This window comes from Nonomuraea sp. NPDC004702 (genome assembly GCF_053601695.1).
Genome location: NZ_JBSGCE010000025.1, coordinates 56,411 through 114,081, shown reverse-complemented (window position 1 = coordinate 114,081; position 57,671 = coordinate 56,411). Strand labels below are relative to the sequence as shown.

Here is a 57,671-nt window from a genome sequence, read left to right as displayed (position 1 = left end):
GCCGACCTCTACCTGCCCGGCGGCCCCAACTACGACCCCGAGCACCGGATCATCCGCGCGCCGCACAACGGCGCCGCCGGCCCCCGCTGGGGCTTCAGCGACCACGACGTCTACTTCCCGTGGAGCCTGGCCCTGCGCCCCTACGGGCTGCCCCTCGACTGGATCGACGAGGCCGCGCCCTTCGACGACCTGGCCGCCGATCCGGCGCGGGCCCGCGCGTACGGCCGCGTGATGTGGGAGCGCATGGGCCGCGGCGACACGATCGTCAACCTCTGCGCGACCAGCCTCGTCACCAACGCCTACCTGCTCGGCGGCGAGTCCCGCCACGCCGACTGGGTGGTGGAGTACGTCGACGCCTGGCGGCGGCGGCTGGACGGCCGCGACGTCGTCCCCGACAACGCCGGCCTGCACGGCGTGGTCGGCGAGCACCTGGACGGCCGCTGGTACGGCGGCCACTACGGCTGGTCCTGGCCCCACGGCCTGCCGCCTGTCGGGACGGCGGCGATCGTCGGCGCGTCCAACGCGACGTTGCTGACGGGCGACGCCTCCTACCTGGACCTGGCCAGGAACCCGCTGGACGTCGTGCTCGGCCGGGCCGAACGGCGCCGCCCTGCCGACGTCTCCACCATCACCAAGCGCTGGCGGCCCCACCTGCGCGGGCTGGAGCACGAGCCGACCCTCATGGCGCCCATGCGCCGCGACGATTCCGGGTGGTTCGACCACAACATCATGCCGACCCAGCTGCCCGTGGCGTTGTGGCAGTTCAGCCGGGCCGCCGCCGACCGGGAGCGCGTCGACCGGCTCCGCGAGGAGGCGAGCTGGGACTGGACGGCGGTGCACACCCAGCGCACCAAGGAGGAGTCCGGGCACGAGGAGCCCTGGTACGAGTACCTCGCCGGCCGCAACCCCGGCTTTCCCGAGCGGATGCTGCGCAGCGCCATCGACACCTGCGCCCAGCGGCTGGAGTCCATCGCGGCCGACCCGGTGGACCCCGCCGTCGGCCCCGACGCGTTCGGCATCCACGACTGGCAGGACCGCAACCCGGTCGTCACGGAGGCGCTGCTGCAGCTGACCACCGGATCCCCGCAGGTGCTCTACAACGGCGCGCTGGCGCAGATGCACCTGCGGTACTTCGACGCCGAGGAGCGCCGTCCGGGCCTGCCCGCCGACGTCGCCGCGCTGGTCACGAGCATCGACGCCGAGCACACCGTGGTCGAGCTGGCCAACCTCGGCCAGGCGCCGCGCTCGCTCGTCGTGCAGGCGGGCACGTTCGCCGAGCACGTCATCCACGAGGTCCGCGCCGACGACGAGCCGCCCACGCCCGTCGAGGGGCCGCATGTCCACGTGCGGCTGCCGGGCTCGACGCACGTCCGGCTCACCCTGACGATGACGCTGCGCGGCGGGACACCCACGTACGAGGCTCCGCCGATGGAGGTGCGGCGATGAGGGCCGAGCTGCCGCGGCTGGGCCTCGGCACCGCCCCCATCGGCAACCTGTTCCAGGACGTCTCCGAGCAGGACGCGGCCGCCACGGTGGCCGCCGCAGTCCAGGAGGGCGTCACCTACTTCGACACCGCGCCCCGCTACGGGCACGGGGTCGCCGAGGACCGGCTCGGCCGCGCGCTCGCGACCGGTGGCGGGGCCGCCGAGCCGGTGATCTCCACCAAGGCGGGCTGGCTGCTGCGCCCCGGGCAGAAGGTGGTCACCGACTGGACGGAACGCGGCATCCGCCAGTCGCTGGAGTCCAGCCTGGAACGGCTCCGGCGGCCCTCCGTCGACATCCTGTACCTGCACGACCCCGACGACTTCCCCGAGGACGTGCGCCGGACCGCCTACCCGGCCGTGCGCAGGCTGCGGGAGGAGGGGCTGGCCGGGGCCGTCGGCTTCGGCATGAACCACAGCGAACCGCTGGCCGCGTACGTGGCCGAGTTCGACGTGGACGTCGTCCTCATCGCCGGGCGTTTCTCGCTGCTCGACCACGACGCGCTGACGACCCTGCTGCCGCTGTGCCTGAAGACCGGCACGGCGGTGGTCGTGGGCGGCGTCTTCAACACCGGGCTGCTCGCCGACCCGCGTCCGGAGGCCATGTTCGACTACCGGCCGGTGCCGGACGGAGTGCTGGCGCGGGCCGAGCGCTGCCGCGCCGTCTGCGCGGAGTTCGGGGTGCCGCTCGCCGCGGCGGCCGTCCAGTTCCCCTTCCTCCATCCCGCCGTGCGGTCGGTCGTGGTGGGCTGCCGGTCGGCGGCCGAGGTGAAGGGGAACGCGGCCGCCTGGCGTACGGAGATCCCGCCGGAGCTGTGGCGCCGGCTCGCCGAGGAGGGCTTCGTCCCGCACGAGCTGCTGGACGGATAGAGGACGACCCCGGCGGGGCGGGTTCGCCGCCCCGCCCCCCGTTTCTCAGTCGTTCTCGCGAGCGGCCAGGTACTCGGCGAGGCCGGCTCCGGTCAGCGGGTAGTAGTCCGACAGCCGGCCGCCCTCGTCCAGGCGGCGGCGGGCGAACTCCTCGCGGTCCTGGTGCAGGAGGGCGTCCTCGGCCACCGCCAGGGCGCTCCGCTGCGGGACGACCACCGCTCCGTCCTCGTCGGCGACGATCAGGTCGCCCGGCGTCACCAGCGTGCCGCCCACCCCCACCGGGACGTTGAAGGCCGAGGGGAACAGCTCGGCCTGCGAGGCGTAGTGCGGCGTCACCCCCGTGCACCAGATCGGCACGCCGAGCGCGCGCACCCGCTCGGCGTCGCGCACCCGCCCGTCCACGACGATGCCGGCTCCGCCGCGCAGCTTGAAGTAGCGGACGAGCATGTCGCCGAGGCAGCCGGTGAAGTGGCTGGCCTGCGCGGAGACGACCAGCACGTCGCCGGGCCGGATGGATTCCAGCACCGCCCACAGCGCGGTCTTGCGCTCGGCGTCCTCCTGTCCGGTGCCGGAGAAGACGTCCTCGCGCTGGGGCAGGAACTGCAGGGTCACCGCGCCGCCGGTGATCCGTACGCCCGGCTCCCGGTGCAGGGGGACGGGGCCGTCGATGAAGGTGCGGGTTATGCCCATCTGGTGGAGCTTGGCGCACGCGGTGGCGGCGCTCACGTCCGCGAGGGCGTCCACCAGGCCCGCGCCGGGCCGGACGAAGGGCGAGGAGTGCGCCGGTCCCAGCATCGTCTCGTAGACGCCCGTCTCCGGTGCCCCGACATGCCCGTTCGTGCTCATTTCTGCCTCATCCCAACACATCGACAATTATCGCCTATCGATGGTAGATGTAACTGCCGACCGATGAGGGCTGTCAACCGTGAGAGGAGACCGGGATGCCGGCGGGGCCGACGGAGTGGTTCGAGGAAGCGCGGTTCGGGATGTTCGTCCACTTCGGGCTCTACAGCCTCGCCGCCCGGCACGAGTGGGTGCGCAGCCGGGAGAAGATGTCCGACGAGGACTACGACCGCTACCTGGAACAGTTCGACCCCGACCTGTTCGACGCGGCCGAGCTCGCCAGGAACGCCCGCGCCGCCGGGATGCGCTACGCGGTGCTGACCGCAAAGCACCACGACGGGTTCTGCCTGTTCGACTCCGAGCTCACCGGCTACACCAGCGCCCGCGCGACGGGCCGGGACCTGGTCGCCGAGTTCGCCGCGGCCATGCGGGCCGAGGGCCTGCGCGTGGGGCTCTACTACTCGCTGCTCGACTGGCGTCACCCCGACTTCACCATCGACCAGTACCACCCGCTGCGCGACAGCGCGCCGCCGGACGCGAACGCCACGCGCGACATGGCCCGCTACCGGGCGTACATGAACGGGCAGATACGCGAGCTGCTGACCGGGTACGGCCCGATCGACCTGCTCTTCTTCGACTTCACCTACCCGGCGAAGGGGCCCGCCGACTGGGGTGCGGAGGAGCTGATGGCGACCGCGCGCGCCCTGAACCCGCAGATCGTGGTGAACGACCGCCTCGGCATCCCCGGCGACTACGTGACGCCCGAGCAGTACCAGCCCGACCGGCCGCTCACCCGCGACGGCGGCCAGGTCAGGTGGGAGGCGTGCCACACGCTCAACGGCTCCTGGGGCTACGACCGCGACAACCACGACTACAAGGACCCGGCGCTGCTGATCCGGATGCTCGTCCAGTCCGTCGCGTGCGCCGGCAACCTGCTGCTCAACGTCGGCCCCACCGGCCGGGGCGCGCTCGACCCGCGGGCCCGGCACACGCTGGCCGCGATCGGGGAGTGGATGTCGCTGCACGCCAGGGCCGTGCACGGCGCGGGGCCGAGCGCGTTCACCCCGCCGCCCAACGCCCTCTACACCCAGCGGGCCGGCCGCCTCTACCTGCACCTGCTGTCCTGGCCGCTCAAGCACGTCCATCTGCCCGGCCTCGCCGGACGCGTGCGCTACGCGCAGTTCCTCCACGACGGCTCCGAGGTGCGCTTCCACCGGGCGGACGGAGACCAGCACGAGCACAACAACCTCGCCCTGCCGGGCCAGCCGCCGGGCACGCTCACGCTGACCCTGCCCATCGCCGCGCCGGACGTGCCGCTGCCGGTCGTCGAGCTCGTGCTGCGCGACGACGATGGTTCCTGACGTCACCGCGCGGCCGGTGTGGGACGCGGTGCCCGCCGAGGCCCGCGACGCCGTCCTGGCCGCGGCGGCCGAAGAGCTGGCCCGGCCGGCCCCGCGCCTGTCCCTGGACGACTGGGCCCGGACGTTCCGCGACGGGGCGCGGGCCGTGCACGAGGACAAGGCGCGGCGGCTGCGCGAACGCGTGGACGTCCTCGCCCTCGCCGCCGTCCTCACCGGCGAGGTGGCCCCCGCGACCGCGCCTCCCGGAGCGTGCCCGCACCTGGACGCCGTCGTGGACGGGCTGATGGCGCTCGCCGAGACGAGCACGTGGTGCTGGGCGCCGCACGATCGCGGGGCCGCGGCCCGGGGCGAGGTCGTGCCCGATCCCGACGACCCCTTCCTCGACCTGGGCGCGGCCGAGATCGCGGCGCTGTTCGCCTGGGCCGACCACGCGCTGGGCCCGCATCTGGACGTCCGGGCCCCGGGGCTGCGCCGCAGGTTGCGCCGCGAGGCCGACCTGCGGGTGCTCACCCCGTTCGAGCGGGTGCGCGACTGGCACTGGATCGGCCGCGACGGCCGGGCGAACAACTGGAACCCCTGGATCCACGGGGCCGTCCTGGCGGCCGCGCTGCTGCTCTGCGACGACGTCCGGCGGCGCGAGCGCCTGGCACGCCTGGTCGCCGAGGGGCTGGACCACTACGTCACCGGGCTCCCCGACGACGGCGGGATCGACGAGGGCATCGCGTACTGGTGGCAGGGGGCGTGCCGGCTGCTGGAGGCGCTGGACCTCCTGGACGACCCCGGCCCGCCGGTGCTGCCCGCCCTGCTCGCCTACCCGCCGCGCATGCACCTCGGCGCGGACTGGTACGTCAACACCGGCGACGCTCCGGCCCGGCTCTCCGGCGAGCGGCCGTGGCAGGTGCTCTTCCGCTGGGGCGAGCGCCTGGGGCGACCGGAGACAGTGGCGTACGCGGTGGCCGCCGCACGCGCGTCCGGCGGCGTCGTCCAGCCCAGGGCCGGGCTCGGGCGCGCCATGACCGCGCTGGCCGACCGGCGATGGGGCCGGGCGGTCGCGGCCGGCGGGACGCCGGACGGCTCGCCCTGGCTGGCCCGCGAGTGCTGGCTGCCGCGCATCCAGGTCATGGTCGCGCGCGAGCGGGCCGGGAGCGCGGACGGGCTGACCGTGGCGGCGAAGGCCGGCCACAACGGCGAGCACCACAACCACCTCGACGTCGGCTCCTACTGGGTGGCGCTCGACGGACGTCCGATGGTCGTGGACGTCGGCCAGCCGACCTACACCGCCGCGACGTTCGGCCCGCGCCGCTACGAGGAGTGGCCGTTCCAGAGCGCCTGGCACAACGTGCCCGAACCGGGGCACGGGCAGCTCCCGGGGCCGGAGCACGGCGCGCGGGACGTCGCCGTCCGGTTCGACGAGGGCCAGGCCGTCCTGCGGGCGGACCTGAGCGCCGCCTATCCGGCGGGCCTGCTCACCCGCTGGGAGCGCGTCGTCCGGCTGGTGCGCGACGGCCCGGAGCCGTACGTCAGCGTGGAGGACGACTGGGCCACGGGCCCCCGGACCGTGCTGTTCCGGCACGTTCTCGCCGGCGAGGTCGAGTGCGGGCCGGGCCGGGCGGTCGTCACGGCGGACGGGGGACCGCCGCTCGAACTGCGCTGGGATCCCGCCCTCGGCGCCGCGTCCGTCGAGCACCGCGACATCGACGACCCGCGTCTCGCGCGCAGCTGGGGCGCCCGGCTGACCCGGCTGACGCTGGCCGTCACCGTCCGGGGGAGCGGCGGCCGGTTCGCCGTGAGCTTTCACCGGCACGCACGAAATGACTCTTGAACAAGTTAGATATGCCACATAACATCACCTATCGATAGGCGATGGACGTTGATGGTGGTCGATGTCGCCGCGTCGATCGTGTCGAGCCGTCACGCCGTCCGCCACGCGGGCCCGCGCAGCCCGACCCCCTCACTCAGGTGGCCCCCGGGCGGGCGGCTCCCGAAGGCGGCCAGTCCACCCCCGACCTTCCACCGGTCATGACTATGCAATTGGAGCGTGCAGCGGATATGGGAACACAGTTGCGCCGGGCGTGCGCGGTCGCGGTCGCCGCCACCACCGTGGTGGCCGCGGCCACCGCCTGCGGCGGCGAGGACCCGGCGCAGGCCGGCGCCACGACTCTGCGGATCATCGTCAACATCAGCCCGAACCTGACCGAGCAGTACTGGAAGGGACTGTTCGCCAAGTACGAGCAGAGCCACCCGGGGGTGAAGGTCAACCTGGAGCTCACCGGGACCGTCTCGGCGACCGCCAAGCTCACCCAGGACCTCGCCGCCGGCGACCCGCCGGACATCGCCCAGCAGATCACCCCGACGAAGGAGAACGCCGCCCTGTTCGCCGACCTCACCGGCGAGGCGTGGACCGGCCAGACCCCGCTGGCCGACCAGTACGCCGTGGACGGCAAGCGCTACCTGGTCGGCGTCGGCCAGCAGATCCAGTCGCTGGTCTTCTACAACAAGGCCGCCTTCGCCAAGGCCGGTCTCGACGCCACCGCCATCAAGACGCTCGACCAGTTCCAGGACGCCATGGCCAAGCTGAAGAGCGCCGGCTACACGCCGCTGCAGAGCGCCGGGCAGTGGGTGCCGGGAGCGCAGTTCTCCCTGATCGCCGACTCCGGCGTGCTCACCGCCGACCCCGACTGGACGGTCAAGCGCAAGCAGAACCAGGTCTCCTTCGCCACCGGCGACTACCTGAAGTACCTCCAGCGCTTCCGCAGCTGGATCGACCAGGGCTACCTCGACAAGAGCGCGCTCGGCCTCACCTACGCCGACGGGCAGACGGCCTTCCTCGACGGCAAGTCCGCGATGTACGTCATGGGCTCCTTCTTCGTCCCGGCCGCCGACGCGGCGAAGAAGAGCGACGAGATCGGCGTCTTCTCCATGCCGACCGACGGCTCGTACCCCACCGGCCAGTACGGCAACATCGCCAGCCCGTACGTGGTCGTCAACGCCTCCAAGCACAAGGCCGCCGCGATCGACTTCGTGAAGTGGCTGGTCACCGACCCGGCCGCGATCGAGAGCCAGCTCGCCGCCGACGGCAACCTGCGCAAGGGCTTCACCTACAAGATGTCCAGCCTCGGCACGCAGGTCCAGAAGATCCTTGAGGAGGCGCCGTCCGTGCTGGTCAAGTCGGGCGAGCGCCAGCCGGTCGAGGGCTATCCGGCCGAGCTCAACACGCAGGTGCAGAAGCTGTACACGGGCGCCACGGCCGAGCAGGTCGCCGCCGGTTTGGACAAGTGGTGGAACTCGCAGAGCTGACCCGGCGGCCGGAGCGGCAGGCGTCCGAGCCGCGGCGCCCGCGCCGCGAGTGGCTGCCGGCCAGGTACCGGGCCAAGGCGGTGACCTTCGGGCTGGTCGCGCCGTCCGTGCTGGTCTACACGGTGATGACCGTCGTCCCGGTGGGCGTGGCGGTCTACCTCAGCCTGACGGACTGGAACGGCTTCTCCGACGCGGTGTTCGTCGGCTTCGAGAACTACCTGCACCTGTTCGACGACCCGAGCTCGACCAGCGCCTGGTACGTGACCGCCCTCGTCGCCGTCACCGGCACCCTGCTCATGATCGGCGGCGGCCTGGCGTACGCGCTGCTGCTCAAGGAGCGCTCGCGCACGAACTCGTTCTTCCGCACGCTCGCCTACTACCCGCACGTGATCAGCGCGCTGATCCTCGGCTTCCTCTGGGCCGCGATCCTCGGCACGAACGGCGCCGTCAACAGCACGCTGCAGCACTTCGGCATCGGGCCGGTCGGCTTCCTCTTCGAGGAGAACCTCGCCCTGGTCTCGCTCATCGCGGTGATCGTGTGGGCCGGCTTCGGGTTCAACGTCGTGCTGTTCGTCGCCGCGCTCCAGACGGTCCCCGCCGAGCTGCTGGAGGCCGCGGCGATCGACGGCGCGACCCGGCGCCAGGCCAACCTCCGCGTGGTGATCCCGATGATCTCCCCGGTGGTGACCGTGGCCACCGTGCTGAACCTCATCGGCCTGATCAAGACCTACGACCTGGTCGTGAGCCTCACCAACGGCGGGCCCGCGGGCGCCACGCAGACGTACTCGTTCCTCATCCTGGCCAGGTCCTTCGAGGGGACGAAGGTCGGTTACGCCAACGCGCAGGCCGTCTTCCTCATGGTCGTGTGCGCCGGCCTCGCCCTGCTGGTGACCGCCGCGCGCAACCGGCAAGACCGCGCCACGACGAGTTAGGGGACGGTGATGATCGAACAAACGCGAGCCGCCCACGGCAGGCGCCGCTCCTTCGTGCGCCCGGTCATGCTGGCGCTGCTCCTGGTGGCCATGACCGTGCCGGTCTACCTGCTCGTGGTCAACAGCTTCAAGTCCCAGGACGACATCCTCGGCAACCCCTTCTCCCTCCCGTTCGGCGACCTCACCTTCGAGTACCTCGCCAACGCCGTCGACAGCCCCCAGTACAACGTGATCCGCAGCTACGGCTTCACGCTGTTCCTCGTCGTCGTCGTGGACGTCCTGTGCATCCTGCTGGCCGGGCCCGCGGCGTACGCGATCGCGCGCAGCCTCAGCCGCCGCTCCCAGCTGCTGCTGCTGTACTTCCTCGCGGGCACCTTCATCCCGGGCGCCGCGCTGGTGATCCCGGTGATCTACGTGCTGCGCTCGGTCGGCCTGGCCAACACCGTGGCCGGCCTCGTGGCCCACGACGTGGCCTCGACCCTTCCGGTGAGCATCTTCCTGTTCGTCGGCTTCATCCGTACCATCCCTGCCTCCATCGACCAGGCGGCGATGATCGACGGCGCGGGGCTGCTGCGCACGTTCTGGACGATCATCTTCCCGCTGATGCGGCCCGCGGTGGTCACCGTGCTGATCCTCAACTCGATCGGGATCTGGAACGACTTCGTCAGCCCGCAGATCCTGCTCAGCCCCGGCTCCGGCCGGTACACGGTGACGACCGCCATCTACGCCGGGATCAGCCAGTACTCGACCGACCTGACGCGGGTGTTCCCCAACCTGCTGCTGGCGGTGGCACCGGTCGTCATCTTCTTCGTCTACATGCAGCGCCACATCATCAGCGGCCTCACGGTCGGCGCGGTCAAGGGCTGAACGGCCCGTCACGGAAAGAGGGACCATGACCTTGTTACGCCTTCGGCGGCCGCTCGCGGCCATGGTGATCGCGACGGTGCTCGCGACGGTGTCGGCGGCCGTCCCGGCGGCGGCCGAGCAGGGCACGAGCGCGGGCGGCACCACCTACCACGTCGCGCCGTGGGGCAGGGACTCGGCCGACGGCCGGTCGGCCGCGACGGCCTACCGCCACATCCAGCGGTGCGCCGACGTCATGACGCCCGGCGACACCTGCCTGATCCAGTCGGGCACGTACGAGGAGACCGTCGTGCCCGCCCGGTCGGGCGCCGCCGGACTGCCCGTCACCTACCGGGCGGCCCCCGGCGCGCGCGTGACGGTGAGCGGCGCCAAGCGGATCAGGGGCTGGTCCCCGGTCACCGGCCAGGACCTGGCCCGCATCGCTCAGTCGGACCCGTACGCGCCGGGCTCGCCCTTCGCCCAGGCCGTGCGCGACGGCCACGTCTACAGCGCCCGCGCCGACCTCGGACCCGACGTCACGACCGTGCAGACCTTCACCGACAAGCGGATGAACGTCGAGGCCCAGTGGCCCTACCCCGGCCTCGACCTGCTCGAACCCGCGGTGCGGTACGCCGGGCCGGGCAGCGCGGAGGCCACCGTCGCCGACGACGCGCTGACTCGCCCGGCCGGCTACTGGAACGGCGCCCGCGTGACGACGAACTACTGGTACATCACGGCGACCTCCACGATCAAGAGCTCCGACGTGGGCTCGGTCGTGCTCGACGTGGCGCCGCCGTGCGTCCACAAGGTGATCCCGAAGGACACCCGGTACGCGCTCGCCGGCAAGATCGGCGAACTCGCCCACCCCGGCACCTGGTTCTACGACCCGGCCGGCAAGCGGCTCTACCTGTACAGCGAGGACGACCCCGACCGGCACGTGATCGAGGCCAAGGCCCGCACGCTGGCCTTCGACCTGCGGAACGCGAGCCACACGACGATCGCCGGCGTCGGCCTGTTCGCCTCCACCGTCGAGACCGGGCCGGGCAGCAGCCACGTCGTGATCGACGGGATCACCGGCACGTACCTGTCGCACTACACCGACATCACCCGCGGCGCCACCGACTGCGGCTCCACCGTCACCCGGGGCGTCGCCGACACCGGCATCGTGCTCAACGGCACGGACAACAAGGTCGTCAACAGCGACCTGTCACTCAGCGCCGGCAACGGCATCGCGCTGCGCGGCATGCGGAACACCGCGACGAACAACGTCATCCACGACGTGGACTACCTGGGCACCTACGCGGCCGGCGTCGCCGTGCAGGGCAACAGCCAGACGGTCACGCACAACACCATCTACCGGGTCGGCCGCAGCGGCGTGAACCTGCAGTGGGACAACGCCGCCGGCGGCACGCCGGGGCCGGACCGCATCGCCTACAACGACATCTCCCAGTACGCCCGGCTGAGCCTGGACGTGGCCGCGGTCTACACCTGCTGCGGCTCCGACATGCTGGGGACCTCGATCGACCACAACGTGCTGCACGATCCGGCGCCGAGGTGGGGCGCCACCAAGTTCGGGGTCACCGGCGTCTACGCCGACAACGGGCAGAGCAACATCACCATCGCCGCCAACGTGGGCTGGGGCAACCCCGAGGGGACCGTCATGCTCAACGGCCTCGGCGGCGGCTCGCACAACAACGGCGTCTACAACAACACCGGCGGCATGACGATGTTCTACGTCAAGGAGCCCGGCAACTCGACCGGCACCAAGGTCTACAACAACATCGGCCCGATCCGCGGCCTCGACGGCGCCACGAACGGCGGGATGGTGCTGTCCAACAACCTGCCGGCCGACGTCGACCCGCTGTTCGTCGACCCGGCCGGGCGCGACTACCGGCTGTCGGAGGCGTCCCCGGCGCGCAACCAGGCGATCCCGCTGCCCGGCGTCAACGACGGCTCGACGGACCCGCTCCCGAGCCTCGGCGCCTACCAGTACGGCGCCCCCAAGTGGGTGGCCGGAGCGACCCGGTAGGACAGAAGCCCCCGGCGTCCGTGGACTCCACCACGGGCGCCGGGTCCGGCGCGCGGTCCGCCTTCCGGGAGGTCGTCAGAGGGCGCGGTACATGATGTGCAGTCCGACGTAGCCCTTCGCCGGGCTCCGGAAGCCCTCCGGCACGGTGCAGAGCACCTCGAACCCGAGCTTCCGGTACAACCGCACCGCCGTCTCGTTGGTCTCCACGACCGCGTTGAACTGCATCGAGCGGAAACCCGAGGTGCGGGCCCACTCGATCGTGTACTCGCACAGCGCGCGGCCCACACCGCGCCCGGAATGGGCTGGATCGACCATGTAGCTGGCGCTCGCGACGTGCGAGCCGTTGCCCATCTGGTTGTTGTTCATCTTCGCGGTGCCGAGGATCGTCCCGTCGTCGTCGACCGCGACGACCGTACGGTTCGGGGCGGGCAGCAGCCACCAGCCGCGCCCCTCCTCCTGGCCGAGATCGAGCGGATAGGTGAAGGTCTCACCGGCGGCGACGATCTCGCGGAAGAACGGCCAGATGGCCGACCAGTCGTCCACGGTGGCTTCCCTGATCAGCATCCGCCCAATATACCGGCGACGCCGAGGCGTCAGGAGATCCTCCGGAGCGCTCTGATGCTGCCACCCTTGTGCCATGGTTCGCACATCACTGACCGCATGCTGCTCAGCCATCTCGCACACCGGCTGCGCGGGTGACCCGGCGACTGCATCGAACCCTTTCCCCAGACGTACCTGGTGACCGTCGTCCCCTGCCACGTGCCGCACTCGGCCGAGTTCGCCACCACGTACGTCCTCCCGGAGGGGCCGTACCCGGATGCGGACATGACGCGGCTGGCGCAGAACGGCTGCCTTCCCAGAATGCGCATCAAGAAGTCGAAAAGGGATGACATCGGGATGGCCTGGGTCGGGCCGGGCCCGGAGGACTGGCCTCGCTACAGGACCGTGTACTGCCTGGCCGTACGCATGGACGCCAAGAAGGCGACAGGCCGGGTGGTCGAGTGATCACCGATCCCTGGCGGTCATGATCGCGGCCGTCGTCAGGTGGACTTGATGAAGGTGTGCAGGTCGTCGTTGAACCGGTCGCGGTGGGTGACGAACAGGCCGTGCCCGCCGGTCGGGTACTCCAGGTAGGTCGCCCCGGGAACCAGCTTGGCGGTGCGCCGCCCGCTGACGGCCACCGGTATGGAGGCGTCGGCGGCCCCGTGCACGACCAGCGCGGGCACGGCGATCTCGGCCAGCGAGGCCCGGTGGTCGAAGGTCATGGCGGCCCGCTGGTACTGGCGGATCGCCCACGGCGAGACCTCAAGGCACTGCCGCAGGGTGAACTCCACCTGTGCGGGGGAGATCTCGTTGCCCAGGTGCGTGGCGAAGAACGCCTGCGCCCGCTGGGCCAGCCACTTGGGACGGTCGGCGTCCAGGGCCGCCATCGAGGCCTCCAGCACGGCGCCCGGCACTCCCTCGGGGTTGTCGTCGGTCTGCAGCAGGAACGGCAGCATCGCCGAGACGAACGCCACCCGCGCGACGCGCTCGTCGCCGTGACGGGCCAGGTACCGGGCGACCTCGGCGCCGCCCATCGAGTGACCGACCAGGGTGATGTCACGCAGGTCGAGCAGCTCGATCAGCTCCGCCAGGTCGTCGGCGCCGGTGTCCAGGTCGTAGCCCGTCGAGGGACGGTCCGAGCGGCCGTGGGCCCGCCGGTCGAGGGCGACGCAACGGTAACCGCGCTCGACGAAGTACGGAATCTGGTACTCCCACATGTCCGCCGAGAGCATCACGCTGGCGACGAAGACGATGGGCCTGCCCTGGCCGTAGTCCTCGTAGGCGAGGCGGGTGCCGTCCGTGGTCTGGAAGAACATCTCAAGACTCCTTATGTCGTTCGATGTCCTGAGTTTTTCAGTCAGAGGTAAGGGCGACAATTACGTCCCAGGTAAGCGTGCGCGGCCTGCACATCAGCATGTTGACGCTGTTGGCGCCGCATGTTGTGATCCACTCAGGCGTATTTCGTACTTAATTAGTATGAAATGAGGTGGTCATGAGGCTCCTCCAGAGTGCGGCCGCGGTTGTCATGCTCCTGGTGAGCGCGGCCGGCATCCAGACCGTGCGGAGCGGACCGGCGCAGGCGGCTCTGCCCACCGCCGCCGTCGCGCTCGGCGACAGCTTCATCAGCGGCGAGGGCGCGGGGAACTACCAGCCCGTCGTCGACGCCTCCGGCACGGCACAGGCCTTCCCCGGCTGGTCGGCGGCCAACAGCAACGCCTACTTCTGTCACCGGTCGGCGAACGCCTCGGTGTTCGCGGCGTCGCTCCCGGGCATCCAGCAACGTTTCAACCTCGCGTGCTCGGGCGCCCAGCCCGCCGACATCGCCGCGCCCTCCAGCGCCCGGGCCGAGGGCCGCACCGTCGCCTCGCAACTCGACCAGCTGCGCGCCGTCGCCCGGACGCACGACATCGACGTCGTCCTCGTCGGCCTCGGCTCCAACAACACCCAGTTCACCTTCGGCGACGTGGCCACGCTGTGCGCCAACCGCTTCATCGCCGACGCCTGGACGGGCTGGTGGGAGTTCTGGGCCTACCTGAAGGGCGAGGTGCCGCAGCGGCCCTGCACCGCCTCGGACCTGGCCACCGACACCGAGGTCGCCGCCGCCACCGCCGAGACCACCGCGGCCCTGCGCCAGATCCTGGACACCCTCGACCAGATCGACGCCGACGGCGTCCACCAGGTGATTCTGCAGACCTACACCAACCCGCTGCCGCCCGACGTCGCCCCGCAGTACTACGACGAGGACGGCCGCACCGACACCCGCGACAAGTTCCGCGCCCTCGGCGCCGAGCGCTACGCCGCCGGGTGCCCGATCCACCGCGCGAGCCTCGCCCCCGGGCACGTGTTCTCCCAGAACCTCGGCTCACTGGTCAAGAACGCCTTCACCACGCTGGCAGCCGAACGCCCGGCGGCCGACCTGCGCGTCCTGGACGTCCAGAGGGCCTTCGACGGGGCCAGGCTCTGCGAGAACCCCGGCAGCCCGGCCGGTGCGCTCGCGACGCCGGTCCGGGTGCAGGACGGGCCGTCCGGCACGTTCATCACCAGCCTGTCCGGCTGGGACAAGATCGGTATCCAGCGGGCGGCGAACACCTGCGTCACCTACTTCCAGACCTGTCAGGAGTCGTGGCACCCCAACGCCGCGGGCCACACGGTCCTCGGCCAGTGCCTGACCGGCGCCCTCGCCGCGACGCCCCGCGCGATCGTCACGTGCGCCCGTAATCCGGACGGCACGCTCACCATCTCCTGACGTCTCCTCGAAGTGGGTGACCGGCGGGGACGCGCCGCGACTCAGGAGCCGCCGGCTTCGAGAAGACCGTGCTCTCGTACGAGGCCGAGGAAACCGGTCGTCAACGGGCCGGACCGCCCGTCCTTCCACACCACGGCGATCTGCCATTCGGCCGCAGGATGGCGGATCGGCGTGATCGTGACCGAGGACGGCGCGATACGGCGGGCGCTGGCCGGCACGAAGGCGACCCCCGCGCCGGCCGCCACCAGCGCGAGCACGGTCTGCAGGTCCTGAGCCTCCTGGACGACGGCAGGGCGGACCGCGACGGCGGTGCACAGGTGGTTGATCTGCCGTACCAGCCCGGGCCCTCTCTCCTGCGCCAGCTGGAGGAAGTCGTGGCGGGCCGCCCATCTCGCGAGATCTCCGACGTCGTGCGGAGGCCGGTCGTCATGGTCGGCCCAGGCGAGGGCGAGGCGGTCGCCGGCCAGCGGCAGCCGTCCCCATCCGCCGTCGAGCGGCAGCCGGACGAAACCGACGTCGAGGTCGCCCGCGTCGATCCGGTCAAGCTGGGCCTGTGACGACATGTCGTCCAAAGTGACGTGCGCGTCGGGGTGGCGGCGCCGGAAGGCGGCGACGATCCGAGGGGCCAGGTCGATGCTCGACAGCCCGAAGCCCACCGCCAGCCTCCCGATCTCGCCGGTGGCCATTCTCGCCATCCGCCGGGTGAGCGCGTCCGCCCGCCGCAGGAGAGCCTGCGCGTCCGGGAGCAGGACGGCGCCCAGGCCGGTCAGCACGGCGCCGTGCCGGCCGCGGTCGAACAGCCGGCCTCCCACCTGCGCCTCCAGCGACTGGATCTGTTTCGTGAGCGTCGGCTGGGCGACGTTCAGCGTTCGCGCGGCGCGGCCGTAGTGACCGTGCTCGGCGACCGTGAGGAAGGCGCGAAGCAGAACCAGATCCATTCCGCGACTCTATCGAACGGCGAAAAAGATTCATTGGACGAATGGGACGCGCATGCGGTCTGCTGGTGAGCCACCCCAAGGATCCGGAGGTTCGCGATGGCAGAAGAAGACGAGGCGGCCGAGACCCCCACGACGGCGTTGCGGTGCGCGACCGTGCAGTTCGAGCATCGTCCCGATGACAAGACCTACAACCTGGCCCAGGTCGAGCACCACGTGCGCGTGGCGAGCGCGGACGGCGTGCAGGTCATCGCCTTCCCGGAGATGTGCCTGCTGGGGTACTGGCATCTCCGCCGCCAGACCCCCGAGCGGCTGCGGGAGCTCGCCGAGCCGGTGGACGGCCCGTCCGTCACCGCCGTGCGCGCGCTGGCGGCCGGGCACGGCGTCGCCGTGGGAGCCGGCTTCCTGGAGAGCGACACGGACGGGCGGCTGTTCAACAGCTATGCCCTCTGCCTCCCGGACGGATCCGTCCACCGCCATCGCAAGCTGCACGCCTTCGAGCACCCGGCGATCAGCAGCGGCGACGCCTACACCGTCTTCGACACCCCGTGGGGCGTCCGCATGGGCATCCTCATCTGCTGGGACAACAACCTGGTCGAGAACGTCCGCGCCACCGCGCTGATGGGCGCCTCGATCCTGGTGGCGCCCCACCAGACCGGCGGCACCGCCTCGCGCAGCCCCCACGGGATGCGCCCGATCCCCGTGGAGCTCTGGCGGAACCGGCACAGCGCCCCGGAGGCGATCGAGGCCGAGCTGCGCGGCCCCAGCGGACGCCAGTGGCTGATGCGCTGGTTGCCCGCCCGGGCTCATGACAACGGGCTGTTCGTCCTGTTCAGCAACGGCATCGGCGAGGACGACGACGAGATCCGCACCGGCAACGCCATGATCATCGACCCCTACGGCCGCATCCTCGGCGAGACCTGGGCGGCCGGTGACGACATGGTGACCGCCGACCTCGACCTCACCCTGCTGCCGCTCTCGACCGGCCGCCGATGGCTCCAGGGACGACGCCCGGAACTCTACGGCATCCTCACCCACCGGTTCGGGGACGAACGCGAGCCTCGCGCCGCCCGCTTCGCCCCCGACCCGGTGCCACTCCTCCGCACCCCCGGCACCGGGGCCGGCGAGGATGTCCTCGGTCTGCCGCGCCACTGAGCATCAAGGCGACCCCCAGGCCGGTGGTCTGCCCGATCCGGCAGGGCCTGGACGGGTGCCGACCGGCACCCGCCTCCGGACGTGTCCTGTTGCGGCCACAGCGGTAATGACCGCGCCGTTCCAGCGAAAGGAGAACGCAGGCATTTCGTCGATCGGCGATGGAGGGCACATGCGCGATGAACAGTTCGTCCGCACGGGTCGCCGACCCAGGCGTTCCACGACGACGCGGTGGCTCGTTCGGGCCGGCTGCTCCGTCCTGCTGCTGACCGCGTCCGTCGGGCTCGGCCGGGCCGCCGCTGCCTCCGCAGGCGCCCCCGTCACCTGCGGGAGCGTCCTGACAGGGAGCGTCACCCTGACCGGGGATCTGACGTGCCCCGGTGACGCGCTGATCGTCGGCGCCGACGACGTGACCATCGACCTGGCCGGGCACACCCTCCAGGGCGCGGGCACCGGCACCGGCGTCCAGGTCGGCTCCCAGGGGACCGCCTGGACCGGAACCGTCATACGCGACGGCCGGATCGAAGGGTTCGCCACCAGCGTCGGCGACGACGCCCTCACCCCCCACATCACTGTCGCCCTTCGCGACATGACGATCACCGGCGGCCCCGTGAAGCTGCGCGGCGGCGCCTGGCCTGAGCTCTCGATCAGCGGTTCCCCCCGCCGATGCGACGTGGACGCCGTGGACGCCCGCCAGATCCGCCTGACCATCGACGGCTGCACTCTGCACCGCGTCTCGGCCCGCAGCACCTACACGACGCTCACGTCGAGCAGAGTGATCTCGGGCAGCCTGTCCTTCAACGAGAACAACGCCGGACTCGTCACCGGCAACGTCTTCGACAACGCCCCGATCAGCGCGGACAACAACAGCTGGAACGTCGTGCTGCGCGACAACGTCCTCAAGAACGCCGACATCGCGGTACGGGCCGGCTGGGCGCCGGACACGCTCATCGAGGACAACACGTTCAAGAACAACTCCATCGGCGTATACGGCTACCTGATGGACGCCACCATCGCCCGCAACCGGTTCATCGGCAACCGCACCGCCGGCATCTACGTCAGGGACTCCACCACGTCGTCGTTCATCGACAACGTGTTCAAGGGAAACGGCCACGATCCCAGCGGGCTCACCGACGAGGCGGGCCTTCCCGTACGTGGCGCCATCCACATCGGCCGGAGAAGCTCCCCGATCACCCTGACGGGAAACGTGGGCAAGCACAACGACGGCTACTTCGTCTGGATCACGCCGCCCTCAGGAGCGATCGACGGCGGCGGCAACCGGGGCCGTCCCTGCGGTCCCCAGCCACTCCCGCTGACCTGCCACTGACCCCTCGCGGACACGCTCCCGCCCGCGCCGCGAGAGGCAACTTTGTCGGTCGTGCCCGCCATACTCGCCGCTGTCGATCAAGAGGACGACGGGATGCGGCGTGGAGGTATCGGCATGAGCGTGGAGCGCACGCTGACGTTCGTCGGCGGAAGTTCGGCCAAGTTCTGGGAGGTGCGCCAGGACGGCGCGGAGCTGCACATCCGGTACGGACGGCTGGGCGCGGCCGGTCAGACGCAGGTCAAGTCGTTCGGCTCGGCCGCCGCCGCCACTGCCGCCGCCGACAAGCTGGCGGCGGAGAAGATACGCAAGGGCTACGCGGAGGAGCAAATGGCCGCCTCGCCGCAGGCGGCTTCACCCGCGGCCGCCGGAGGCGTCGAGGACGAGGACCGGCTGGCGTTGCCGCCCGCCTGGTTGCGCGCTCTCCACCCCCGGCGAGGTGGAGCGAAGGCCCCGGTGCGGCGGCCGGATCCGAGCGCGCCGCAGAAACTGGCCGCCGAGCTGGGCCGACGCGGGAAGGTGCTCGCCGACATGGTGGCGAAGTGCCCGGATCCGGAACTCGCGGCCGCGGGCGCGGCGTACCTGGCGGGGGAGCCCGCCGGCACACCGCTGGGCGCGGCGGTGGTCGCCAAGGCGATGGCCGCGGCCCTGCCATGGAACGAGCGCGAGCTGTTGTCCCTGTTCCCCGAGACCTGGCTGGCCGAACGCGGCCTGGTGTTCGCGGCGGTGGCCGTGACCGAGCTCGCCTCGCTGGACTACGTCCACGACGGGGGCACCTGGATGGTCCGCCGGCTGGTCGACGGCGAGGCCTCCGACCAGTGGTACGGCTGGGCCTCCGGCGAGCAGATCGACGCCCGGGTGCGCGCCGCGCTGGCCGCCGCGTCCGACGCCGAGTACGCCGAGGTCGTCGCGGCGCTGGCGGTGAGCCGCGCGGGCGGGCTCCACCAGCGCGTGGCCGCCTCCTACCTGGCGCCCACCCAGACCGGGTGGGTCGCGGCCGACTGCGCCGAGGTGAGCCGGGTCCTCCCGGCTCTCGCCGTCCGCCTGATCGCCGCCATCAGCACGCCGGAGCACGCCGAGCTGATCGCGGACCATGTGCGTGGCCCCTACATGGGGGACTCCTTCGCCCTGCCGGCCACGGTCGTCGACGGCATGGGCGAGGCGGCCGTGCCGCTGCTGGCCGTCTGGGTGGACCACGCCTACGGCGCGGACAGCCGCAAGCGGCTGCTGCACGTGCTCGCCGACCTGCCGTACGACACGGCCATGCGGGCGATCCTCGACCGCGTCGAGCAGAAGTACACCCAGCCGGCCTTCCTGCGCGCGGCCTCCCGCTTCCCCCGCCGCGCGATGCGGATGCTGGCCGAGTCCGGCGGCAAGGTCGTCGACCTGCTGCTGCGCACCCAGGTGGCGGCCCGTCCCGACCTGGTGGACGAGGTGCGCGCCGGCCTCGGCGACGGCGCCGCCGCCGAGCGTCTCGACAGGATCGCGACCGCCGGCGCCGTCGCCGCTGCGCCGGAGGCGCTGCCCGAGGTGCTGGTCAGCCCGCCCTGGACCCGCCCGCGCAAGGCGCGCAAGGTCGTCGTGGTCGACGGCCTGGCGTGCACCGACGAACCGGCCCTCCTGTGGGCGCCGGGCGAGCAGGACAACTGGCGTTCCTCCCGGGCGGAGAATGCCTGGGGCCGGTCCTGGCGCCGGAGCTGGAAGGACGTCGCCCGCGGGATCGCCGAGGGCCGGGGCGCCCACTGGTCCGACGAGGTCGCCCTGTTCACCGCCGGGCCCGAGGAACTGGCCGCGCCGCTGATCGGGAAGTGGCGCCCTGGCGACCTGTGGGGGGCGGGCGACTGGATGCCGATGGTGGTGGCCAGGTTCGGGACGGCGGCGCTGCCCATGGTGGTCGACAGTGCCCGGCGCGGCCCCAGCTCGGTCGCCGCGTCGCTGCTGCCGTTCGCGGCGCCGGAGGTCGCCGTGCTGATGGCCGACTGGCTGGCCCGGCTGAAGTCGGTCCGCGCCACCGCGCTGGCCTGGCTGAACCGTCACCCCGCGGCGGCCGCCAGGGCGCTGGTCCCGGCGGCTCTCGGCAAGCCCGGCGTGGCCCGGCTCCGGGCCGAGCAGGCGCTGGCGGCGCTGGTCGCGGGCGGCCACCGCGACACCGTGGCCGAGGCCGCCGCAGGGTACGGGCCCGCCGCCGGGGCCGCCATCGCCGACCTGCTCGTGGCCGACCCGCTCGACGTGCTGCCCGCCAGGATGCCGGTGCTGCCCGAGTGGACGGAGGTCGCGATCACGACCCCGATCCAGCTGCGCGGCGACGCGGGCGCGCTGCCCCCCGAGGCGGCCCGCCACGTGATGACGATGCTGGCGATCTCCAAGCCGGGCGACCCGTACGCCGGTCTCGCCGTGGTCAAGCAGGCCTGCGACGGCCGCAGCCTCGCCGACTTCGCCTGGGCGCTGTTCCAGTGCTGGCAGGCGGCCGGCTACCCGTCCAAGGAGAGCTGGGTGATGGACGCGCAGGCGTTGCTCGGCGACGACGAGACCGTTCGGCGGCTGACCCCGCTGATCAGGACCTGGCCGGGCGAGGGCGGGCACGCGCGCGCGGTCGCCGGTCTGGACCTGCTGGCCTCCATCGGCTCCGAGGTGGCGCTGATGCACCTGCACGGCATCGCCGAGAAGGTCAAGTTCGGCGGGCTGAAGAACCGGGCCAAGCAGAAGATGGACGAGGTCGCCGCCGAGCTCGGCCTGAGGCCGCAGGAGCTGGCCGACCGGCTGGTGCCCGACTTCGGCCTGTCCGACGACGGCAGCCTGACCCTCGACTACGGCCGCAGGCGGTTCGTGGTGGGCTTCGACGAGCAGCTCAGGCCGTACGTGGCCGACGCGTCGGGCAAACGGCTGAAGAACCTGCCCAAGCCGGGCGCCAACGACGATCAGGAGCTCGCGACCGCCGCCTACCGGCGCTTCGCCGGGCTGAAGAAGGACGTGCGCTCGGTGGCCGGGGACGCCATCCGCCGCCTGGAGCAGGCCATGGTGAACCGGCGTCGCTGGAGCGCCGGCGACTTCGGCCGGCTGTTCGTCGGCCACCCGCTGCTCCGGCACATCGTCCGGCGGCTCGTGTGGGGCCTGTACGATCCGTCGGGCCGGCTCACGGGCACCCTGCGCGTGGCCGAGGACCGCAGCTTCGCCGACGTCGCGGACGACACGCTGACGTTGCCCGAAGACGCCCTCGTAGGCGTGGCGCACCCCCTGGAACTGGGGGAGGACCTGGCCGCCTGGTCCGAGGTGTTCGCCGACTACGAGATCCTGCAGCCGTTCCCGCAGCTGGGCAGGGAGACCTACGAGCTGGATCCGGCGCTGGTGGCCGAGATCGAGGCCGCCAGGATCCCCACCGGCGCGGTGATCGGCCTGGAGCGGCGCGGCTGGCGGCGCGGCACGCCTCAGGACGCCGGCTGGCAGGGCTGGATCGAGCGGGACGTGCCCGGCGGCAGGACCATCACGATCGGCCTCGATCCGGGCATCGCGATCGGCTATCTCGACCTCGCCGACGAGCAGACCCTGGTCGGGCTGGGGCTCGACGGCCTCGATCCGATCACCACCTCCGAGATCCTCCGAGACCTCAGGGACATCACCCGATGAACGGACACGCCCAGCGGCCCCCGGCCGAGATCCGCTACGCCGGCGAGCTGGCCAGGCTGCGGGAGCACGACACCGACGACCGGCCGCCCGGCTGGGCGCTCAGCCTGCGGGCCGCCCGCCGGTTCGTCCTCGGGGACGAGAAGCTGGGCATCAGCCGCAAGTTCGTGGGCGATCCCTCGCTGATCGACCGGTCCCTGGTGACGCTCGCGACCAACCGCGGGCTGATGCTGGTGGGCGAGCCCGGCACGGCGAAGTCGCTGCTGTCCGAACTGCTCGCCGCGGCCGTCAGCGGCACTTCGACGCTCACCATCCAGGGCGGCGCGGCCACCACCGAAGACCAGATCAAATACTCCTGGAACTACGCGCTGCTGGTCGCCGAGGGCCCCTCCACCCGGTCGCTGGTGCCCGCGCCGCTGCTGCGCGGCATGGCCGAGGGCAAGGTGGTGCGCTTCGAGGAGATCACCAGGTGCCCGCTGGAGGTGCAGGACTGCCTGCTGTCACCGCTGTCGGACCGGGTGCTCGCCGTACCGGAGCTGAGCGGGCCCGAGTCGATGGTGTTCGCCCAGGAGGGGTTCGCCATCCTGGCCACGGCCAACACCCGCGACCGCGGCGTCAACGAGATGAGCGCCGCGCTCAGGCGCCGCTTCAACTTCGAGGCCGTCTTCCCGATCGCCGACTTCGACACCGAGCTGGCGTTGGTGGAGGCGGAGGCGGTGGCGCTGCTCGAACGCTCGGGCGTCACCGCGCCGCCGCGCCGCGACGTGCTGGAGGTCCTGGTCACCACCTTCCGCGACCTGCGCCAGGGGCACACCGCGCGCGGCGACGCCACCGACCGGCTGTCGGGGGTGATGAGCACCGCGGAGGCGGTCTCGGTCGCCCATGCCGTCGGGGTGCGCGGCTGGTTCCTGCGCCGCGAGCCGGGCACCGCCGCCGACCTGGTCTCCTGCCTCGCCGGCACGGCCGCCAAGGACAACCCGGAGGACCTGGCCAAGCTCCGCAGGTACCTGGAGCGCAGGCGGCACGGCGACCAGTGGCAGGCCCTGTACGAGGCCCGCCACCTGCTGCCGGGCTGACCGATGGCGGTCATCTTCCTCGGCGTGCGGCACCACAGTCCCGCCTGCGCCCGGCTGGTCGCCGACACCATCCGTTCCGTACGTCCCGCGTACGTGCTGGTCGAAGGCCCGGCGGAGATGAACGACCGGATGGACGAGCTCCTGCTCGGCCATGAGCTGCCGATCGCCGTCCACACCGGCTACCGCGACCACGAGCGGCGCCACGGTTCATGGACGCCGCTGTGCGACTACTCCCCGGAGTGGGCGGCGCTGACCGCGGGCCGCGCGGCCGGCGCCGAGCTGCGCTTCATCGACCTGCCCGCCTGGCATCCCGCGCTGGCCGACGTCAGCAACCGGTACGCCGACGCCGAGGCCCGCTACGCCGAGGCGACCCGGCGGCTCTGCCGCGCCTTCGCCGTGGACAACATGGACGCGTTGTGGGACCACCTGTTCGAGATCGAACCGGCCGACGGGCTGGCCGAACGGCTGGCCACCTACTTCGACCTCGTACGCGGCGACACCGGGGCCGATCCTGGCGACACGGCCCGCGAGGCGTACATGGCGCAGTGGATCCGGGCGGCCGCCGGCGACGCGGGCGAGCGGCCGGTGGTCGTGGTCACGGGCGGCTTCCACCGTCCCGCGCTGATCCGGCTGGCCGAGCAGGGCGACCGGAGCTGGCCGGAGGTGCCGCGGCCGCCGGAGGGGGCGGCGGTCGGCAGCTACCTGGTGCCGTACTCGTTCCGCCGGCTGGACGCCTTCGACGGCTACCAGTCGGGCATGCCGTCGCCCGGCTACTACCAGGACCTGTGGGAGCACGGCCCCGACGGAGCCGCCCGCAGGCTCGTCGAGGCGGTGACGGCCCGGCTGCGCGCCCGGCGTCAGCAGGTCTCCACCGCCGATCTGATCGCCGCGCGCGCCACCGCCGACGGGATCGCGCTGCTGCGCGGCCACCCGCGTCCGGCCCGCGTCGACGTGCTCGACGGCCTGGCCACCGCGCTGGTCGGCGAGGCGATCGAGGTCCCGCTGCCCTGGGCGTCCCGCGGGCCCCTCCAGGCGGGCCACCACCCGGTCGTCGTGGAGATGATCGCGGCGCTCAGCGGTGACCGGACAGGCCGCCTGCACCCCTCGACCCCGCTGCCGCCGCTGGTCCACGCGGTGCTCGCCGAGCTGGGCGGCCCCGGCGACGAACGGCTCGACCTCGGCGGGCAAGCCGGCCGCACGCGCAGCCGCTTCCTGCACAGGCTGCGCGTGCTGGGCATCCCGGGCGTCGTCCGCACCGCGGGACCCCGCCCCGCGGGCGGCGCCGAGCTGGTCGAACAGTGGACGTTGACCGAGACCGACGCCCGCCTGCCCGCCCTGATCGAGGCAGGCGGGTACGGCGTGGACCCGCAGGCGGCGGCGGCCTCCGTGCTCGCCGAGCGGATCAGGGGCGCCGACCTGGACCGGCTGGCCGACGTGCTGTTCGACGCCGCGCTGTGCGGCATCGGCGAGCTGGCGGGGCAGGTGCTCGACGACCTCGCGCGGGCGATCGCCGCGGCGGCCGACCTGGGCTCGCTGGGCCGCACGCTCACCGTCGCCCTGGCGATGTGGCGCCACGACGAGCTGTTCGCCACCAGCGGCAGCACCACCTTGGGGACCGTGGTCCGGGCCGCCGCCCTCCGGGTGTTGTGGCTGGCCGAGGGCGTGCGCGGCGGGCCGGTCCCCGCCGATCCGCAGCGCATCGGCGCCATGGCCGCCGTCCGCGACGCGCTCAGGCATGCCGGGCCGCCGCTGGGCCTGGACCTGGACGCGGCGCTGGGCGTCGCCGACCGCGTCGCGGCCTGCCAGGACGTGCCGCCCGACCTGCGCGGGGCGGCGCTCGGGCTGGGCTGGTCACTGCGCGGCGCCGCCGCCGCGGACCCCGCGCGGGCGGTACGCGGCGCGTTCGTCCCCGCGTCGGCCGGCGACTGGCTGGCCGGGCTGTTCGCGCTCGCCCGCGAGGAGGTCCTGCACACCGGCGGCATGCTGGAGCTGCTCGACGAGCTGGTCGCGGCGATGAGCGACCACGACTTCCTGGTGGCCCTGCCGGCGCTGCGCCAGGCGTTCGGCTACTTCCCGCCCCGCGAGCGGCACCTCATCGCCACCCGCCTGGTCGAACTGCGCTCCGGCGCGGGCGCGTCCGCGTGGGACCTGATGCGGCTGGAGGCGGCGCCGGAACTGGTGGCCGCAGGCATGGCACTGGACGAACGAGTCGATGCGGCACTGCGCCGGGAGGGACTGATCACGCCATGACCGACCCCACCCTCGTACGGTGGCGGCTGCTGCTCGGCGAGGCCGGCGGCGCCTGCCTCGGCGGCGGGCGGCTCGACGAGGCGGCCGCCGGCCGCGACGCCGCCATGGACTGGCTGTACGGCCGCGACGAAGAACTGCGCAGGCGCGGCGTACGGCGGCAGGCCGGAAGCGGCCCGTCGAACCTGACCACGTTCGACTGGCTCGACGACATCACCCGCCTGTTCCCCAAGGAGACCGTCGAACGCCTGCAACGCGACGCCGTCGAACGCTACGAGATCCACGACCTCGTCACCGACCCCGACGTGCTCGCCCGCATCGAGCCCAACCCCGCGCTGCTCAAGGCGGTCCTGCACACCAAGCACCTGATGAACCCGCAGGTGTTGCGGCTGGCCAGGCGCATCGTGGAGCAGGTCGTCCGGCAGCTCATGGACAAGCTCGCCACCGAGGTGCGCAGCGCCTTCTCGGGCACGAGGGCGCGCCGGCCGGGCCGGCTGCGGCAGGCCCGCAACTTCGACATGGTCCGGACCCTGCGCGCCAACCTCGGCCGCTACCAGCCCGACACCGGCAAGGTCGTGATCGAGACCCCGCTGTTCTTCTCCCGCACCCGCCGCCACCTCGAACAGTGGCAGGTGATCCTGCTCGTCGACCAGTCCGGCTCGATGACGGACTCGGTGATCCACTCGGCGGTCACCGCGGCCTGCCTGTGGGGCCTGCCCGGCGTGCGCACCCACCTGGTCGCCTTCGACACCGACGTGGTGGACCTGACCTCCGACGTGGACGATCCCGTGGAACTGCTCATGAAGGTCCAGCTCGGCGGCGGCACCGACATCGCCCGCGCGGCCGCGTACGGCGCCGGGCTGGTGGACCAGCCGCGGCGGGCCGTCGTCGTGCTGATCTCCGACTTCTACGAGGGCGGCGATCGTCACCGGCTGGTACGCATCGTGCGTGACCTGGTCGAGCAGGGCAGCAAGGTCCTCGGCCTGGCCGCCCTCGACGAGCAGGCCAACCCCGACTACGACCGGGAGCTCGCGCAACGCCTGGCCGACGCCGGGGCGTACGTGGGCGCGATGACCCCCGGCGAGCTGGCGTCCTTCGTCGCGGAGCACGTGGGCCGATGAGAACGGATCTGCTCGGGCTCACCACCGACTCCCTCGCCGCGCTCACCAACCGCGGCCTGGTCAAGCGGGCGGGCAAGGAAGCCGCGCCGGACCTGCGTACCGACACCGACGGGACCGTGCACGGCGACTTCGCGGGCGGGCCGACCGCGAGCCTGCCACCCGGCGGCCTCGACGCGGCCCGCTGCACGTGCGGCGCCACCGGGGTCTGCCGGCATGTCGTCGGGGTGGTGCTGGCGTACCAGCACCGGCACGCCGCGACCGTCGAACATGCGCAGGGTGAGGGCTCCGATCCGGAACCCCCCGCCTGGTCGCCGGGGCAGGTGAGCGACGACGAGCTGACCGCCAGGATCGGCGCCCGCCTGATGGCCGCCGCCCGCCGTACCGAACGGGCCGGTTACACCGCCCGCGTGCGCCGCGCCACCGCCGCCGACCCCGCGCCGCAGGTCGAGCTCGCCACCGCGACCGTGCGTTTCCTGATCCCCGGCGACCTCGGCTTCGTGCACACCGACGCCGTCGCGGGCAGCCGCGACGACGTCATCGCCCTCGCCGTGTGGGCGTTCCGGGTGGCCGACGAGCTGCATCCCGGGACGCCGGAGGCACGGGTCGACGTCGGCGGCGAAGCCGGGACCGGCGCCGGATCCGGGCTGGAGCGGGCCCTGGGGCTGGCCGGCACGGTCCTGCGCGAAGGCGCGGCGCACCTCGGTCAGGGACTGGCGGCCACCATCGCCGACGTACAGCGCCATCTGGACGCCGCCGGATCGCGCTGGCCGCTGCTGGCCGTCGGCGACCTCGCCGAGCAACTGGCCGCCTACCGCGACCGCGGCGCCCACTACCGTCCCGAGCTGCTCGCGAGCCACCTCGCCGAGCTGCACGCCCGGCACCGGGCCGTGACCCGCCCCGACGCCACCCTCCGCAGCAGCGTGCTGGGCACCGCCGAGGCCGCCGAGACCCCGTTGCGCCGGGCCCGCCTGGACAGCCTGGGCTGCCGGATCCGCAGCCTCGGCGACCGGCGGATCGCCGAGATCTACCTGGCCCACGGCGACAGCGCGATGGTCCTGGTACTCCGCCGCGAATGGGACGGCGAACGGGACGGAGGCGACGGCGACGGCGCCGCCCTGGCACGGCGACGCGTCGCCGGCTCCACGCTGGCCGCCCTGGCCACCGGCAACCTCGTCACGGAATCCGCCGTCCGCAGCGCCAGCCGTACCGTGCGGCTGGCGACCGGGCGGATCGCCAGGACGACGGTCAGCCCGTCGCGAGGCGACTGGGGTGAGCTCTCGCCGTCCCTGGTGGTGACCGACCTCGCCGCGCTCGGCCGCGAACTCGACGCCCTCACGCTCCGGCCCGTCCGTCCGCGCGTCGAGGCGGAGCTGGTCCGCGTCGTCGCCGTCTCCGAGGTGGTGGCCATGACCTATGCCCCCGGCGACCAGCGCCTCGACGCCCTCATCGCCGACCAGGCGGGCAACCTCGCCACTGTCACCGCCACCCACACCGGCGCCGCCCCCGGCCGCCTCGACTCGCTGGCCGCCGTGCTCGCCGGGGAGGAAGGCGAGCTGCGTTTCGTCAGCGGAGTGGCCGGCCGTACCGCGGGCGGCGTCGTCATCGACCCCATCGGCCTGGCCGCCGGCGGCCGGGTCGTCGTGCCCGACCTGCTGCCCGCCGGAGGCGGCGGCCGGCCGGCGGCCGCGGAGGACATCCGGCACGACCCGCTGACCGCCGTGCTGATCGACACGCGCGGGCTGCTCGCGGAAGCGGCCCACCACGGCCTGTCCCACCTGCCGCCGACCTACGACGCCCGGCTCGGCACCGCCGCGCGGCGGCTGACCGCGCTCGGGCTCCACCGCATCGCGCGGGCCGTCACGGCGTTCGCGGCGGCGCGGTCCCAGGACTCGGGCGATGCGGCCGAGCAGACCTGGGTCGACGCCTACCTGCGCCTGGAGGTGGCCCTGGAACTGACCTGACCCGATCCGCGGCATCGCCGCGCACGGGTTGCTGATTTGACTTCTGTCGAAACAGTGGCACATGATGACCCCTGCTTAGACAAACTTCTATTCAGGAGGTCGCGTGATGCGCGCTCTGTTCAGCCGCCGCCCGTCCGTCGAGCGGGCGGAACAGTCATGAGCGACAGTTGCTGCGGCCCCGCCGCGATCGCGATCGAGCAGCTCACGGCCCCTCGGCAGGCCACCTCAGGGTGGCGGGACGACCTGCCCGTGGTCGTGATCGGCGCGGGCCCCGTCGGCCTGGCCGCCGCCGCGCACCTGACCGAGCGCGGCATCGACTTCCTGGTGCTGGAGGCCGGTGATCGGGTCGCCGCCTCGATCGCGCAGTGGGGGCACGTACGGGTGTTCAGCCCCTGGAAGTACGACATCGACGCCGCCGCCCGCCGCCTGCTGGAGGCCGACGGCTGGACCGCGCCCGACCCCGAACGGCTGCCGACCGGCGCCGAGATCGTCGCCGGCTACCTCGCCCCGCTGGCCGAGCTGCTCGGCGACCGGGTGCGCACGAACGCGCGAGTGACCGCCATCAGCCGCCTCGGCCACGACCGGGTGCGCACGGCGGGCCGCGAGCAGGCCCCCTTCCTGATCCGCCTGGCCGACGGCGGCGAACTGCGGGCAGGCGCGATCATCGACGCCTCCGGAACCTGGACCACGCCGAACGTGCTGGGCGCCGCCGGCCTGCCCGCCCACGGCGAGGACGACGTGCCCGTCGACCACGCCCTGCCCGACGTCCTCGGCGCCGACCGCGACCGCTACGAGGGCAGGCGCGTCCTGGTCGTCGGCGCGGGCCACTCGGCCGCCACCACGCTGCTCGCCCTGGCCCAGCTGGACGACACCCCGATCACCTGGGCCATCCGCGCGGGCGACGCCGGCCGCGCCTACGGCGGCGGCGACGCCGACGCCCTCCCGGCCCGCGGCGCGCTCGGCACCCGCCTGCGCGCCCACGTCGCCTCCGGTCGCATCACGTTGCTGACCGGCTTCTTCACGCACCAGGTACGCGCCACCGGCGACGGCGTCGAAGTGACCAGCCGCGCCCCCTCCGGCGCCGAGCAGTCGATCACCGTGGACCGGATCGTCAGCGCGACCGGCTACCGCCCCGACCACTCCATCGCCACGGAACTGCGTCTCGACCTGGACCCGGTGCTCGGCTCCACCCGTGCCCTGGCTCCGCTCATCGACCCCAACCAGCACTCCTGCGGCACCGTCCCGCCACACGGCGTCGACGAGCTGGCCCACCCCGAGCCCGGCTACTACGCCATCGGCGTCAAGAGCTACGGCCGCGCTCCCACCTTCCTGCTCGCCACCGGGTACGAGCAGGCCCGCTCCGTCGTCGCCGCGCTGGCCGGCGACTGGCGGGCGGCCCGCGACGTGCGGCTCGACCTGCCCGAGACCGGGGTGTGCTCGTCCAGCCCGGCCGAGGACCAGGAGCGGCGGGCCGGCCTGGCCACGGGCATCGGCGGCGGCCTGCTGTCGGCCCCGCTCCCGCTCGCCACCGTCAGTGCCCCGGCCGGCGCCGGTGCCGAGTCCGGCGGCTGCTGCGGCTGAGCGGGACGCCGCGCCACGGCCGTGGCGTGTGCCGTCTCCGCGTTCGCGCCGGTCGCCTGCCACCGCCTATGATTTAGACCGGCATCGAATTAAGGAGTCACGCCATGGCCGCCCCCGCCACCGCCCAGTGCTGTGCGCCGATCGCCCGCGAGCCGCTCGGCGAGGCCGACGCCGCCGAACTGGCCACCCTGCTCAAGGCCGTCGCCGACCCGGTACGGCTGCGCCTGCTGTCGCTGATCGGCTCCCACCCCGGCGGCGAGGCGTGCGTGTGCGACCTGACCGGCGTCTTCGACCTGACCGCCCCCACCATCTCCCACCACCTGAAGGTGCTGCGCACCGCCGGGCTGATCGACGGCGAACGCCGCGGCACCTGGGTCTACTACCGGATCATCCCCGAGGTGGTGAACAGGCTGGGCGCGCTGTTCGCGCCGCTCGCCGCCCCCGCCAAGGCGCAGAACGGCCCGGCGGACGTGGAACTCCTCACCGTATGACCGGCGCGGCCGCGTTCAGTCGAGCGTCGGAAGCCCCTTGCAGGACAATGTCTGACTTGCGCATCTGAGCAACTTTAATGCAGTCTGAAGTTGACAGAACGCCTGCTCAGTAGGGATGACACCATGGCCGACCTCGGTTGGGCGGAGATCCTGATCATCGCCCTCGTCTTCATGTTCCTGTTCGGCGCCAAGCGGCTGCCCGACACGGCCCGCGCGGTCGGCCGTTCGTTGCGGATCTTCAAGGCCGAGACCACCAGGACGGACGAGCCGGTCGCCTCGCTGGAGGAGCAGGCCCGGCGTCTGGAGGAGCAGGCGGCCAGGTTGCGGGCCGGCGCGCGACAGGACGCCCGGTAACAGGTGCGACGCTCGGGAGCCGCCGCGCCGCGCGCCTAGACTTGGCACCTGTCCGAAAAAGGAGTGAAGGTGGCCGGCGCAAAGACCCCTGATCCGCCCGCCGAAGTGCTGGCCGAGGCCGCGGCCGCCTTCGCGCTGCTGGCCTCGCCGCCCAGGCTGCACATCGTGTGGGCGCTGGCGCAGGGCGAGTGCGACGTGTCCGGGCTGGCCGAGCGGGTGGGTGGCGCGCTGCCGGCGATCAGCCAGCACCTGGCCAAGCTGAAGCTGGCCGGCCTGGTCCGCTCCCGCCGGGAGGGCCGCAGGGTCGTCTACCTGATCGACGACGAGGACGTCGTGGCCACCGTGCGCGGGCTCGTCGGACGGCTCTCGCAACGGGCCGGCGCCTCCGGAGGACGCGTCCATGGTCTGGGCGCCTGACGCGCCGACCACGCCCGGCTCCGGTCCGGCCCCGCTGAGCCAGCTCCAGACCCTGCGCCTGCTGGACACCGGGCCACGCGGCCTGACGGAGGAGCAGGCCGAGGCCCGCCTGCTGGAACACGGCGAGAACACGATCCCCGGCCGGCGGCCGGTGTCCTGGCCGCGCCGCCTGGCTCGCAGCCTGCGTGACCCGTTCACCATGACGCTGCTCGCACTGGGCCTCGTCGCCGCCGCGATCACCTCCTGGGGCACGGCGGGCGTCATCGTCCTGCTGGTCGTGGCGAGTTGCCTGCTGCGCTCCAACGGGGAGTTCCGGGCCGACCGCTCGACCGCGGCCCTGCGCGAGCTCGTGGCCACCACGGCCACCGTGCGACGGCGCGCCCACGAGGGAGGCGAGCCGCGGGAGCGGGAGATCCCCGTCGACCAGCTCGTCCCCGGTGACGTGCTCAAGCTGGGGCCCGGCGACCTGGTCCCCGCCGACGTGCGGCTGCTGCGGGCCGCCGGCCTGACCGTCCATCAGGCGCCGCTGACCGGAGAGTCGGCGCCCGTGCCCAAGCGGGCGCGTGACCTGCCCGACGGCGACGACCACCTGTGCTGGCAGGGCAGCAGCGTGGCCTCCGGCAGCGCGCTCGCCGTGGTGACGGCCACCGGCGGCGGCACCCTGTTCGCCGGCGCCCACGATGCTCCGGCGCGCGGACGTTCGGCCTTCGACCAGTCGGTGAACGGCATCTCCTGGATCCTGGTCCGGCTCATGCTGGTCGTCCCGCCCGTGGCTCTGGTGGCCGGCGCCGTCCTGCGCGACAGGGGACTGGAGGCGCTGCCGTTCGCGGTGGCGGTGGCCGTGGGGCTGACGCCCGAGATGCTGCCGGTCGTGGTGACCACTGCGCTCGCCCGTGGAGCGGCGCTGCTGGCCCGCCAGGGCGTGATCGTCAAGCGGCTGCCCGCGCTGCACGACGTGGGGGCGATCGACGTCCTGTGCATGGACAAGACCGGCACCCTGACCCGCGACCGGCCCGTGCTCAGCGGATCCGTCGGCCCTGACGGCAAGCCGGATCCCGAGGTGCTGCGCTGGGCGGCCGTCAACAGCTTCTGGACACTGCACCTGACCGATCCGCCGATCCCCGACCCGCTCGACGAGGCGATCCTGGAGTGCGCGCCCGACCTGGGCGACACCGAGGGGCTGGAGGCCACCCCCTTCGACCCCGCCCGGCGCCTGTCCCGCGCGGTGGTCCGCGACGGCGGCGCGGACGTCGTCGTGGTCAAGGGCGCCGTGGAGGCGGTGCTCGACCGGTGCGCGATGGGCCCGGGTGCGCGGCTGCGGGCCGGCGAGGTCGCCCGAGCCCTGGCCGAGGCCGGTGCGCGGGTGCTCGCGGTCGCCGTGACCGACCGCTCCGCCGGCCGTCCCGGCGCGGAGGGCGGGCTGACGCTCGCCGGCTTCCTCACCCTCGTCGACGAGCCGAGGCCGGACGCCGCCGCCGCGCTGGCGCTGCTGGCCCGCAGGGGCATCACCCTGAAGGTGCTGACCGGCGACCACCCGGCCACCGCCGCCCGTACGTGCCGGGAGCTGGGCCTCGACGTGGGGGCGGTGATCGAGGCGGCCGACCTCACCGCCGCGTCCGCCGAACGGGCCACGGTGATCGCCCGCTGCACCCCGGACGACAAGGCCCGCGTCGTACGGGCGCTGCGCGAGGCCGGGCACACGGTCGGCTTCCTCGGCGACGGCGTCAACGACTCGCCCGCCATGCGCGCCGCCGACGTCGGCATCTGCCCGCGCGCCGCCGTGGACGTCACCCGCGAGGCCGCCGACGTCGTGCTGGCCGGCAAGGACCTGTCGGCGATCGACCAGGCGATCGTCGCCGGACGGCGCAGCACCGGCAACATCGTCACCTATCTGCGCATCGCGCTGTCGTCCAATCTCGGGAACGTGATCGCGATGCTGGCGGCCGGGCTGGCGCTGCCGTTCCTGCCGATGTTGCCGGTCCAGGTGCTCCTGCAGAACGTCTGCTTCGACGTCGCCCAGCTCGCCTTCGCCTTCGACCGGGCCGCGCCGGCCGTCCTGCGGGGGCCGTTCGGGCTGCGCCCGCGTGGCATCCTCGGGTTCATCGCCCGTTTCGGGGCGCTCAACGCCGTCGCGGACCTGGCCACCTTCACCGTCCTGACCCAGGTCGTCGGCGCGGGCGACGAGCGCTCCTTCCACACGGGCTGGTTCATCGAGAACCTGCTCACCCAGGCCGTCATCATGCTGCTCCTGCGGCCCGTCGCCCCGGTCTCCCCGCCGTTGTGGCTGGCCACGGGCTCGCTCGCGGCGATCGGGTTACTGCTGCCGCTCTCGCCGCTGGCCGGTCCCGTCGGCCTGACCGCCCTGCCCGTCACGAGCTGTCTGTGGCTGGTGCTCGTGGCCGTTCTGTACGGCGGGGCGCTGGCCGTCCTCAACCGCCGCAGAAGGTTGTAGAGTTGCGCAATGTAGCAACTGTCATGGCCGTCGAACCGCTGGGGCGAACACATGCGCGCAGGGGAGCGTCAACGAGTCGCCGCGCTCGTCGTGTGGGCGCTGGTGTGCATGCTCGACCTCTGCCTGTGGGCCTGGGTCGACTGAGCCGTGTTCCGTCAGGCGGGCTCGTCGCCTCCTTCGATCGCCACAGAAGCCTGGTCAGTTCGCGTCGGCGCGGCCGTCGGTCGTGACCGCCTCACGCGACAGCAGCAGCTGGTCGAGTTTGGCGTTCACCGCCGCCAGCTGCTGCCTCACCTCCGCCAGCTCGGCCTGGGTCCGCGCTTCCGCCGGGGACGGCTCGGCGTCGTTCATGGCGTTGACCACCACCGCGATGAACAGGTTCAGCGCCACGAAGGTGGACATCAGGATGTAGGCGATGAAGAAGACCCACGCCCACGGCTTGTGCTCCATGACCGCCTGGGCGACGTTGCCCCAGTCGTCGCCGGTCATGATCTGGAACAGGGTGAACAGCGAGCGGGGCAGTTCGTCGAACCGTTCGGGCATGATCTCGCCGAACAGCTTGGTCGCGATCACCCCGGCGATGTAGATCATCAGGACGAGCAGGCCGATGATGGAGGCCATCCCGGGCACCGCCGACAACAACGCGCTGACCACGCGGCGCATGCTGGGCACCGCCGAGACCAGGCGCAGCGCCCTCAGGATGCGCAGCGCGCGCAGCACCGAGGCCGGGCCGGAGGCCGGGACGAGCGCGATCGCCACGATGACCGTGTCGAACCAGTTCCACGGGTCGGCGAAGAACGCGCGGCGGTAGGCGAACAGCCGGGCGGCGATCTCCACGGTGAAGACGGCCAGCGCGATCCGGTCGACGGCGTGCAGGAGACCACCGGCCCGGTCCATCAGGTAGGCGCTGGTCTCGCAGCCGATCGTGGCCGCGTTGAGCACGATGACGCCGATGACGGCCCGCTGGGTGAGCCGGTGTTCGAGCACGGCCCGCACGCGTTCTTGCCCGGACGACACTGGATCGCTCCTCACAGTGAAGATCACAAATCGCTGATCATGGTAGAGGCGAGGAGAGGCTCCCCATGCAACCGAACCCGGCTGAGACGCGGATCACATCCGGCACCTACGCTCGTCCATATGCGTTGACCTGGGAGAAGACGCCCCGGTCAGGACCGGCCTGTCCGGGGTCGGTAACGTCCGGACCAGGAAGCCGCAGCCGACGCGCTGCGGCGGAGAACACGAAACGGGAAGGATCGGTGGTGGTGTCCGTGTCAGCGGACCCGAGCAGTAGCCCCAGCCTCAGGTACGGCCTTCGTCTGCGGGGTGCACAGCCGCGATGAGTGTCGCCCTCGGCCTGGTGGCCATCGTCCTGCTCACCCTCGCCACCGGCTACTTCGTCGCCCAGGAGTTCGCCTACGTCAGCGCCGACCGGCTCGCCCTGTCCCAGCAGGCCGCCGCCGGTGACAAGAAGGCGGCCAAGGCGGTCAAGGTGATGGAACGGCTGTCGTTCATGTTGTCCGGCGCGCAGCTCGGCATCACCGTCACCGCGCTGATCGTGGGCTTCATCGCCAGGCCCGCGCTGGCCGAGCTGATCGCCCCCGCGCTGGAGGCGGCCGGGGTGCCGCAGGCGGCGATCGGCGGCATCGCGCTCGGCATCGGGTTCGCGCTGGCCACCGTGATCCAGATGGTGCTGGGCGAGCTGGCGCCCAAGAACCTGGCGCTGGCCCGTCCGGAGCCGCTGGCTCGCGCCCTGGCCGGCTCCACCCTGGTCTACCTGGCCATCGCCGGACCGGTCGTCAAGCTGTTCGACACCGCCGCCAACAGACTGCTGCGCGCCGTCGGCATCGAGCCGGTCGAGGAACTGCACCACGGCGCCACCCTGGAGGAGCTGGGCCACATCATCGGCGAGTCCGAGGCCCACGGCCACCTGCCCGGCAGCCACGCCGACGTGCTCGAACGGGCCCTGGCCTTCTCCGACCACACCGCCGAGGAAGTGATGGTGCCGCGCGTGGAGGTGGTCGCCGTGACCGGCGCGGCCACCGTGCCCGACCTGGACGAGATCGTCGCCGCCCACGGCCACACCCACTACCCGGTGCTCGGCGCCACCCTGGACGAGGTGATCGGCCTGGTCAGCCTGGGCGACCTGGCCGCCGTCCCGGTCGAGAAGGCCGCCACCACCCGCGTCGCCGACCTCGCCCGCGACGTGCTGATCGTGCCCTTCTCGATCAGCCTGCCGGACCTGGTGGCCCAGATGCACACGCGCGGCGAGGAAGTGGCCTGCGTGGTGGACGAGCACGGCGGCCTGGCCGGACTGGTCACCTGGGAGGACGTCGCCGAGGAACTGGTCGGCGAGATCGCCGACGAGAACGACGCCGACACCCCCCGGGCAGTGCGCCAGGGCGACGGCTGGGAACTGGACGCCGCCCTGCGCATCGACGAGATCGCTCTGGAGACGGACCTGAACCTGCCCGACGAGGACGAGTACGACACCCTGGCCGGGCTCATCCTGCACCGGCTGGGCCGCTTCGCCGTCCCCGGCGACGTCATCACCGCCGACCTGCCCGCCACCCTCGACCCCCATGCCCCCACGCACGCCCGCATCGAGGTGCTGACGCTGGACCGGCACGTGCCCGACCGCGTCCGCCTGACCCCCTACCGCGACGAATCGCAGGAGCAGTCATGAACCTGTCCGTCGGGCTGCTGCTCACCCTGCTGCTGCTGATCGGCAACGGCTTCTTCGTCGCCGCTGAGTTCGCCCTGGTCGCGGCCAAGCGGCACCGTCTGGAGAAGGCCGCCGCGCAGGGGAGCAAGGCCGCCTCCGCCGCCCTGTCGGGGATCAAGGAGCTGTCGCTCATGCTGGCCGGCGCGCAGCTCGGCATCACGCTGTGCTCGCTCGGGCTCGGCGTGGTGTCCGAACCGCTGATCGCCGGCACCCTCGTCCCGCTCTTCGACGCCGTCGGCCTGCCCGAGGCCGCCGCGCACGCGGTGGCGTTCGTCATCGCGCTGGCGGTCGTGACGTTCCTGCACATGGTGCTCGGCGAGATGGCGCCCAAGTCCTGGGCCATCGCCCACCCCGAGCGCTCGGCCACCCTGCTCGCGCTGCCGTTCCGCGGCTTCACCCTGCTGGTCCGTCCGCTGATCAGCGCGTTGAACGCCGTCACCAACGGGCTGCTGCGGCTGTTCGGCGTCCGTCCGGACGAGGCGGGCGCCAAGGCGCGCACCCCCGACCAGCTTCGGCACCTGGTGGAGGAGTCACGCCGGCTCGGCCTGATCGAGCCGGACGACCACGTCGTGCTCAGCCAGGCCCTGCGGGCGCCGCAGTCCGGCATCACCGCGCTGATCACGCCGGCCGAGCAGATCGTCGGCGTCCCCGCCACCGCCGCCGCCCAGGACGTCATCGACGCCTGCAACCGGTCCGGGCTCACCCGGCTGATCGTGTGGTCCGACGCCGGGCCGAGCGGGGTCGTGCACCTGCGCGACGCCTACCTGGCCCGCCGGCGCGGCACCGCCACCACCGCCGCCCAGCTCGCCTACCGCGTGCCGGACCTGCCTCGGGAGACCTCGGTCGCCGACGCGGTCGCCCGGCTGCGGGCCGCGCACAGCCAGATCGCCCTGATCCGCGACGACGCCGGCGCGGTCATCGGCCTCGTCACCCTGGACGACCTGCTCACCACCCTCCTGGTGCCCGCCTGACCACTCGTTCGGCGCAGTTCGTTCGGTGCGGTGCCCCGGCTCCCGGCCGGCCGGGACGCCGATGTCGGCCATCGACCGGCCCGTGCCACCGGACGGCTGTGTCTGCGGAGTAGGCGCTCATATTCGGCATATCGGGAAATTCCTCTTTGTTTATGAATGCGCCCGTCTCCTCTCGTCGGCCTTTCTTTGCCATTGCCTTACCTGTCGGTGTGTGCTCAAATTATGATTCGATTTACCCATTCCGGCCGGGATGCTAGGCGGCAGAATTGCGACATGGATAGACATGTCGCTTTCGGCGGCTGCAGAATCGACATTTCGCACAATCGACGGAGGAAGATCGCCATGTTCAAGAAACTGCTGCGTTTCCTTCCCGCCGGCCTCGCGGCCGGCTCGCTGCTGGCCACCGTGGCCCTGCCCGCTCCGGCGTCGGCGTCCGCCTCCCGGGCCGCAACGCGGCAAAATGTCGTCACCGTACTCGGCTACAACAGCACCGACTGGAAATACCTCCAGGTGCCGTCCGGGGCCAACGCCCCGCGTTTCTACGAGCCGGAGTTCGACGACAGCGACTGGGCGAGCGGGCAAGAAGGATTCGGCACCACCAACGGCACCTGCGCGTGGAACAATTCCACCAACGTCAAGACGTCCTGGGCGGTGAACACCGACATCCTGGTACGCCACTGGGTGCACATCCCGCGCAACGCACGACTGGTCCGCATCCAGGGAACGATCGACAACGATGCGCGGGTCTACTTCAACGGCCGCCTCGTCCAGACCGTCAGGAGCGGCCGCTGCGCCGCGGGCGCCATCAACGTCGTCCTACCCGCCAGGCACCTGGAGCGCTGCAACCTCCTGGCCATCCGTGGCCATGACTACGGCGCCGCCACCTATCTGAACGTCGAGGTCAGCTACGTGAAGCTGACCCCCTCCGCCTGAACGAGCACCGCCGCGAGCCCCCGGCCCCCTCGAACTGCGAGAGGGCCGGGGGCTCTCTCCGTGCAAACTCTCCCGCCAGGACGGGCCGCAGGCCGGAGGGGAGGTCAGCTGGGGCCGAACCAGGTGGAGAGTGCTTCTCGCAGCGCAGGCGTGGCCGCCCCGCCGGTCCGCTGGCCCCGAGCCTGCCGGACAGGTGCGGCCCGCGAGCTCCACTCCGCGGGAGTCGCGATCACGCTCATGGTGCAAGAGCACAAGCGGCTCGGCCGCACATCGGGAGCGAAAGCCGTCGCCAAGGCTGCCGGTCCGCCCGAACCGCGCGACGTCGCGCCGAAGCTGCGACCGTGTTGAGCGACAGAAGAGCGTCAGTTGTCGGCGACAAGATTCAGTAACCGACTGTAGTGGCGCATCGGATGCGTCACTTTGCCGGGGCCGATCTCTTTGAACGGCTGCCTGCAGTACAGCCTGGCAACGGAGTCTGGGCCGACGAGGGCGGCGGGGGTGATGAGCCAGCAGCGCGGTGCCCTGGTCATGGGACGGTGCTGGAGCCATGGCCGAGGTGGAGCCTGCTGTTCGGTCTGAATCGCCTGTGGAGGGATCGCATACGAGGGATCATGTGTCGGGGCCGGCTTCTGTCGTGACGTGGGGGGCAGACCATGAACAGTTCCGACCGACAACTGGACGAGGTGCGCCGACTACGGTCCGGTCTGCGGGCGGCCTTGGCACGGTTGGCACGCGGCGCTCGCACCGCGACGCCTCCGGCGGTCGTGGCGTTGCTGTGTGCGGGCGCGTTCGCGGAGTTCGGCTCGGGACTGGGCGAGGCGGGTCTGGGAGTGCTGGCCAACGTCGGGGCCAACACACTCACCGATGTCATCAAGAACGCCTTGGAGCGGGTCCGCGGCCGACCCGAGACCTCCTTCGAGGACGAGTTGGCCGAGCAGTTGGAGGCCCGCCTGACGGCGGGGGACGCGGCGTTGAGCGCGGACATCGCCAAGCTCCTGGAGCAGGTCGACGCGGGCAGTCTGGTGCTGGAGGCGATGCGGGCCGAGAACCACGACGGCCTCGCCCACGCCCTGCAGGTGATGACCGAGCACTTCGGCGAATTGCGCTTCCTGCTCGGCTCGGTCCTGGACGGCTTCGACCGGCTGATCGGCGAGCAGGCCAGCCAGGGAGCGCTGTTACGCGCCGGCAGCCAGACGGCCCAGCAGCAGCTTGCTGAGCTGACGTTGATCCGCGACATGATCGCCCGGCTGCCGCAGTCCGATCGCGCGTCCAGGCGCGGGCCCAGTCGTCCGTCGCCGGGCCGCTCCGGCTGCCCGTACCGCGGGCTGGAGCCATTCCGGATCAGCGACGCCGACATCTTCTACGGTCGCGAGCAGCTGACCCACGACCTGGTCGCCGAAGTGGCCGCCCGGTCGGCCGGCGGTGGCGTCCTGGTGGTATCCGGGGTGTCGGGGGCGGGCAAGTCCTCGCTGCTGCGCGCCGGGCTGCTGCCGGCGCTGACCCGGGGCGCGATCGACGGCTCGGCGCGCTGGCCGCAGCTTGTGCTCACCCCCGGCGGCGACGCGCTGACCGAGTTGGCCACGCACTTGGCCGCGCTGGGCGGGCGGGGCGCGGCCGAAATCCGCCGCCAGCTGGCCGACCGGCCGCACGACAGCGCGCTGACCGTACGGCAGGCGGTGCTGGCCGCAGCCCGGCACCGGCACGCCGACGGCCGCGCCCGGGCCCGGCTGGTGCTGGTCGTGGACCAATTCGAGGAACTGTTCACCCACGCCGGCGACGACGGCGGTTCGGCCGTGATCGAGCGGGAGCGCCGCGCGTTCATCACCGCCCTGCACGCGATGAGCTCCAGCGCCGGCCCCTCTGAACAGCCGCCGCCGGCCGTGGTGGTCGCGGCGGTCCGCGGCGACTTCACCGACCGGCTGGCCGCCTACCCGGAACTGGCCGCCGCGCTCGGCAACGGCCTGTTCGTCGTCGGCGCGATGAGCGAACCGGAGCTGCGCCGTGCCATCATCGGCCCCGCCCACGCCGCTGGCCTGGAGATCGAACCCGGCCTGACCGAGACGATCCTGGCAGACCTGCGCCCGGCCGACCATGGCCGCCGCTACGAGGCCGCCGCCTTGCCGCTGCTCTCCCAGGCGCTGCGCAACACCTACCACGAGAGCGACAAGCGCCACCTGACGCTGCGCGACTACGGCCGGTCCGGCAGCGTGACCGGCGCGGTCTCTCACAGCGCCGAGCATGTATACCGGCAACTCACCCCCGCTCAGCGGCAGATCGCACGCAAGCTGTTCACGCGATTGGTCGCACTGTCGGCCCCGGGCGGTCCGGCACGCCGGACCGTCCCCCGCGCCCAGCTCGCCCACCTGGCCCCGGGGGATCCGGCAGCGGTCGACGACGTGCTGGTAGCCTTCGCCGCCCAGCGGCTCATCGCCCTCAGCAAGACCACCAGCCGGCCAGCGGCCGAGGACGAGACCGAGCCAGACATGCGGGAGGGTGACAGGGAACCGAAGGTGCGGGTCGAACCCGACTCCGCCGAGATCTCCCACGAGGTGGTCCTGACCGCCTGGCCTCGGCTGCGCGACTGGCTCGACCCCTACCTGGACGCCAAGATCCTCCTCGACCAGCTCGACAAGGACGCCGACGACTGGTCCACCCACCCCCAGGGCGCCGGCAAGCAAGCCCTGCTGTATCGCGGACCCCGCCTGAGCGCGCTGCTGCAACTCCAGCAACGCGCTCAGGAAGAACCGGACACCTTCCCCACCCCGCACGCCACCAGCCAGGCATTCCTGGCCGCCAGCACCGCCCAGGCCACCCGCGCGACCCGCCTCCGCAGGGCCGCACTGACCGCCCTGTCCACCCTGCTGATCCTGGCCATCGCCGCAGCCACCGTAGCGGTCCGCGCCCAGCGGACCGCCGATCTGCAGCGCGACGCCGCCGTGTCCCGCCGTCTGACCGAGCGCAGCCAAAGCCTCGCCGCCGACCACACCCTCACCAGCGATCCCGCCCTTCCCGCGTTGCTCGCCGCCGCCGCCGGGACGATCAGTCCCACCATCCCCGAGGCCCAGGCCGGCATGCTCAACATTCTCCGTCACCCCTACCGCGGAAGCCTGGCCGTGCGAGCCGATGATGTGGCGTTCAGTCCTGACGGCCGCATCTTGGCCTCCGCGTGTTACGACGGCACCGTACGACTGTGGGACACCGTCACCCGAGCCCCGATCGGCGACCCCATCAAAGCCCACACCGGAAGGGTGCAGTCGGTGGCCTTCAGCCCCGATGGCCGCATCCTGGCCTCCGCCGGCGTCGATGACGGCATCGTTCGGCTGTGGGACACCGTCACCCGAGCCGCGATCGGCGACCCCATCAAAGCCCACACCAGGGTGTGGTCGGTGTCCTTCAGCCCTGACGGCCGTACCCTGGCCTCCGCCGGCGTCGATGACGGCATCGTTCGGCTGTGGGACACCGTCACCCGAGCCGCGATCGGCGACCCCATCAAAATCCACACCAAGGCGTGGCCGGTGTCCTTCAGCCCTGACGGCCGTACCCTGGCCACCGCCTACGGAGACGGCATTGTACGGCTGTGGGACACCGTCACCCGAGCCCCGATCGGCGACCCCATCAAAGCCCACACCAAGTCCGTGTCGTCGATGGCGTTCAGCTCCGACGGCCGCACCCTGGCCACCGCCGACGGAGACAGCACCATACGGCTGTGGGACACCACCACCCAAGCCCCGATCGGCTTCCCCATGCAAGATGCCACACTCTGGGTGTGGTCGGTGGCGTTCAGTCCTGATGGCCGCATCCTGGCCTATGCGGGCGTCGACGGCACTGTACGGCTGTGGGACACCACCACCCATGCTCCGATCGGTGCCCCGATCAAGGGGCACACCGGGATGGTTTCGTCGATGGCGTTCAGTCCTGACGGCCGCACCCTGGTCACCGCCGGCTACAGCGGCATATGGCTGTGGGACATCACCATCCGAGCCGCGGTCGGCGACCTCGAGAAAGCCCACATCGGGTCGGTGCGGTCGGTGGCGTTCAGCGCCGACGGCCGCACTCTGGCCACCGCTGGCGGAGACGGCACCGTACGGCTGTGGGACGCGACCACTCAGGCCCCGATCGGCGACCCCATCAAGACCCACACCAGGACGGGGCAGTCGGTGGCGTTCAGTCCTGACGGCCGCATCATGGCCATCACAGGCGACGACAGCACCGTACGACTGTGGGACACCGCAACCCGGGCCCCGATCGGCGACCTCGTCAAAGCCGACACCAAGGGGGTGACGTTGATGGCGTTCAGCCCTGACGGTCGCCTCCTGGCCATCGCAGGCGACGACAGCACCGTACGGCTGTGGGACACCGCCACCCGAGCTCCGATCGGCGCCCCCGTCAAAACCCACGTCAAGTCGGTGACGTTGATGGCGTTCAGCCCTGATGGCCGCATCCTGGCCACCGCCGACGGTTATGGCATCGTACGGCTGTGGGACACCGTCACCCGAGCCGCGATCGGCGATCGCATCAAAGCCCACGTCAGGACGGTGCGGTCGGTGGCGTTCAGCCCTGATGGCCGCATCCTGGCCACCGCCGACGGAGATGGCATCGTACGGCTGTGGGACACCGCCACCCGAGCCGCGATCGGCGATCCCATCAAAGCCCACACCGGGTCAGTGTGGTCTATGGCCTTCAGTCCTGACGGCCGCACGCTGGCCACCGCAGGCGACGACAACACTGCACGACTGTGGGACACCGCCACCCGAGCCTCGATAGGCGACCCCATCAAAACCCACGCCAAGTCGGTGCAGTCGGTGGTGTTCAGTCCTGACGGCCGCACGCTGGCCACCGCAGGCGACGACGACACCGTACAGCTATGGGATGTGCGGTTTCCTGATGCTTCGCATCTCCTCGCGGCCGTGTGCGGCGTTGCCGCTCGCTCACTCACCCGGGATCAATGGGCCAAATACGTACCCGAACTGAGCTTCCGGCCCGTCTGCCAGAAGTAGACACCTGATCCGGCCACACAGGACCGCCCTGGAGCGACTTGGTGCCCGACTTCGGCGGCACGGCGCAGTCGGTCCATGCCGTCTACCTCCAGCCACGCAGCAGGCGAACAGCGCCAGATGAAACACGCGTCAGCGTCGCTGTCCAGAGCCACGCGGGCCAGGCAGTGACGCCTGCATACCCCCCGGGCCCAGCAGTCGCACGGTGGCGCATCGGCAGCGTCACGAAGACCTTCGCCGCCCTCATCCTGCAACTGGCCAGCCACGCAGGTCCGACATGGACGCCCTGATCGCCGGGACCCGCCCGGCCTGCTGTCATGCAGTGGACAGATCACCGCCCGGATGCTGCTCAACCACGCCAGCGGCCTCGCCTACTACGCCGCCGCCGGGAAGAACAACCCCAACGGCTTCCGCCGCTTGGCCATCACCACCTACATGCCCCAGCAGTTCATCGACGGCGGCACCGTCCCGCCGCCCACCTTCGCCCCGGCGGCCAGTGGGCCTACTCCACTACCGGTTACATCGCCCTCGGCCTGCTCGCCGGGAAGATCACCAGCCAGGTATGTACCGCGCTGCCGTGGGGTCCCTCAGTCGAAGGACGGTCTGACGCCCCGCCCCCGGCTCCGCTTGAGCTCGAAGAAGTCCTCCGTCCCGGCGACCAGGACCAGGCCGTCCCAGAGCCTGCCGGCCGCTTCGCCGCGCGGCGCCTGCCTGATCACCGGGCCGAACAGGGCCATGCCGCCGACGCGGAGAACGGGGGTTCCGACGTCGAGCCCCACCTCGTTGAAGGCCTCATCGTGGGAGTCCCTGATGAGCTGATCCAGCTCGTCGCTGTCGGCGGCTGCCGCCAACGCGGCGGGCAGGCCCACCTCTGCGAGGGCTTCGGTGATGACGGTGGGGTCGTCGCGACGCTTCTGGTTGTGGAAACGGGTGCCGATCGCGGTGTACAGCGGGCCGAGAACGCCGCGGCCGGCGTGTTCGGCGGCGGCCGCGCAGACCCGCACCGGCCCCCAGGCCTTCTCCATCTGGTTCCGGTAGTCCTCGCTCATCCCCTCGCCCTTGCGCTGGACGAGGTTCAGGTGGGCCAGCGACATGACCCGCCAGTCGGCGTGCACCGGCCGTACCTTCTCGACCTCCAGCAGCCAGCGCGAGGTGACCCACGCCCAGGGGCACAGCGGGTCGAACCAGAACGGGACCTCGACGAGCTCCGGCTCTTCCGTGGTCGTCATGATGCCTTCCTTCCTCTCGGACCGATCTCGCAGAGGGCGGCGTGCGCCGGCAACGTGTCGGGTTCGTGGCTGGGCAGGCTGAGGATGAGGTGCTTGGCCGTCGGGATGGTGCCCAGAAGGTCGAAGAGCGGGCCGGCGTTCGCCCTGGTTGTATATCACGCCGGCTGCGGTCACGGCGTGCTGAGCCGCCGGCGAGTACTGCCGGCGGCTGTGCCCGACCTCCGCCGATGGACGTCGCGCTGGACAGGATCCCGATCTGAGCGACCGTGCGCCCAGCTTCCACCGCCGGTTGAGGCTTTCCCGCCCGCCCCTCCGGCGCTCCCGGGCGGAAGTCTCCGGGGCTGGTTCAACGACAGCCTTGACGTATGAGCGCTGCGGACCACGACGGTTCCCGCCGGCGGCCGTCCTCGGCCCTGCGCGGACCGCACGACCGAGGTGAGGAGAGATCATGACCGATGCCCTGCCGGATCCGGTGACGTTCCCGATGCCCCGCGCGACCGACCGCCCGTTCGACCCGGCGCCCGAGCTGACCCGGCGCAGCGCGGAAGCGCCCGTCTCACGCGTCCGTCTGTGGGACGGCACCACCCCCTGGCTGGTCACCCGCTACGACGACGTCCGCGCGGTGCTCGCCGATCCGCGCGTCAGCGTCGACGTGGCCGAGCCCGGCTTCCCGCACACCAACGCGGTGAGCAAGGCACGCGACGCGCGGATGAAGACGCTGATGCAGATGGACGCCCCCGAGCACACCGCGCACCGGCGCCTGCTGACCGCCGACTTCATGATCAGGAAGATGGAGGCGCTGCGGCCCAGGATCCAGCGGATCGTCGACGACCTCATCGACGACCTCATCGCCGGTCCCAACCCGGCCGACCTGGTGCGGGCGGTCGCGCTGCCCGTCCCGTCCCTGGTGATCTGCGAACTGCTCGGCGTGCCCTACGCGGACCGGGCCTTCTTCCAGCGGGCGGCGGCCGAGCTCGTCATGGACGAGGGCGACCCCGCGCGGGCCCTGGCCGCCGCCGAGGAGCTGAACGGCTACCTGGAGGCGCTGGTGGCGGCCAAGAGCGACGACCCGGGCGACGACGTCCTCAGCAGGCTGGCCGTGGAGCAGTACCGGACGGGCGCGATGACCCTGACCGAGATCTCCACGATGGGCCAGCTCCTGCTGGTGGCCGGGCACGACACCACCGCCAACATGATCGCGCTCGGCACGGCCGCCCTGCTGACGCACCCCGACCAGCTCGCGGCGGTGCGCGACGGCGACCCGGCGCTGGTGGCCGACGCCGTCGAGGAGCTCCTGCGCTACCTGTCCATCACCCACACCGAGGCCCGCCGCGTCGCCCGCGAGGACCTTGAGGTCGGTGGCACGACGATCCGCGCGGGCGAGGGCATCGTCGTGGTGAAGAGCACCGCCAACCGGGACCCGGCGGCCTTCCCGGACCCCGGCGTCCTCGACGTCCGCCGCGCGGTCCGCCATCACGTCGCCTTCGGGTTCGGCGCCCACCAGTGCCTGGGGCAGTCGCTGGCCCGGGTGGAGCTGCAGGTCGTCCACGGAACGCTCCACCGGCGCGTCCCCACGCTGGCGGCGGCCGTGCCCCTGGAGGAGCTGGCGTTCAAGCAGCAGGCCGTCTTCTACGGCGTCCGCGAACTGCCCGTCACCTGGTGATCGAGCGAGGGAGTCAAGCACATGAAGGTCACCGTGGATCAGGACGCCTGCACCGGCTCGGGGCAGTGTGTCCTCGTCTGTCCCGACGTGTTCGACCAGCGTGACGAGGACGGCATCGTCGTCCTGCTGCGGGACAGCCCGGAACCGGGGTTGCGCGAGGGCGTCGGCGAGGCCGCCCGGATCTGCCCGGCCCGTGCGATCACGCTGGGCGCGTCGTGAGCCGTCCCTCCCGGATCGTGGTCGTGGGCGCCTCGGCGGCGGGTCTGTCCGCCGCCGAGGCCCTGCGCCGCGACGGATTCACCGGCTCGCTGACCCTGGTCGGCGCGGAGCGGCGGGAGCCCTACGACCGGCCGCCGCTGTCCAAGCAGATCCTGCTCGGCAGGTGGGCGCCCGACCGCGTGACGCTGTGCCGCCACGAGGCCCGCGCCGCGCTGGGGGCCGACTGGCGGCTCGGCGTCGCCGCCACCGCCCTCGACACCGGCGCGCGCGAGCTCGCCCTGTCCGACGGCGGCGTCCTGCCCTACGACGGGCTGGTGATCGCCACCGGCGTCGTCCCGCGCCGGCTGCCGTCGGGGCACGAACTCGGCGGCGTGCACGTGCTGCGCACCCTCGACGACGCCCTCGCCCTGCGGGAGGGGCTGCTCGCCGCCCGGTCGGTGGTCGTCGTCGGCGCGGGCTTCCTCGGTACGGAGGTCGCCGCCGCCGCCCGGCGGCTCGGCCTGGACGTCACCCTGGTCGATCCGCTCGGCGCGCCGTTGATCGACCGGCTCGGCGACCGGGTGGCGCGGCTGCTGGCCGGCCTGCACGCCAGGCACGGCGTCCGCCTGCGTCCCGGCGCCCTGGTCACCGGCCTGACCGGCCACGACGGCCGGGTGAACGGGGTCGATCTGGACGACGGCACGCACGTCCCGGCCGGCCTGGTGCTCGTCGCCGTCGGCTCGGCCCCGGCGACCGGCTGGCTGACCGGCAGCGGCCTGGACGTGGCAGACGGCGTCACGTGCGACCATCGGTGCCGGGCCGCGCCCGGCGTGGTCGCCGCCGGCGACGTCGCCTCCTGGCGGCACCCCGGCTTCGGCCGCCTGCGCGTCGAACACCGGCTGAACGCCACCGAACAGGGCACGGCCGCAGCCCGGACGCTCCTCGGCGGCCAGGCCCCCTTCGCACCCGTGCCCTACTTCTGGACCGACCAGTACGACGTGAAGATCCAGGTCCACGGCGTCACAGGCGGCGACGCCCGGTTCCAGGTCGTCGCCGGGGACCCCGCCACCGGCCGGTTCGCCGGCCTGTACGGCAGGGACGGCCACGTCATCGGCGCCATGACCTGGAACCTGCCCCGGCAGGCCCGCGACCTCCGCCGACACGTCGCCGAGCGGACCCCGTGGCGCCAGGCCACCGAGTGAAGACCTGCGGCGTCCGGGACGAGGACGACGAATCGCCGGCCCTTGCCCGACGAACGGGGCCCGGCCCAGGCTCAGAACCGGTAGCGGAGAACGCGTGCCCCTTGCCGGGACAAGGTCGTGCTGCGGGCGGTGAGACGGGTCAGCGCCCGCAGGGGTTGCGGGAACCGGGCCACTTCCGGAGCGCGGGAGAGGACCTGCTCCTCGATCAGCTCGAGGCCGGCGTCCCAGGACTCGGGTTCGTGCGGGTCGTCGAAGCCCTGGGCGGCCTTGATGCCGAGTGCCTTGATGGCCGGGTGGTACTTCATGGCCCAGGCGGCGAAGCGGGTGTAGCCGTTGAGTGCGAGCTCACCCGCGGGGAAATGGCCGGTCAGCGCGCGGGTCATGGCCTGGAAGGAGTCGCCGGGCATGAAGGGGAGCAGCCCTTCGGCGACGATCATCGCCGGCCGGTCACCGGGGACGGCCGAGAGCCAGTCGGAGCCGGTGAGGTCGGCTCCGACCAGGTGGGAACGGCCGGGCAGGCGTTCGGCTCGCAGGTTCACGACTTCGGGGAAGTCGACGTCGTACCAGTCGACGCCCGGCGGCGGAGCACAACGGGACATCCTGGTGTCCAGGCCACAGCCCAGGTCGAGCACCACGCATCCGGGGTGAGCGGCGACGTAGGCGCGGACCACGTCGTCGAGCTTCCTGGCGCGCAGTGCCGTGGTGAGGACGAGGCTGGGCTTGACCTTCAGCCTGCCGAAGTCGTAGTCGATGGTGCCGGCCAGGTCGGCGGAGAGCGTGTCGCCGAGGATCGGATGGGGGAGCCCGGCGTCCAGGGCTCTTGCGTGGAGGGTGAGCAGCAGCGTTTCCTGGATCAGCCCGAGCTCGGGTTTCCAGCGGTGCATGGAGATTCCTTAACGGCGTAGCGGATGGTGGGCCGCGAGGTTCTGCAGCCATGTCAGGGAGTCGTGGGCGGCCTTGATGCGCTCGGTGCGCCGCCCCTCGCCGCCCGCGAGGTCGAGCCCTTCGTCGGCGATCTCGCCGAACGCGCTCAGGCTGTCGAGCTTGCGCTGGATGACCTTTTGCCAGGCGTCGTCCTCGATGCGGTAGTAGGAGGTGCGATCCCCGGGCCTTCGCACCTTCTCGACCAGGTCGATGGCCGTGAGGAAGCGCATGTTCGAGGTGAGCGAGGCCCGGCTGGCCTGGATGGCCTCGGCGATCTGGCCGGCGGACTGCTCGGCCGGGTCACAGATCATCAGCCAGCCGAGGATGCGTCCGGTGATGGGCGGCAGCCCCCACTCCTCGACGCAGAATGCGGACACCCGCTCCACCCATCGAAGCAGCCGGTCCTGCTGTTCCTCAGCGCTCATCGTCGCGTCCTCCCTTGGTGATCGTGTGCCGGTTCACTGTGTCATGGCGGCCACCGACTCGTAGGTGGGTGCTGGGGTGCGGCCGGCGAGCGCGGTCCTGCGCAGGTAGAGGTCGAACCAGTCGATGGCGAGCGCCATCGCCTCCTGCAGGCCGGGCCCGGTGTAGAGGCCGAGCACGTCGTACGGCAGCACCGCGAGGCGCTTGGGCTCGCCCGCCTTGGCGAAGGCGCTCTGCGCCTCTTCGAGCATGTGGTACGGGTCCCAGCCGCCGTTGGCGATCATCAGCAGCGGCGTCGGCGCGAGCCGGTGGATGAGGTTCTCCGGGGCGAAGGTGAGCAGGTGCTCGGCTGAGTCGAGGGTCTTCTCGTTGCGGTAGGCGGGAAACAGGCGGGTCGACATGTCCGGAGCGTCCTTCACATTGTCACCCTCCAGCGTCAGGTGCGGCACGCGAGCGCTCGGCTCGCCTGCGTAGCGCCGCTCCCAGTCCTGCTCCAGCCGGTCGCGCAGCGCGTGAACGCCGGCGCGGCCCAGGAGACGTTCGGTGTACCGCCATCCGTCCCACACGCTGGGGCTCTGCACCACTACGCACTTGATGCGCCGATCGAGCACGGCGGCCTGGGCCGCCACCGAGCCGCCGATGCTCACCCCCCACACCCCGATCCGCTCCGGCTGCACTTCGGGACGGGTCCGCAGGTAGGACACGGCGCTGCGGAAGTCCTCCACCTGCCGCTCCGGGTGATCCAGGCCGCGCGGCTCGCCCTCGCTGGAACCGACCGTGCGGTAGTCGATGGCCAGCACCGCGAAGCCGGCCTTGACGAAGTGCGGCGCGAAGAACGCCAGCGCCTCCTTGACCATCACCCCGCTGTGCCCGAGCACCAGCCCGGGGACCGGATCGCTCGTCTCCGGCAGGTAGAGATCGCCCGCGCAGCGGGTGCCGAGGCTGTTGAAGGTCACGTGTTCCATCGCGCGCTCCCTAGTAGAGGCTAGTCATTTCAATCATGACTGAAATAACTAGCAACTTCAACAGATTCGACCCCTCATGTGGTGGTCTCGTCGCGGTGCTCTTCGGGCGGACGGCGGGGGGGACGCCCTGCCGTCAGGTCGGCGGCGCGGCAACTCCTCCAGGTCGCTCCGGGACGCATGCGCGGCACCGACCGCTGGTACGCTCTCAGGCATGATCGAGAAGTTCATCCGTCTTCGTAACAGCTGAAGCGGCTGCCCGCCGGTCGATCAGCGACCAGCGCAATCTGCGGCGATCCCGCAGACAGGTGCTGTGGCGCAAGCCGCGCACCGCATGGGTTACGCCCGCAGCCGCACGCCGTTCCCGCAACGCGGGCATGTTCGCCATGCCTTCGCACGAAACGGACTGTTCTTCATGCGATCCGACTCCAACCACTCGTCGTCGCCCACGTTCGTGTTGGTCCACGGCTCCGGCAGCAGCTCTTTCATGTGGGCTCCCGTCCAACGCGAGCTGGCGTTGCTCGGCCACCGCAGCTACGCCGTCGATCTGCCGGGCCATGGCCTCGACGCGCAGTACCCGCTCGCCTACCAGGCCCCCCAGGACCTCGACGCGTGGGCGGCCGAGCCGTCCACGCTGGCCGACGTCACCCTGCAGGACAACGTGGACGCGGTCGTCCACGTGGTCCGGCGGGTGGCCGAGCACGGGCCCGTGGTGCTGGTGGCGGCCAGCCTCGGCGGCCTGACCATCAGCGGTGTGGGCAACGCCATCCCTGACCTGGTGGATCGGCTCGTCTACATCTCCGCCTGGTCGTGCGTGCAGCGTGCCAACCCGATCGAGTACATGCAGGAGCCCGAGTTCGCCGACAACCTGATGGGGCCGCTGGCGGCGTTCAACGTCGGCGACCCCGCCCGGCTCGGCGTCGGCCGGGCCAACTATCGCACCGCGGACACGGAACTGCTCGACGCGCTCAAGGCCGCCACCATGGCGGACGTCAGCGACGAGCAGTTCCGTGCCTTCCTCAACATCCTGCAGCCGGACGAATCGATCGCGGTGATGACGGCCGACGCCCGCGTCGACGCCGCCACCTGGGGCACGATCGCCCGCACCTACGTCCGCCTGGCCGGCGACCGATCCCTGCCGGTGGCCATGCAGGACAGGCTGATCGCCGAAGCGGACGCCCTGACACCCGGCAACCCGTACGACGTGCACACCCTGGACACGTCACATGTGGGGTTCCTGTACAGGGCCGATGAGGTGGCCGCCATTCTGGACAAGGCCGCGATCTGACAAGCAGCCGGGGACGGCTGGCGGTCGAACCGCGGCCACGTCGAAGGCCGCCGGGCGCCGCCGCAGGCGGTTCGGCGGGCACGGAGCCGGGCCGTGCGGGAATCGGGATCGGGCTCACAGGCTTCTGACCACGAGCTCGGTCCCTTCCGGGTGGGATCTCGGGGGCGGTCGCCGCGGGCAGGGATGGTCATTGCGCTCGCTGCCGCGGTAGGTCAGGCGGCGTACCGGGCGGCGAGTGCTCGGCCGGCCTCGCCCGCCGCCTCCTCGGCGGTCTTGTGCATGATCGCCGCCATCTCGGTGAACTCGTCCAGGGCGGGGTTCACGCCGACGAGCGTGAACTCGCGCTCGACCACCGTAAGGTCGGCGCCCCAGATGTCGACCAGGATCCGGCGCAGGTAGTCGATGTTGTGGTCCCAGCCCGCGCGCGGGGTGCCAGGGCCGTAGGCGCCGCCCCGAGTGGTGACCAGGACGGTCGGCGTACCCTCCAGCAGGCGGATGCCCTGAGGCGTCCCGGCGATCGCGAGGTCGATCCAGGTCTTCGCGTGCTGCGAGACGCCGAAGTTGTAGAGCGGCATCGCGAGCACGGCGCTCGTCGCCCGCTGCAGCTCGGCGGCGAGCCGCTCCGCGGTGGCGAGTGCCTCGCGCTGCGCGGGGGTGCGGCCCTCCTCCGGAATGTGACGGCTGGAGATCGCGGCCTCCCAGATGTGCGCCGGCAGCGGCTCCTGGCCGAGGTGACGCCGTACCACCGGCACCCCGGGGCGGGCGGCCCGGAGCTCGTCGAGGACGAGGTCGGCGAGCGCGCTGCTGGCGGAGCGGTCGCCTTGGATGGTGGCGTCGACACGGAGCACGGACATGGGGATCTCCCTGACGGGTGAGTGCTAGTTGAATGTTCAAGTTGACAGTATGTCGCACCACTTGAATATTCAAATCGCCTGGTAGAGTTGATCTGTGAGCACCGAGCCCGCCCGCGGAACCCCCTCCGAGCACAACGTGCCATGGTTGTCGTCCGACCAGCAGCGCGACTGGCGAGCGGTGATCGCGCTGATCATGACCCTGCCGCCCGCGCTGGACGCGCAGCTCAAGCGCGACGCCGGCGTGAACAGCTTCGAGTACCACGTGCTCGCGGCTCTCTCCGAGGCGCCCAACCGCACGCTGGTGCTCAGCGACCTGGCCGCGTTGGCGCGGGGGTCGCTCTCGCGGATCTCCCACGCGGTCACCCGGCTGGAGCGGTCCGGCTGGGTCGAGCGGCACAGCTTGCCCAACCGCGGTGGCCGTCACACGGAGGCGCGGCTCACCGACGCCGGCCTCGCCAAGCTCAAGGAGATCGCCCCCGGTCACGTCCGAGAGGCACGCCGTCTCGTGGTCGACGCGCTGACGCCCGAGCAGCTCGCCGCACTCGGCGACGCCGCCCGGGCGATCACCGCCGTCACCATGGCGGAGGCGCCCGAGACGTGCCGGGAGAGCAGTGACTGCTGATCCGGCAGCCTCAGGGCGCCGTCGCAGGGCATCGGGATCTCACCGAGTAGCGCGCCGACGTGCGGATCGCGCCTCCGGAGCACGGGCGAGGCCGACCAGGCTGCCGCCGTGGTCGATCGGGACTGCTGAAGACCGCAACGTTGGTGCCCGGGGGGCATCGTGGGGCCGTCAGCCGGCGACCCTGCCGAACAGGTGGTTGGCGGGAGCGTCCGGGTCGTCGCCGTAGAAGAACTCGGTGACCGCCTGGTGGAACTCGGCGCGGTCCAGCACGCCGGAGCCGTCTCGGTCCAGGGCGGCGAAGACCGCGGCGCAGTCCTCGCCGGGGACGCCGCCGACCGAGTCGAACATCTGCTGGAACTCCGCCTGGTCGATCCAGCCGTCTCCGTTGAGGTCGGCGAGGTCGAAGAAGCAGTTGGTCACCGGCTCGATCTGTGCCGGGTACAGGGCGCGGTCGGTCAGGGCCTGCCTGAACCCTTCGGTCATCTCCCGCAGATCGACCTTTCCGTCACCGTCGTGATCCATCGGGGCGATCACGTGCGTCCAGAAGGCGTCCATCCTCTCGGTGAGCAGGCGGGCGGTCGCGGAGTCAGGCGCGGCGCCGCGGACGGCGATGTAACGCTCGCTCATCATCCGGACGTCCCGCTGGGTGATGAACCCGTCGCCGTCGACATCGGCGCCCCTGAACCACTGGCCGTACTTGAGGTTTCGCAGTCGAGTCACGATTACGCAAAGTATTCGATCGATTACGGTAAAGCAAGCGGCCGGAGGGCTTTGGCGTCAACCTTCGAGGCGGGGCGGGGTGAAGGCGAGCACGTCGGGATGAGGGCCGTCGTAGGGCTCGACGTCGACCAGCGCACTGAGAGCACTCGGCCCTTGGGACAGCTGCGAGCACGGCCGATCCGCCGTGAGGACGTTGGGATTGCCGTGGCGGTCCAGTGTTCCGCTCACGCCCGGCTCGACCGGATCCCACCACGCGCCGGTGGACAGCTGGACGACGCCTGGCATGACGTCGTCGGACAGGATCGCGCCCGCCAGGCAGCTGCCCCGGTCGTTGTGGATGCGTACGATCATGCCGTTCTCGATGCCGCGCGACGCGGCATCCGACGGATTCATCGTCACGGGCTCACGGCCACGGATCTTCGAATCGAGGCTGTGGCCACCGTTGTCGTACTGGCTGTGCAGGCGTGAGGCGGGCTGATTCGAGATCAGATGCAACGGGAACCGGCTCGACAGGTCGGCGCCGAGCCACTCCGCTGGTTCGAACCACCTCGGATGCCCGGCACAGTCGTCGTAGCCGAACGAGTCGATCTCCTCGGAGAAGATCTCGATCCGGCCCGACGGCGTCGGCAGGGGGAAACGCCGCGGATCTGCGCGGAGCGCCTCGAAGCTGCCGGGGAACGGTCCGGTCAACGCCGGCAGCTCGGCGGTGGAGCTGTGCCAGAAGTCGTCGAAGTCCGGCAACGCGGCATCGTCGCCGAGTCCGGCCCGCGTCTGCTCGTACAGGTGCCGGACCCAGTCGAGCTCGGAGCGCGACTGCGTGAACTCCTGCTCGTACCCGAGCCGGGAGGCCAGCGCGGCGAAGATGTGATGGTCGGTGCGTGACTCTCCCGCCGGCTCGCGGACCTTGGGCATCGCGACGAGGTGGGGATCGGAGAATCCGGCGGCGAAGTCGTCGCGCTCCAAGCTGGTGGCGACGGGCAGGACGATGTCCGCGAACTTGGCCGTGGTGTTCCACCAGGCTTCGTGCACCACCACCGTGTCGGGGGTCTGCCAGGCTCGGGCCAGCCGGTGGAGATCCTGATGGTGGTGGAACGGGTTCCCGCCGCACCAGTAGATCAGGCGAAGCTCCGGCAACGTGAGGCGCCGTCCGTCGTAGCCGATGGTCCTGCCCGGATGCAGCAGGGTATCGGCGATCCTCGCGACCGGGATGAAGTCCGGGACGGGGTTGGCGACCCCGGGCACCGCCGCCACGGAGGGGCGGCCTCTGGCCACGCCTGTCGCGTCCATCGTGGCGTAACCTGCTCCCCAGCCACAGCCGGGCCGGCCCATCGAGCCCGCCATGGCGGCCAGCACGACGGACATCCAGATCGGCTGTTCGCCGTGGTCCGCCCGCTGCACCGCGTAGTTGACCATGATGAGAGAACGCCGCTCGGTCAGGCGGCGAGCGAGGTCGACGATCGCCTCGCGCCCGATCCCCGTGATCCTCGCCGCCCAGGCGGCGTCCTTGGGGACGCCGTCGAGCTCGCCGGTCACGTACGAGGCGAAGCGGTCGAACCCGACGCAGCACCGGCGGAGGAAGTCCTCATCGTGCCACCCGTTGACCAGCATCGTGTGGGCGATGCCCAGCATCGCGGCGGTGTCGGTGTTGGGGATGACGGGCAGCCACTCGGCGTCGAGGAAGCCGGCGACGTCGCTGCGGATGGGGCTGACGTTCACGAACCGCACCCCGGCCGCACGGCACTGTCGTTGCAGGTTCTGCGTCTGGTGCCTGGCCAGCCCGCCGGGGTTGATCTGGCTGTTCTTGAGTGCCAGCCCGCCGAACGCCACCACGAGCTCACAGTTGCCGGCTATCTCGTCCCACATCGGCATCCGTGACTGGTAGCTCCAGGGATGCCCGCCGATCACATGGGGAAGGATGACCTCCAACGCGGCGGTGCTGTAGGTGTTGCGCGAGTCGGTGAAGCCCCCGCCCAGCGCCAGGAACCGGTGGAGTTGACTCTGCGCGTTGTGGAACACGCCCGCGCTCGCCCAGCCGTACGACCCGCCGAACACCGCGCTGTCGCCGTGCTGCGAACGCACTCGACGGAGTTCGTCGCTCACCAGCGTGATCGCGTCGTCCCAGCTCACTTCCACGAAGGCGTCCGCGCCTCTGGCCGTGTCGTGGACGCGCGGCCGGCCGTTGAGCCAGCCCTTGCGCACCGCGGGGCGCAGCACGCGAGCGCCGTCGTCGGCGGCCGTCACCATGCCGGGGCCGATGGGGGACGGCACGGGGTCGTCGTCCCTCGGCTCAATTCGTACTAATCGCCCGGAATCGACCACTGCGATGAGACTGCCCCAGTGCGTCGCGACCGACATGCGTCGTTCCACCATGCATCCACCCCATCCCTGAAGTTCCCCCCCGCTCTCGACCAGCGGTTGCCGGCGTCGCAGGGGCCTCCACTCCAGTCGACGGCCCGCAGGACGGAGACTTTCCCCCATGCCCGGTTGCTCAACCACGTCAGGGTGCACCGGCTGCATCATGACCCGGACGCCTCGTCCAGCACCGGGGCCGGCGGCACCGGATGTCAGGGTTGCGATGTCTGTGCGAACCGTACGGTGACCGACAAGCCGCCTTCGGGGCGTGCGTCGGCGGTGAGGGTGGCGCGGTGAGCTCGCGTGACGGCGTCGACGATGGCGAGGCCGAGGCCGTGGCCGTCGCCGCGACCATGACGGTCGGGCGCCAGTCTCTGGAAGGGCCGGCAGAGGCGCTGGAGATCGTCGGCGGGGATGACCGGCCCGCTGTTGGTGACCGTGAGGGCCACCTGCGTGCCGGAGGTCCGGGTGGTGACCTCCACGTGCCCGTCCGGGTGGTTGTGGCGGATGGCGTTGTCGACGAGGTTGGCGACGAGGCTCTCGATCAGTCTCGGGTCCCCGGCCGTCACCGCGGGCGTCAGGTGTCCGGCGAGGTCGATGCCGCGTTCCGCGGCCTGTCGGCGGCGGGAGGCGAGCACTGTCCCGACGACGTGGGCGAGGTCGAGGGTGTCCCAGCGGGTGACGCCGCGCTCGCTGGTGGCCAGGGTGAGCAGGGCCTGGACGAGCCGCTCCTGGTCTCCGCTCAGAGCCACGGCCTCCTGGCAGGCCGCGCGCAGGCTGCCGGTGTCGGCGTCGGGGTCGGCGACGGCGACTTCGAGCAGGGTGCGCAGACCGGCCAGCGGGGTGCGCAGCTCGTGGGAGGCGTTGGCGACGAAGTGGCGTTGGCTGTCGAAGGAGGCCTGCAGGCGGGCGAACAGGTCGTCGAGGGTGCGGCCGAGCTCGGTCAGCTCGTCCATGGGCTCACCGAGGTCGAGGCGCCGGTGGAGGCTTCCGGTGGACATGGTTCTGGCGGTGGCGGTGATGGCGCGCAGCGGGCGCAGGAACCGGTCGGAGACGAGCCGGCCGAGAGCCAGGGCGACGGGAATCAGCAGGATCAGGGCGACGGCGGATCCCGTGAGGAGTTGGGGGAGGCCGATCCCGGACTGGGTGGTCACCTTCGCCGCGGGCCGGCCCACGGGGGTGGCCGCGTCGACGCCGGCGAGCGGGACCGCGACGAGGACGAGCACGAGCACCCCGGCGGCGTAGAAGCCCGCCGCGTAGGCGAGCGCCAGCCGCGTCTGCAGGGATCTTCTGGCGAGCGTCATGACGGTCCGATGCGGTAGCCGCCTTCGCGGACGGTCTCGATCACGGGCGGGTCGCCGAGTTTGGCCCGTAACCGGTGCATGGTGTGCTTGACGGCGCTGCTGAAGGGGTCGGCGGCCTCGTCCCAGGCGCGTTCGAGCAGTTCCTCGGCGGAGATGACCAGGCCGGGCACGGCGAGCAGGCATTCCAGCAGGGCGAACTCCCTGGGGCTCAGCTCAAGACGCCGCCCGGCCCGGAACGCGGTACGGCGGGCCGGATCGAGGGTGATGTCCCCGCACGCCAGGGTCGGCGGGAGCGGCGGGGTGGCGCGCCGGCCCAGGGCGCGGACGCGGGCGACCAGTTCGGCGAACGCGAACGGCTTGGGCAGGTAGTCGTCGGCGCCGAGGCTCAGCCCGTCGACGCGGTCCTCGATCGTGCCGGAGGCGGTGAGCATCAGGACGCGGGTCGCGCAGCGGCTGCCGGCGAGTCGCCGGCAGATCTCGTCGCCGTGGACGCCGGGCAGGTCGCGGTCGAGGATCACCACGTCGTACCGGGTGGCGGCCAGACGGTCGAGGGCGGCGGTGCCGTCCAGGACGACGTCGACGGCCATGCCCTCGCGGCGCAGCCCGGTTCCGACGGAGCGGGCGAGGACCTCG

The 57,671-nt window shown here is 71.9% G+C and carries 46 protein-coding genes (2 of these 46 running past the window's edge); 31 read left to right on the top strand and 15 right to left on the bottom strand.

Going from position 1 to position 57,671, the window contains the following annotated elements; translation table 11 throughout:
- On the top strand, window positions 1-1,446 hold the 3' portion of the coding sequence (locus tag ACWEJ6_RS28505) for a hypothetical protein (RefSeq protein ID WP_452427608.1). Its footprint begins 456 nt before the window's first position; 1,446 of the gene's 1,902 nt are visible here — the last part of the coding sequence; the start codon falls outside the window, past its left edge; the stop codon is at window positions 1,444-1,446.
- Entirely contained in the window at window positions 1,443-2,351 is a 909-nt protein-coding gene (locus ACWEJ6_RS28500; RefSeq protein ID WP_452427606.1) for an aldo/keto reductase, read from the top strand. Before ACWEJ6_RS28505 ends, ACWEJ6_RS28500 begins: the two co-directional genes overlap by 4 nt.
- Window positions 2,352-2,396: 45 nt before the next feature.
- On the opposite strand, the gene ACWEJ6_RS28495 is transcribed toward ACWEJ6_RS28500, so the two are convergent.
- Complete coding sequence (locus tag ACWEJ6_RS28495) at window positions 2,397-3,197, bottom strand: RraA family protein (protein WP_387673672.1); 801 nt, start codon at window positions 3,195-3,197, stop codon at window positions 2,397-2,399.
- Window positions 3,198-3,292: 95 nt separating this feature from the next.
- On the opposite strand from ACWEJ6_RS28495, the gene ACWEJ6_RS28490 reads away from it, so the two are divergent.
- From ACWEJ6_RS28490 to ACWEJ6_RS28465, 6 genes are all read left to right on the top strand, one after another.
- A complete protein-coding gene (locus ACWEJ6_RS28490; protein ID WP_452427604.1) occupies window positions 3,293-4,555 on the top strand; it encodes an alpha-L-fucosidase in 1,263 nt (420 codons plus the stop codon).
- A complete protein-coding gene (locus ACWEJ6_RS28485; RefSeq protein WP_452427602.1) occupies window positions 4,545-6,377 on the top strand; it encodes a heparinase II/III domain-containing protein in 1,833 nt (610 codons plus the stop codon). The genes ACWEJ6_RS28490 and ACWEJ6_RS28485 overlap by 11 nt, the downstream gene beginning before the upstream one ends.
- Window positions 6,378-6,604: 227 nt before the next feature.
- Window positions 6,605-7,852: an ABC transporter substrate-binding protein gene (locus ACWEJ6_RS28480; RefSeq protein WP_452427600.1), complete on the top strand. Its 1,248-nt coding sequence runs from the start codon at window positions 6,605-6,607 to the stop codon at window positions 7,850-7,852.
- Window positions 7,834-8,784 carry a carbohydrate ABC transporter permease gene (locus tag ACWEJ6_RS28475; protein ID WP_387673660.1) on the top strand — a complete coding sequence of 317 codons (951 nt, stop codon included), beginning with the start codon at window positions 7,834-7,836 and terminating at the stop codon, window positions 8,782-8,784. Before ACWEJ6_RS28480 ends, ACWEJ6_RS28475 begins: the two co-directional genes overlap by 19 nt.
- Before the next feature lie 9 nt (window positions 8,785-8,793).
- On the top strand, window positions 8,794-9,651 hold the full coding sequence (locus ACWEJ6_RS28470; RefSeq protein ID WP_452427598.1) for a carbohydrate ABC transporter permease: 858 nt from the start codon (window positions 8,794-8,796) through the stop codon (window positions 9,649-9,651).
- 25 nt (window positions 9,652-9,676) lie between these two features.
- The gene (locus ACWEJ6_RS28465) at window positions 9,677-11,656 is read left to right on the top strand and encodes a right-handed parallel beta-helix repeat-containing protein (protein WP_452427596.1); all 1,980 of its coding nucleotides are present in this window, start codon (window positions 9,677-9,679) and stop codon (window positions 11,654-11,656) included.
- 75 nt (window positions 11,657-11,731) lie between these two features.
- On the opposite strand, the gene ACWEJ6_RS28460 is transcribed toward ACWEJ6_RS28465, so the two are convergent.
- On the bottom strand, window positions 11,732-12,220 hold the full coding sequence (locus tag ACWEJ6_RS28460; protein ID WP_358295296.1) for a GNAT family N-acetyltransferase: 489 nt from the start codon (window positions 12,218-12,220) through the stop codon (window positions 11,732-11,734).
- Between the two features lie 174 nt (window positions 12,221-12,394).
- On the opposite strand from ACWEJ6_RS28460, the gene ACWEJ6_RS28455 reads away from it, so the two are divergent.
- The gene (locus tag ACWEJ6_RS28455) at window positions 12,395-12,661 is read left to right on the top strand and encodes a hypothetical protein (protein ID WP_452427594.1); all 267 of its coding nucleotides are present in this window, start codon (window positions 12,395-12,397) and stop codon (window positions 12,659-12,661) included.
- A gap of 35 nt (window positions 12,662-12,696) precedes the next feature.
- On the opposite strand, the gene ACWEJ6_RS28450 is transcribed toward ACWEJ6_RS28455, so the two are convergent.
- Complete coding sequence (locus ACWEJ6_RS28450; protein WP_452427592.1) at window positions 12,697-13,515, bottom strand: alpha/beta fold hydrolase; 819 nt, start codon at window positions 13,513-13,515, stop codon at window positions 12,697-12,699.
- A 176-nt stretch (window positions 13,516-13,691) separates the two neighbouring features.
- On the opposite strand from ACWEJ6_RS28450, the gene ACWEJ6_RS28445 reads away from it, so the two are divergent.
- On the top strand, window positions 13,692-14,945 hold the full coding sequence (locus tag ACWEJ6_RS28445) for a hypothetical protein (protein ID WP_452427590.1): 1,254 nt from the start codon (window positions 13,692-13,694) through the stop codon (window positions 14,943-14,945).
- 41 nt (window positions 14,946-14,986) lie between these two features.
- Here ACWEJ6_RS28445 and ACWEJ6_RS28440 read toward each other — a convergent pair whose 3' ends face one another.
- Window positions 14,987-15,883, bottom strand: coding sequence for a LysR substrate-binding domain-containing protein (locus tag ACWEJ6_RS28440; protein ID WP_452427588.1), 897 nt, complete (start codon window positions 15,881-15,883; stop codon window positions 14,987-14,989).
- Window positions 15,884-15,979: 96 nt separating this feature from the next.
- On the opposite strand from ACWEJ6_RS28440, the gene ACWEJ6_RS28435 reads away from it, so the two are divergent.
- The 12 genes from ACWEJ6_RS28435 to mgtA all read left to right on the top strand — a co-directional run bounded on the left by ACWEJ6_RS28435 (window position 15,980) and on the right by mgtA (window position 33,677).
- Window positions 15,980-17,035, top strand: a complete 1,056-nt coding sequence (locus ACWEJ6_RS28435; RefSeq protein ID WP_452427586.1) for a nitrilase family protein — start codon at window positions 15,980-15,982, stop codon at window positions 17,033-17,035.
- A 169-nt stretch (window positions 17,036-17,204) separates the two neighbouring features.
- Complete coding sequence (locus tag ACWEJ6_RS28430; RefSeq protein WP_452427584.1) at window positions 17,205-18,359, top strand: right-handed parallel beta-helix repeat-containing protein; 1,155 nt, start codon at window positions 17,205-17,207, stop codon at window positions 18,357-18,359.
- Between the two features lie 114 nt (window positions 18,360-18,473).
- The gene (locus ACWEJ6_RS28425; protein WP_452427582.1) at window positions 18,474-21,980 is read left to right on the top strand and encodes a WGR and DUF4132 domain-containing protein; all 3,507 of its coding nucleotides are present in this window, start codon (window positions 18,474-18,476) and stop codon (window positions 21,978-21,980) included.
- Window positions 21,977-23,053, top strand: coding sequence for an ATP-binding protein (locus tag ACWEJ6_RS28420; RefSeq protein WP_452427580.1), 1,077 nt, complete (start codon window positions 21,977-21,979; stop codon window positions 23,051-23,053). The genes ACWEJ6_RS28425 and ACWEJ6_RS28420 overlap by 4 nt, the downstream gene beginning before the upstream one ends.
- Before the next feature lie 24 nt (window positions 23,054-23,077).
- Window positions 23,078-25,303 (top strand): DUF5682 family protein, encoded by a 2,226-nt coding sequence (locus tag ACWEJ6_RS28415; protein ID WP_452427578.1) that lies wholly within the window; start codon window positions 23,078-23,080, stop codon window positions 25,301-25,303.
- The gene (locus tag ACWEJ6_RS28410) at window positions 25,300-26,421 is read left to right on the top strand and encodes a VWA domain-containing protein (RefSeq protein ID WP_452427576.1); all 1,122 of its coding nucleotides are present in this window, start codon (window positions 25,300-25,302) and stop codon (window positions 26,419-26,421) included. Before ACWEJ6_RS28415 ends, ACWEJ6_RS28410 begins: the two co-directional genes overlap by 4 nt.
- Entirely contained in the window at window positions 26,418-28,382 is a 1,965-nt protein-coding gene (locus ACWEJ6_RS28405; protein WP_452427574.1) for a hypothetical protein, read from the top strand. Before ACWEJ6_RS28410 ends, ACWEJ6_RS28405 begins: the two co-directional genes overlap by 4 nt.
- Window positions 28,383-28,538: 156 nt before the next feature.
- The gene (locus ACWEJ6_RS28400) at window positions 28,539-29,963 is read left to right on the top strand and encodes an FAD-dependent oxidoreductase (RefSeq protein ID WP_452427572.1); all 1,425 of its coding nucleotides are present in this window, start codon (window positions 28,539-28,541) and stop codon (window positions 29,961-29,963) included.
- 104 nt (window positions 29,964-30,067) lie between these two features.
- Entirely contained in the window at window positions 30,068-30,454 is a 387-nt protein-coding gene (locus ACWEJ6_RS28395; protein ID WP_452427570.1) for a metalloregulator ArsR/SmtB family transcription factor, read from the top strand.
- Window positions 30,455-30,577: 123 nt separating this feature from the next.
- Window positions 30,578-30,808, top strand: a complete 231-nt coding sequence (locus ACWEJ6_RS28390; protein WP_452427568.1) for a twin-arginine translocase TatA/TatE family subunit — start codon at window positions 30,578-30,580, stop codon at window positions 30,806-30,808.
- Window positions 30,809-30,877: 69 nt separating this feature from the next.
- A complete protein-coding gene (locus ACWEJ6_RS28385; protein WP_352359749.1) occupies window positions 30,878-31,225 on the top strand; it encodes an ArsR/SmtB family transcription factor in 348 nt (115 codons plus the stop codon).
- Complete coding sequence (gene mgtA, locus ACWEJ6_RS28380) at window positions 31,209-33,677, top strand: magnesium-translocating P-type ATPase (RefSeq protein WP_452427565.1); 2,469 nt, start codon at window positions 31,209-31,211, stop codon at window positions 33,675-33,677. Before ACWEJ6_RS28385 ends, mgtA begins: the two co-directional genes overlap by 17 nt.
- A gap of 198 nt (window positions 33,678-33,875) precedes the next feature.
- Here mgtA and ACWEJ6_RS28375 read toward each other — a convergent pair whose 3' ends face one another.
- Entirely contained in the window at window positions 33,876-34,694 is an 819-nt protein-coding gene (locus tag ACWEJ6_RS28375) for an ion transporter (protein WP_452427563.1), read from the bottom strand.
- A gap of 319 nt (window positions 34,695-35,013) precedes the next feature.
- Between ACWEJ6_RS28375 and ACWEJ6_RS28370 the strand changes: the two genes are divergently transcribed.
- From ACWEJ6_RS28370 to ACWEJ6_RS28355, 4 genes are all read left to right on the top strand, one after another.
- Window positions 35,014-36,360: a hemolysin family protein gene (locus tag ACWEJ6_RS28370; RefSeq protein WP_452427562.1), complete on the top strand. Its 1,347-nt coding sequence runs from the start codon at window positions 35,014-35,016 to the stop codon at window positions 36,358-36,360.
- Window positions 36,357-37,370: a hemolysin family protein gene (locus ACWEJ6_RS28365; RefSeq protein WP_452427560.1), complete on the top strand. Its 1,014-nt coding sequence runs from the start codon at window positions 36,357-36,359 to the stop codon at window positions 37,368-37,370. The genes ACWEJ6_RS28370 and ACWEJ6_RS28365 overlap by 4 nt, the downstream gene beginning before the upstream one ends.
- A gap of 273 nt (window positions 37,371-37,643) precedes the next feature.
- Window positions 37,644-38,303: a hypothetical protein gene (locus tag ACWEJ6_RS28360; RefSeq protein WP_452427558.1), complete on the top strand. Its 660-nt coding sequence runs from the start codon at window positions 37,644-37,646 to the stop codon at window positions 38,301-38,303.
- 653 nt (window positions 38,304-38,956) lie between these two features.
- Complete coding sequence (locus ACWEJ6_RS28355) at window positions 38,957-43,300, top strand: nSTAND1 domain-containing NTPase (RefSeq protein WP_452427556.1); 4,344 nt, start codon at window positions 38,957-38,959, stop codon at window positions 43,298-43,300.
- Window positions 43,301-43,884: 584 nt separating this feature from the next.
- Here the strand turns inward: ACWEJ6_RS28355 and ACWEJ6_RS28350 are convergent.
- Window positions 43,885-44,526 carry a mycothiol-dependent nitroreductase Rv2466c family protein gene (locus tag ACWEJ6_RS28350; protein WP_387673600.1) on the bottom strand — a complete coding sequence of 214 codons (642 nt, stop codon included), beginning with the start codon at window positions 44,524-44,526 and terminating at the stop codon, window positions 43,885-43,887.
- Window positions 44,527-44,974: 448 nt separating this feature from the next.
- Here ACWEJ6_RS28350 and ACWEJ6_RS28345 point away from each other — a divergent pair, with 448 nt between their 5' ends.
- Genes ACWEJ6_RS28345 through ACWEJ6_RS28335 form a run of 3 tightly spaced genes read left to right on the top strand, consistent with a single transcriptional unit; the run spans window position 44,975 to window position 47,589 of the window.
- Entirely contained in the window at window positions 44,975-46,189 is a 1,215-nt protein-coding gene (locus ACWEJ6_RS28345; RefSeq protein WP_452427553.1) for a cytochrome P450, read from the top strand.
- A gap of 21 nt (window positions 46,190-46,210) precedes the next feature.
- The gene (locus tag ACWEJ6_RS28340; protein ID WP_358295363.1) at window positions 46,211-46,408 is read left to right on the top strand and encodes a ferredoxin; all 198 of its coding nucleotides are present in this window, start codon (window positions 46,211-46,213) and stop codon (window positions 46,406-46,408) included.
- A complete protein-coding gene (locus tag ACWEJ6_RS28335; protein ID WP_452427551.1) occupies window positions 46,405-47,589 on the top strand; it encodes an NAD(P)/FAD-dependent oxidoreductase in 1,185 nt (394 codons plus the stop codon). Before ACWEJ6_RS28340 ends, ACWEJ6_RS28335 begins: the two co-directional genes overlap by 4 nt.
- 71 nt (window positions 47,590-47,660) lie before the next feature.
- Here ACWEJ6_RS28335 and ACWEJ6_RS28330 read toward each other — a convergent pair whose 3' ends face one another.
- The 4 genes from ACWEJ6_RS28330 to ACWEJ6_RS28315 all read right to left on the bottom strand — a co-directional run bounded on the left by ACWEJ6_RS28330 (window position 47,661) and on the right by ACWEJ6_RS28315 (window position 50,387).
- Window positions 47,661-48,473, bottom strand: coding sequence for a class I SAM-dependent methyltransferase (locus tag ACWEJ6_RS28330; RefSeq protein WP_387673588.1), 813 nt, complete (start codon window positions 48,471-48,473; stop codon window positions 47,661-47,663).
- A gap of 9 nt (window positions 48,474-48,482) precedes the next feature.
- Window positions 48,483-48,938 carry a GbsR/MarR family transcriptional regulator gene (locus tag ACWEJ6_RS28325; protein WP_387673585.1) on the bottom strand — a complete coding sequence of 152 codons (456 nt, stop codon included), beginning with the start codon at window positions 48,936-48,938 and terminating at the stop codon, window positions 48,483-48,485.
- A gap of 33 nt (window positions 48,939-48,971) precedes the next feature.
- Window positions 48,972-49,901 carry an alpha/beta hydrolase gene (locus tag ACWEJ6_RS28320; RefSeq protein WP_452427549.1) on the bottom strand — a complete coding sequence of 310 codons (930 nt, stop codon included), beginning with the start codon at window positions 49,899-49,901 and terminating at the stop codon, window positions 48,972-48,974.
- 336 nt (window positions 49,902-50,237) lie between these two features.
- Window positions 50,238-50,387, bottom strand: a complete 150-nt coding sequence (locus tag ACWEJ6_RS28315) for a hypothetical protein (protein ID WP_452427547.1) — start codon at window positions 50,385-50,387, stop codon at window positions 50,238-50,240.
- Between ACWEJ6_RS28315 and ACWEJ6_RS28310 the strand changes: the two genes are divergently transcribed.
- Window positions 50,386-51,186 carry an alpha/beta fold hydrolase gene (locus ACWEJ6_RS28310; protein WP_452427545.1) on the top strand — a complete coding sequence of 267 codons (801 nt, stop codon included), beginning with the start codon at window positions 50,386-50,388 and terminating at the stop codon, window positions 51,184-51,186. The genes ACWEJ6_RS28315 and ACWEJ6_RS28310 overlap by 2 nt on opposite strands.
- Window positions 51,187-51,398: 212 nt before the next feature.
- Here ACWEJ6_RS28310 and ACWEJ6_RS28305 read toward each other — a convergent pair whose 3' ends face one another.
- Window positions 51,399-52,040 carry an FMN-dependent NADH-azoreductase gene (locus tag ACWEJ6_RS28305; RefSeq protein ID WP_452427543.1) on the bottom strand — a complete coding sequence of 214 codons (642 nt, stop codon included), beginning with the start codon at window positions 52,038-52,040 and terminating at the stop codon, window positions 51,399-51,401.
- Window positions 52,041-52,134: 94 nt separating this feature from the next.
- Here ACWEJ6_RS28305 and ACWEJ6_RS28300 point away from each other — a divergent pair, with 94 nt between their 5' ends.
- Window positions 52,135-52,662, top strand: coding sequence for a MarR family winged helix-turn-helix transcriptional regulator (locus ACWEJ6_RS28300; protein WP_452427541.1), 528 nt, complete (start codon window positions 52,135-52,137; stop codon window positions 52,660-52,662).
- Window positions 52,663-52,830: 168 nt separating this feature from the next.
- On the opposite strand, the gene ACWEJ6_RS28295 is transcribed toward ACWEJ6_RS28300, so the two are convergent.
- From ACWEJ6_RS28295 to ACWEJ6_RS28280, 4 genes are all read right to left on the bottom strand, one after another.
- A complete protein-coding gene (locus ACWEJ6_RS28295; RefSeq protein ID WP_452427539.1) occupies window positions 52,831-53,382 on the bottom strand; it encodes an EF-hand domain-containing protein in 552 nt (183 codons plus the stop codon).
- Between the two features lie 57 nt (window positions 53,383-53,439).
- Entirely contained in the window at window positions 53,440-55,752 is a 2,313-nt protein-coding gene (locus ACWEJ6_RS28290; RefSeq protein WP_452427537.1) for a molybdopterin-dependent oxidoreductase, read from the bottom strand.
- A 194-nt stretch (window positions 55,753-55,946) separates the two neighbouring features.
- On the bottom strand, window positions 55,947-57,038 hold the full coding sequence (locus ACWEJ6_RS28285) for a sensor histidine kinase (protein WP_452427535.1): 1,092 nt from the start codon (window positions 57,036-57,038) through the stop codon (window positions 55,947-55,949).
- On the bottom strand, window positions 57,035-57,671 hold the 3' portion of the coding sequence (locus ACWEJ6_RS28280) for a response regulator transcription factor (RefSeq protein WP_452427533.1). It continues 26 nt past the right edge of the window; the window shows 637 of its 663 coding nt (coding positions 27-663); its start codon lies beyond the right edge, outside the window; its stop codon occupies window positions 57,035-57,037. Before ACWEJ6_RS28280 ends, ACWEJ6_RS28285 begins: the two co-directional genes overlap by 4 nt.

Bases quoted from the DNA above. Each gene is read 5' to 3' on its own strand.
- ACWEJ6_RS28365 (WP_452427560.1), top strand. From the start codon at position 36,357: ATGAACCTGTCCGTCGGGCTGCTGCTCACCCTGCTGCTGCTGATCGGC.
- ACWEJ6_RS28480 (WP_452427600.1), top strand. From the start codon at position 6,605: ATGGGAACACAGTTGCGCCGGGCGTGCGCGGTCGCGGTCGCCGCCACC.
- ACWEJ6_RS28330 (WP_387673588.1), bottom strand. From the start codon at position 48,473: ATGCACCGCTGGAAACCCGAGCTCGGGCTGATCCAGGAAACGCTGCTG.
- ACWEJ6_RS28495 (WP_387673672.1), bottom strand. From the start codon at position 3,197: ATGAGCACGAACGGGCATGTCGGGGCACCGGAGACGGGCGTCTACGAG.
- ACWEJ6_RS28460 (WP_358295296.1), bottom strand. From the start codon at position 12,220: ATGCTGATCAGGGAAGCCACCGTGGACGACTGGTCGGCCATCTGGCCG.
- ACWEJ6_RS28285 (WP_452427535.1), bottom strand. From the start codon at position 57,038: ATGACGCTCGCCAGAAGATCCCTGCAGACGCGGCTGGCGCTCGCCTAC.
- ACWEJ6_RS28395 (WP_452427570.1), top strand. From the start codon at position 30,068: ATGGCCGCCCCCGCCACCGCCCAGTGCTGTGCGCCGATCGCCCGCGAG.
- ACWEJ6_RS28370 (WP_452427562.1), top strand. From the start codon at position 35,014: ATGAGTGTCGCCCTCGGCCTGGTGGCCATCGTCCTGCTCACCCTCGCC.
- ACWEJ6_RS28440 (WP_452427588.1), bottom strand. From the start codon at position 15,883: ATGGATCTGGTTCTGCTTCGCGCCTTCCTCACGGTCGCCGAGCACGGT.
- ACWEJ6_RS28470 (WP_452427598.1), top strand. From the start codon at position 8,794: ATGATCGAACAAACGCGAGCCGCCCACGGCAGGCGCCGCTCCTTCGTG.
- ACWEJ6_RS28325 (WP_387673585.1), bottom strand. From the start codon at position 48,938: ATGAGCGCTGAGGAACAGCAGGACCGGCTGCTTCGATGGGTGGAGCGG.
- ACWEJ6_RS28410 (WP_452427576.1), top strand. From the start codon at position 25,300: ATGACCGACCCCACCCTCGTACGGTGGCGGCTGCTGCTCGGCGAGGCC.
- ACWEJ6_RS28420 (WP_452427580.1), top strand. From the start codon at position 21,977: ATGAACGGACACGCCCAGCGGCCCCCGGCCGAGATCCGCTACGCCGGC.
- ACWEJ6_RS28450 (WP_452427592.1), bottom strand. From the start codon at position 13,515: ATGTTCTTCCAGACCACGGACGGCACCCGCCTCGCCTACGAGGACTAC.
- ACWEJ6_RS28350 (WP_387673600.1), bottom strand. From the start codon at position 44,526: ATGACGACCACGGAAGAGCCGGAGCTCGTCGAGGTCCCGTTCTGGTTC.
- ACWEJ6_RS28430 (WP_452427584.1), top strand. From the start codon at position 17,205: ATGCGCGATGAACAGTTCGTCCGCACGGGTCGCCGACCCAGGCGTTCC.
- ACWEJ6_RS28315 (WP_452427547.1), bottom strand. From the start codon at position 50,387: ATGAAAGAGCTGCTGCCGGAGCCGTGGACCAACACGAACGTGGGCGAC.
- ACWEJ6_RS28320 (WP_452427549.1), bottom strand. From the start codon at position 49,901: ATGGAACACGTGACCTTCAACAGCCTCGGCACCCGCTGCGCGGGCGAT.
- ACWEJ6_RS28425 (WP_452427582.1), top strand. From the start codon at position 18,474: ATGAGCGTGGAGCGCACGCTGACGTTCGTCGGCGGAAGTTCGGCCAAG.
- ACWEJ6_RS28305 (WP_452427543.1), bottom strand. From the start codon at position 52,040: ATGTCCGTGCTCCGTGTCGACGCCACCATCCAAGGCGACCGCTCCGCC.
- ACWEJ6_RS28345 (WP_452427553.1), top strand. From the start codon at position 44,975: ATGACCGATGCCCTGCCGGATCCGGTGACGTTCCCGATGCCCCGCGCG.
- ACWEJ6_RS28445 (WP_452427590.1), top strand. From the start codon at position 13,692: ATGAGGCTCCTCCAGAGTGCGGCCGCGGTTGTCATGCTCCTGGTGAGC.
- ACWEJ6_RS28390 (WP_452427568.1), top strand. From the start codon at position 30,578: ATGGCCGACCTCGGTTGGGCGGAGATCCTGATCATCGCCCTCGTCTTC.
- ACWEJ6_RS28485 (WP_452427602.1), top strand. From the start codon at position 4,545: ATGGTTCCTGACGTCACCGCGCGGCCGGTGTGGGACGCGGTGCCCGCC.
- ACWEJ6_RS28355 (WP_452427556.1), top strand. From the start codon at position 38,957: ATGAACAGTTCCGACCGACAACTGGACGAGGTGCGCCGACTACGGTCC.
- ACWEJ6_RS28340 (WP_358295363.1), top strand. From the start codon at position 46,211: ATGAAGGTCACCGTGGATCAGGACGCCTGCACCGGCTCGGGGCAGTGT.
- ACWEJ6_RS28400 (WP_452427572.1), top strand. From the start codon at position 28,539: ATGAGCGACAGTTGCTGCGGCCCCGCCGCGATCGCGATCGAGCAGCTC.
- ACWEJ6_RS28435 (WP_452427586.1), top strand. From the start codon at position 15,980: ATGGCAGAAGAAGACGAGGCGGCCGAGACCCCCACGACGGCGTTGCGG.
- ACWEJ6_RS28290 (WP_452427537.1), bottom strand. From the start codon at position 55,752: ATGGTGGAACGACGCATGTCGGTCGCGACGCACTGGGGCAGTCTCATC.
- ACWEJ6_RS28360 (WP_452427558.1), top strand. From the start codon at position 37,644: ATGGATAGACATGTCGCTTTCGGCGGCTGCAGAATCGACATTTCGCAC.
- mgtA (WP_452427565.1), top strand. From the start codon at position 31,209: ATGGTCTGGGCGCCTGACGCGCCGACCACGCCCGGCTCCGGTCCGGCC.
- ACWEJ6_RS28405 (WP_452427574.1), top strand. From the start codon at position 26,418: ATGAGAACGGATCTGCTCGGGCTCACCACCGACTCCCTCGCCGCGCTC.
- ACWEJ6_RS28500 (WP_452427606.1), top strand. From the start codon at position 1,443: ATGAGGGCCGAGCTGCCGCGGCTGGGCCTCGGCACCGCCCCCATCGGC.
- ACWEJ6_RS28490 (WP_452427604.1), top strand. From the start codon at position 3,293: ATGCCGGCGGGGCCGACGGAGTGGTTCGAGGAAGCGCGGTTCGGGATG.
- ACWEJ6_RS28310 (WP_452427545.1), top strand. From the start codon at position 50,386: ATGTGGGCTCCCGTCCAACGCGAGCTGGCGTTGCTCGGCCACCGCAGC.
- ACWEJ6_RS28465 (WP_452427596.1), top strand. From the start codon at position 9,677: ATGACCTTGTTACGCCTTCGGCGGCCGCTCGCGGCCATGGTGATCGCG.